Raw genomic sequence first — 43,871 nt, 5'->3', positions numbered from 1 at the left:
GGGTCGGGGCCCGGCAGTGGGCGATGCGGAGGTGTGTGCGACCACCTCGTGGCGTGCGCCGGACCGGTTTCGGGTCTGTGAAGGGTCCCTTCACAGCCTCAGAGTCCGTGAAGGGTCCCTTCACGGACCTCTACACCGACTTTGCCGGGGCCCTGGCCTGGGAGTCCGTGAAGGGACCCTTCACAGCCTTGCCCCCGGCGGAGCGTCGACGGGTCGTGCACGGTGGTGCTCGGCTTCGCGATGACCGGGCCGATCGGCCTGGTGCTCGGCGTGCTCGGGGCGGGCAAGATCCGCGCCATGGTGAATGCGGAGGCCGCGGCTTTGCGTGCGGCGCTTTCGCGGCCTGGCAGGAGATGCGCCAGCTCGACCCGAGCGGCGCCGGCCTCTTCGCGGACGGCACCACGGCCGAGGCGGATCTGGTGATCGGCGCCGACGGTGCCTTCTCCCGGGTGCGCCGGGCGGTGTCCCCGGCGGTTCCGGAGTACACCGGGGTGAGCTTCGTGGAGGCGTGGTCCTCCGGCGTGACCGGTCGGCATCCGGAGATCGCCGAGCTGGTCGGCCAGGGCAGTGCCGCCGCGGCCGACTGCGAACGCGGGATGTTCGCCCAGCGCAACAGTGGCGACCACATCCGCGTCTACCTCATCCGGCGGACACCGGCGGACTGGATGTCCAGCACCGGATTGCCCGCCGAAGGCATCCGGGCGCTGCTGCTGGAAGAGTACGCGCACTGGTCGCCCCGGCTGCTGCGGTTGATCACCGACAATGACGGCCCCTACGTCGATCGCCCGATCTTCGCCCTCCCGGTGCCGCACACCTGGGACCATCACCGGTCGGTGACCCTCCTGGGCGATGCGGCGCATCTGATGCCGCCACTCGGCGTAGGTGTCAACCTCGCCATGCTCGACGCCAGTGAACTCGCGCTCGCCCTGGCGAACGCCGCCACGGTCGAGGATGCGATCCGCGTCTACGAAAAAACGATGCTGCCACGCTCGATCGAAACTGCGGCCGCGCTCGACGGCGCCGCCGCGGATCTGCTCGACGGCAGCGGGCACCCGGAGTCCTGAATCTCCCGCGTATTCCCCGGTACCGCGGCCGGGTGAGGTGGTCTCAAGTGGACGGTCGGGGCCGCGATCCCGCCGCCCGTCATGGAGCGGACGGGTGATCTGGGGGACAGGAAGAGTGGCCACGGCGCGGTTTGGCTCTAATGTGGTACCTATGGACTTCGAGTTGACCTCGTCGACCGTCAGCGAGGACATCGCGCGGCGGGTGCGCACGCTGATCCACTCCGGGGAGCTGGGGCCGGGGGACCGGCTGCCGCCGGAGCGCGAGCTGTCGGAGCGGATGGGCGTCGGACGGGTCAGCCTGCGCGAGGCGATCCGCCTGCTGCAGGCGGGTGGTTACGTCGAGGTCCGGCGCGGCGCGACCGGCGGCACCTTCGTCACCGAGCTGAACCGGCCCTACGACGACTGGGTCCGCCAGATGCGCAGCCGCGTGGACGAGCTGGGCGACATCCTCGATCTGCGGATCGGCCTGGAGGCTCGGGCGGCCGCGCTGGCCGCCGGGCGCCGGACGGAGGCACACCTGGCCGCCCTCGCCACCAGCATCGCCCAGCTGGCCGACGCGGACAGCCGCACGTCGTTCCGGGCCGCCGACGCCGCGTTCCACAGCACCCTGGCCCGCGCCGCGCGCAACAAGCGCCTGGAAACCGCGATCGGCCAGGCCCGCGGCGAGATGTTCGTCCCGGTCGACCGGCTCGTCTACACCGAGCTGGTGGAGACGAGCCGGGCCGGGCACACCGCGGTGTACGAGGCGGTCCGCGACCGCAACGCGGGGCTGGCCGCGAGCGCGATGGAGGCACACCTGGAGCAGACCCGCCTCGAACTGCACGAAGTGGTGTTCGGCAGCGGCGTGCGCACCTGACGCGCAGTTCCCCGCCGCGCAGGTCCGTCCCGCTCGTGAGGTGGGTTGGCTGTGAAGGGACCCTTCACAGCCTCAGCGTCCGTGAAGGGTCCCTTCACAGCCCTGCCAGCGGAACGAGGGGTCAGATCGGGAAGGCCGGATTGTCCACGCCGACGATCCGCGCGCCCCGGAAGAACCGCAGCAGCTCGGCGTCGCCGTGCGCGCCGGTGCCGCTACCGCCCCAGAACCCCTGCGTCGACTCGGGGTGCAGGTCCAGCACGCTGGTGCCGTTGATCTTGACTTCCCCGCAGTCCAGCTCAGCGCCCAGAACGAAGGCGGCGTCCAGATCGGTACCGAACACATACCCGGCCAGCCCGGTGTGGCAGCGGTTGGCCAGTTCGACCGCTTCGCGGTCACTGTGCGTGCGGTGCAGGGTCAGGACCGGGCCGAAGATCTCGTCCAGCGTGTCTCCGGGGTCCGCGTCGTGCACGACCGCCGGGGCGTGGAACCAGCCCGGCAGATCGGGCAGCTCGGTGGTGCTGGTCGCGGTCGCGCCGTCCTGCGTCAGCCTTTTCACCGCGTCGGCGACCCGGTCGAACTGCGGGCGGTTGGCCTGCGGTCCCATCGTCGACGTCGGGTCGAGGCAACTGCCGAGCCGGATCGTCCGCAGCTGGTCGAGGATCGCGTCCCGCAACGCGTCGTGCAGCTCCGCCGGGACGAACACGCTGCCGGGGCTTTCGCACCATTGCCCGTTGAGCTTGGTGAAGCCGCGCACGAGCGCGTCCGCGGTGGCGGCCACGTCGGCGTCGGCCCGCACCACGACCGGGTTGTTGCTGCCGAGTTCCAGCTGCAGCGCGGTGCTGTGCCCGGCGGCGGCGCGGGCGATCTCGGCCCCCGCCACCCGGCCCCCGGTGAACGCGAGCGCGCGGATCCGCGAGTCCTGGGCGAGCAGCTGCCCGGTTTCGGAGTCGCCGTGTACGAGCTGGAACAACGCCGGGGGCGCCTCGGCGTCCGCGATGGCCCCGGCCAGTACCTCGGCGAACAGCACCGGTCCGGACGGTGCCCAGCCGGACGGTTTGGCGATCACCGGTGCCCCGGCAGCGAGCGCGAAGGCGGTCTTCTTCGCGACGGTGAACGTCGGCGCGTTCCACGGGGCGATCACCGCCGTCGGCCCCCACGGAAGGTGCAGCAGCCGCACCGGTCCGCTCGAACCGGAGAGGCTCTGCTCGCCCTGCTCGGCGGCCAGGCGGGTCGCCGCCGCGCGGAACACGTCCGGCAGTCCGTCGGCGAACATCCCGGTGACCGTGCGGACGACCCCGCTGGTGAGCGAATCGGCCGCGGCGATCTCGTCGAGCCGTGCTTCGAGTGCCGCGGCGACCCGCCGCAGGAAGGCGATCCGGTCGGTGATCGGGCTGGTGCGCCAGGAACCCTTGCGGTGCAAGGATTCCGCTGCGGCGATCGCCCGGTGCACCGCGTCCGGCGCGGTCTGCGTCCGAGCCTGCAGCAGCTCCCCGGTGTCCGGGTGGCACAGGGGCGCCTCCGGCAGCTCCGCGGGGACGGACCACTGCCCGTCGATGAGGTCGCGCTGAGCGGGCAGGGTGACGGTGGTGGTCACGGAGTCGGGTCCTTCGCGGTCGACGGGACGGGGGATTCGGTTTCGCCGGTGGTGTCGGTGAGCAGTTGCGCGGCCGCGATGAGGCCCTCACGGCGGGTCCGCCACAGCACGAGCGAGAGCACCAGGCCGAGCACGAGCCAGCCGGCCACGATCGCGGCGGCGAGGTTCAGCGGCCAGACCGGGAACGGCCAGACCGTGTAGTACAGGCCGACCAGCAGGATCGCGCTCGCCAGCACCGGCAGGAGCACGTGCTTGACCGGATGCCATTCGGCGCGGAACCGGGTGCGGAACAACCGGATCACCGAGAGGTTCCCCAGCACGTACACCACGATCACGCCGAGCGTGACGAACAGCCCGACGAAGCTGAACGCGCCGGTCGGCGTGAGCCAGAACCCGACGCCGAGGCAGACCGCGACGTTGAGCAGTGTGGTAGCGGTGAGCGCGGCGACCGGGGTCCGGTGCTTCGGGTGCACCGCGGCCAGCCGCCGGGGCAGGATTCCGCTGCGCCCCAGCGTGTACAGCACCCGCGCGCCGGCATTCTGCCCAGCCAGCGCGGAGGCCAGCGACGAGTTCAGCAGGGCCAGGGCGAGCAGCAGCCACGCCCAGCCGGAGAACCGGTCGGCGAGGGCGAAGAACGCGTTCTCCCCGGCACCGATGTCCGCGAGCGAACCGGTGCCCCAGCCGACCACCATCGCGTAGCCGGCCAGCACCCACACCGAGCCGACCGCGATGATCGAGATCACCACGGTGCGGGGGATGGCCCGCCGCGGGTTCGCGGTCTCCTCGGCCAGCGGCGCCGCCGATTCGAAACCGGTGAACAACAGGACGCCGAAGGCGAAGGCGAGGAACACCGTGTTCGTGCTCGATCCGGTGCCCGAGAGCCGGAACGGATCGAAGGTGAACGCCGCGGATCCCGTGCGCACCAGCAGGAACACCGCGAACGCCACGATGATCAGGCTTTCCGCGATCCCGACCGCGACGGTCAGCCGGGCCGAGGGCTGGATCCCGCGCACCGTGGCGAAGTGCACGATCGCGAGCAGCACCAGCACGATCACCCACCACGGCAGGTGGAAGCCCAGGTTCTGCTCGATGACCGGTTCGAGAATGCCCGCGGTGAACAGCGTGGCGATGGTCGGGATCAGCGGGTCGTAGAGGAAATACGCCCACGCGGTCACGAACCCGGCCCGTTCGCCGAGGCCGTGACTGACGTAGCTGTAGTACCCGCCCGACGACGGGAGCTTGCGGGCGAGCATCGAGACACAGAGCCCGGTGAGCAGAATGGCGACCAGCGCCATCAGCAGGATCAACGGGACCGCGGCACCGACCAGCCCGGCCAGCTGCGGGCCGATGACGATGATCCCCAGCGCGGGGCCGAGATGGCTGACCGCCTGGAAGATCACCTCACCCTGGCCGAGAACTCCCTTGTGCAGACCGGAAACGTCGTTGTTCGCCATGACTGACCACCTGGGGGGTGTGGGGACTAAATGCTTTCGAAATACCGTTCCCGGTCCCAATCGCCGACCGAGCGGAGGAAGACCCGCCATTCGTTGCGGGCGACGTCGGCGTAGTGCTTGGCGACGTCCTTGCCGAAGGCCGCGGCGGTGAAGGCGCTGCGGTCGAATCGCTCTGCCGCCTCCGCCAGCGTCTCCGGCAGGCCGGTGTCCTGCCCGGCGTAGGCGTCTCCGAGGCTGGGCTCGCCGGGCTCGGTGCCGTGGGACAGGCCGTCCCGCATGCTCGCCAGGACCGCGGCGGTGGCCAGGTACGGGTTGACGTCCGCGCCGGGCAGCCGCATCTCCAGCCGGTTGGCCTCCGGGGCGCCGGTGATCAGCCGGCAGGTGGTGGTGCGGTTGTCGAAGCCCCAGGTCAGCCCGTTTCCGGCGAAATCGGTGCTGAGCAGGCGGCGCATCGAATTGATCGTCGGTGCGTACCAGAGCATCAGGTCCGGGGTGTGCTGGAGCAGACCGCCTACGGCGTGCCGCAAGGCGGGCGCGACGGTGCGGGCCGCCGCCGCGTCGTAGAACGGGTGCCCGCCCTCGACGTCCTCGATCGACGCGTGCAGGTGGCAGGACGAGCCCATCCCGTCGGTGAGCGGCCGGGCCATGAAGGTGGCCGTCATCCCGTGGGCGCGGGCGAGTTCCTGGATCGCGCTCTTGTACAGCACGTGCCGGTCCGCTGTCTCCAGCGCGTCGCCGTATTCGAGGTTGATCTCCCACTGGCCGAGGCCGTATTCGGCCTGTGCCACCTCGACCGGGATCCCGCTCGCCTCCAGTGCCCGGCGGACCGTGCGGAAGAACGGCTCCAGCGCGTTGCCCGGCGCGATCGCGTAGTCCGAGCGCGCGAGCGTGGTGGGGGAGAGGTCGTGGTACCCGGCGCGGCGGAGTTCGTCCGGGGTGCCGTGGTAGAGGTGGAATTCCAGCTCGGTGGCCGTGTGCGCGGTGAGCCCGTCGCCCCGCAGCCGCCGGATCTGTTCGCCCAGCACGCTTCGCGGGGCGATCGGCAGCGGCTCGCCGGTGTGCTCGTCGACCGAATCGGCGAGGCAGATCGCGGTGTCCTCCAGCCAGGCGGCCCGGCGCAACGTGCCGAGATCGGGCCGCAGCCGGAAGTCGTGCCAGCCGGTGTGCGCGCCGGCGAAGTCGACCTGCAGCTCGTCCAGATCCTGCGTGACGTCCCAGGCGTACACGCAGGTGCACACGTGCAGCCCGGCTTCGCCGATGCGGCGGAACGAACGCACCGGCATCCGCTTGCCGAACAGCTTGCCGTAGAGGTCGACGCCGGCGACCACGACCGTGTCGATGCCCAGAGCGTCCAGTTCGGACAGTTCGAGCGGGCCGGTCATCGGGCCAGCCACCCGCCGTCGACCGGCAGCTGCGCGCCGCTGATGTAGGAGGCGTCGTCGGAGAGCAGGAAGGAAACCGCGGCGGCGATGTCGTCGGGGGTGCCCAGCCGCTGCACCAGCAGCCGCGACTGCATGGCTTCCAGCACCTCCGGCGAGTTCAGGTCCAGGCCGGGCAGGAAGTTGGTGGGCACCGGGCCGGGCGCGACCGCGTTGACCCGGACCTGGTGGCGCGCCAGCTCCACGGCGAGGGCCTTGGTCAGCATCTTGACTCCGCCCTTGGACGCGTTGTAGTGCACCTGCGCGAAGCCCTGCGAGGAGACCACCACTTCGGCCTCCACAGTGGACAGATTGACCACCGCGCCGCGCTGGGCCTCGCGGAAGTACGGGATGGCCAGCTGGGTGACCACGTAGACGCCCTTGAGGTTGACGTCGAGGACCAGGTCCCATTCCTCGTCGGTCAGCTCCTCCAGCGAGGACATCGTGATCAGGCCCGCGTTGTTGACCAGGTAGTCGAACCGGTCCCAGGCCGTGGCGGTGGCCTCGAACGCGGCCTTCACCGTGGCGCGGTCGCGCACGTCCGCGGCCAGCCCGAGCGCGGTGCCCCCGGCGTCCTCGATCGCCTTGGCGGTCTCCACCGCCCGCGCGTGGTCGAGGTCCACACAGGCGACCCGCGCGCCCTCGGCACCGAGCCGACGGGCGATCCCGCGGCCGATCCCGGACCCGGCACCGGTCACGAACGCGACCCGGCCTGTGTGGCGTTGCTCAAGCGATGGCGACATAATCCCTCTCCCTGGAGTGCGGTTCGCGGCGGTCCCGCCGTGCCCGGTCGACGAGCCAGAAGAACAGTGGATCCGGCTCGTCGAACATCTCCGGATGCCACTGGACACCGAGCACCGGCGCGTGCTCGGCTTCGATCGCCTCGATCACGCCGTCCGGTGCCCGGCCGATCGCGCGGAGGCCTTCGCCGACTTCCTCGACCGCCTGGTGGTGCAGGCTGTTGACGGAGATTCCCGCGCCGAACAGCGAGTGCGGCACCGACCCGGCGGTGAACGCCACCGGATGCGCCCGGTGGTTGCGCGGATAGCCGAGGAAACTGTGCCCTTCCCCGGCATCCGGCGGCAGGTGCGGCACGAGCGTGCCACCGCGGGCGACGTTGATCAGCTGCGCGCCCCGGCAGATGCCGAGAATCGGGAGCCCGCTCGCCCACGCCGCGTCGAGCAGCGCGAACTCGAACTCGTCCCGGCGCGGCTCGGCCGGACCGGCCTGCGGCCCCGGCGTGCGCCCGTAACCGCGGGGGTCGAGATCGGCTCCCCCGGACAGCACCAGCCCGTCGAGCCACCCGGCCACCCCGGCCGGTTCGCTCTCGGCGCTGAGCAGCACCGGGACGCCACCGGCGGCGGCCACCGAACGCGCGTAGTCGGCGAAGAACACCTCCACGGACGCGTCTTCGACCACCGGCGGGAACCCGGGCCCGGCGAGCTGCCGGCGCCCGCTGATCCCGATCAGAGGCTTATGGAACATAGGAATGAGATTAGAACCTTTAACCCCTCGGGTCAAACCCCCTTCCCGCGGGTTCGGGCGCTCTGCCGTAAGCCGTGAAGGGACCCTTCACAGCCTCAGCGTCCGTGAAGGGACCCTTCACGGCCTCCTTCCGGGCCCCGGGATCACCGGGCGACGGTGGTGGCGACGAGGTCTCGGCCCAGCTCCGGGTGCACAGCGCCGGAGCTGGGCAGCACGGCTTCGCTGAACCAGGTCTCGTCGGCCTCCGGATGCGGTCCGACGACGCCGACCTTGCCCTTGCCGCACGGCGCGACGACGGCCGCGACGGCGCCGCTCGGATAAGTCGCGAGCACGGTCGCCGGGGCGCCGTTGTCGAGCGTGAACAACGGTCCGTCCTGGAAGAACAGCGGCCGCTGTGCGCCTCGCCAGGTCACGGTGAGCACGGTGTCGGCCGTCGAATCCAGGTCTGAGCCTGAGGAACCGACGTATTCGTTGGCGTCGCCCGGGAGCAGGGTGAAGCCCGGCGACGCCCCGGCGAGGTAACCACCAAGGCAGAAACCGACGTAGTTTCCGCCACCCTGGACGTACGCGCGGATGTCGTCGGCGTAGTCGCGCATCGACCGCCAGGCCGGGGCGAGGCTGCCGCCGCCCGGCTGCGCGTAGAGCGCCGCTTTCGCCAGCGAATACGCGGTGAGCGGGTATTCCTCGTCCGGACCGATGTACGCGACGCGGTACTGGCCGTCCAGCAGCGCGGCGACCGCTTCGGGACAGTCGTCGGTCGATGCGGGGCCGCGATAGACGAGGGCGAGCGGCTGGGATTCCGTATCGGCTACTGCGATCCCGGGCACGGTGCTGGGGGAGACCCGGGCGCCGGGCAGGAATCGCCGCTGCTCCATCGGGACCCTCCCTTACCGTGGCGGGTTACGCACCGTGCTCACGATGATACCGCGTGGCACGGCGCGTGGTCGCTCGAACTGCTGTGACACCACGTTTGAGGGGCGAGTCGATCTATGCTGGGTGTCGTCGGTCCGCAGGCCTGCGAACCAGCAATCCTCCATCCGGATTCGTTGAGCATCCTCTTCGCTCAGCTCCGAGTTCAGGAGATCATCCAACTCTGAGAGGAGTTCCTCCGGTCGCCGCGCCCGCTGAGTCTGGTCTCATCCGGCATGCCCGTCCGTTGACCGCTCCACAGCCGGAACGTAGTCTCGATCGACGGAAGAAAGCCTCCGCGATTCGAACCAGGGGAGCCGAGCTGCGTTACACCGCGAACCTGTCGATGCTGTTCACCGAACTTCCCCTGCTTGAGCGCGCGTCGGCGGCGCGGGAGGCGGGGTTCGCGGCGGTCGAGTTCTGGTGGCCGTTCGACAGTGCCGACCCGGGGCCTGCCGAGGTGGCCGGGTTCGTGCGGTCCATCGAGCGGGCCGGGGTGCAGCTGACTGGGCTCAACTTCTACGCGGGCGACCTGGCGGCGGGGGAGCGCGGGCTGGTTTCCTGGGTCGGCCGGGAGGCGGAGTTCCGGGCCGCGCTGACGATCGCGGTCGGGATTGCCGAGCGTCTTGGATGTCGAAGCTTCAATGCTTTGTATGGCAACCGGATTCCGGGCGTTCGACCGTCCGAACAGGACGATGTGGCGCTGGTTCAGTTGCGTGCGGCGGCGGAGGCGGCGGACGGGATCGGTGCGCAACTTGTGATCGAGCCGCTGTCCGGGGTGTCGGACTATCCACTTCGGACGGCTGCTGATGTGCTGGCCGTGCTTGACCGGATCGGGCTGGACAACGTGCGGTTGCTGGCCGATCTGTACCACCTGGCGGTCAACGGCGACGACCTCGGATCGGTGATCGCTGCGCACACGCCGCGGATCGGGCACGTGCAGATCGCCGACGCCCCGGGGCGGCACCAGCCGGGTACCGGGCAGCTGGATCTGGCCGGATGCCTGGAGAAACTGCAGGCGGCGGGTTACCGCGGCCACGTCGGGGTGGAGTACGAACCGGACGGATCCACAGTGGACTCGCTGGAGTGGCTGCCGCGGGAACGGCGGGGCTGCTGAAGAGCTGTACCGGTCGCGGGGTGGTGGGGCATCAAGCCCCGGCACATCCGACGATGCCCCGTCGACCGTCCCGAACACCAGACCCGCACTCCCGACGCTCACCCAACCCCACGCCGACGCAGCTGCCTCCGCACAAGCGGCCAGAACGCAGCGATCACCGCGAGAGACACGATGCTCGTCCACACCTGGGTGCGAGCGTCGTCATCGGTCAGGAGCATGACTGCGACGATCGCGACGACGCCGGCCACGGTCAGGATGCCCAGCCACGGGTGCAGCCACATCCGCGGTTTCAGTCCGGCGCGCTGCTCGGGCGTCATCTTGTGCCGCATCCGCATCTGGGTGCACGCGATGAAGGTGTAGACGAACAACGCGACCAGGCCCGCGGAGTTCATGATGAAATCGAAGATGCCGGAACCCGGCGCGACGAAGTTGACGACGACCGCGACGTAGCCGCCGATGGTGGACGCCAGCACGGCCACGGCCGGTACGCCCGCTTTGCTCTCGCGCGCCACGAAACGCGGTGCGAGCCCCTGTTCGGCGAGTGCGGAGAACATCCGGCTCGCCGAATACAACCCTGAATTGAGTACAGAACACGCGGCGGTGAGGACCACCGCGTTCATCACCAGTCCGGCGCCGGGCAGCCCGAACAGCGCGAAGGCGTGCGCGAACGGCCCTTCCCGCTTGGGATCCGGCAGCTCGTTCCACGGCACGATGGTGACGATCAGCAGCACCCCTCCGACGAAGAAGAGCAGGATCCGCCAGATCACCGTGCTCACTGCCTGCCGCACGCCCCTGGCCGGGTCTTCCGATTCGGCCGCGGCCATCACCGCGATCTCGGTGCCGAAGTAGGAGAAGATCACGATCGCCACCCCGCTGAGCACGGGCCACCAGCCGTTCGGCGCGAATCCGCCGTGCGTCCAGAGGTTCGGGAGCGCGAAGTGCGCCTTCGGCCAGAGCCCGAACGCGAACAGCGCGCCCACGCTGAGGAATACCACGATCGCGGCGACCTTGATGCCGGCCAGCCAGTACTCGACCTCGCCGAAGGAACGGGCGGAGACGAGGTTCGTGGTGGTGAAAACCAGCAGTAGCACCACGGAGAACACCCACTGCGGCACGGCCGGGAACCAGCTGTCGAGCACCGAGCCGCCGACCACCGATTCGAACGCGATGACGCCGATCCAGTAGTACCAGTACAGCCAGCCGACGAGATAGCCCGCCCAGTCGCCGAGCCCGGCCCTGGCGTACTCCATGAACGACCCGATTGCCGGGCGCGCCGCGGCCATCTCGCCGAGCATTCGCATGGCGAGGAACACGAGCAGCCCGCCGAGCAGGTACGACACGACTGCCGCGGGGCCAACCGACCGCACTACGTTGCCCGAACCGACGAACAGGCTCGCCCCGATGATCCCGCCGAGCGCGATCATCGTGATGTGCCGGGACCGGAGCTTCTTGCCGCCGCCCGCGGGAGAATCGCTGCCGGTGTCCGGATTCCCCGTGCTCTGCGCCGTACCGCGATCGGCCATCGATCGTCTTCTTTCTCGTGCCGCGGACCTGCTGCCGAATTCGCCGAGGGTAGGCCGTTACGCGCGGGCCGGCGGTGGCGCGCGACGGTGATCATCCGAATGGATCAGCGGGCCGCCCTGCCTGACGTCGGTCGGACGCGCGGACCGTTCTCGACCGTACGAGACGGCCGTTGCCGCGTTCGAGCCGGAATTCGGTGCCGATGTTGCGGCGGGCGCTGATCCGGATGGAACGCAGCTGCGCGTTGCGGGCCAGCCGGAGAACAAGCCGGCACATCAGCCCGGCGAGGACTACTTCGCAGAGTGCGATCGCGATCAAGGAAGCGACCTCTTTCATGATGGAGTGGCGTGTGGGTTCGGCCGTCGCCCACGACAGAGGACCTTGTCCGACGACCGCAGTCGGGAGGGGCGCACAACGCAGATCGGCGACGGCGCCGACGACGGCGCCGAAGGAGACGCCGCGTTGTTCGAGCAACTGCGTGTGGCGGGGTTCTCCGGGCCGAGCCGGCGGCTGGTGACGAGGGAAATCGCCGCGTACTGCCAGACCGTGGTCGGAGCCTGGGTGGAGACCCGGGAGATCTTCCGGCGCCGCGGCTATGTGCTGCGGCAGCAGTCCTGGCCGGCTGGGTGACCGACGATTGTGTCGAGGTGTTCCCGAACGTCTGGCGCCGCTTCCTGACCGCGACGGAGACTGGAAGCGCAGGCGCTGCTGGCCGAACTCGAAGTCCTGCGTCCGATGGCCGAACGGTCGTCGGCTGTGCGCTGACACCGCGTGCCCTGGAGGGACAATCGCGCCGGCTGCGGCTGCGCTTGCGTACGGCAGAGGAGGCATGAACGTGGACGCGAGTTTTCAGCGTGCGGCTTTGCGAGTCGTTCCCCGCCACGACGGCGAAGCGATCCGCCAGGTCTCGGGGCTCAGACCGGGCTGGTCGTGCCGAGCGGCGGCACCCGGACGGGCCGTTCGTACACGGTGCACGATCTGCTCTTGCTGAAGGTGGTCGTGCGGCTGCTCAACACCGGTGTGCCGGCCCGGAACATCCGGGTCGCGAGTGCACCTCACCCGAGGGGAGGAGCTGCTTGCGGTGATGAAGGACGAGGTCCCGGATTTCACCGGCTCGGAGTGACCGCGACGGCCGGGCGTGACCTGATCGGCGTGAACGCGCCGATCAGGTCACGAAGACTCTCACCCGAGACCTTCCCGCTCCGCCGCGTCCCATCCGCCCAATACGTGCAGATCCGGCAGATCCGCCAGCCCCGCCCGGAAGTCGGGGGAGGGCACCTCGCCGCTGGTCTGCACGTCGATCAGGGCCGGCGCGTTCGCCAGCGCGAGGCGGATGGCCGGGGCCAGGTCCTCGATCCGGGTGACGTGCTGGGCGTGCAGCCCGAGCGCGTCGGCGAGGCGGTCGTAGCGGCAGCCCGGCAATTCGGTGTTGAAGTGCGGGTTCGAGGCGTAGTTCTCCACGTGGTCCAGGCGTTCGATGTTCCACGCCTGGTTGTTGGCGATGATGAACACCGGCTGCGCACCCGACCGCCGGGCGGTGTCGAGTTCGAGTGCGTTGAAGCCGAACGCGCCGTCCCCGATCACGGCGACGACGCGGCGGCCGGGGTGGATCAGGGAAGCGGCCACGGCGAAGGGCACGCCGACGCCGAGCGAGCCGAACGTGCCGGTGTCCAGCCGGGCGGGCGGGCGCAGGCCCACCCGCGCGAACGACAGGATGTCGCCGCCATCGGCGATGAGCAGGGCCGACGGGTCGTCGAGGGTGCGGTTGAGGACTTCGAGCATCGCGTTCGGGTGGATGCGGCCGTCCGGGCCGTACGGGGTGGCGCGGGCCTTGCCGGCCCAGTCGTCCCGCCGCCGGTGGTCGTCCGCGCGCAGTTGCGAGTGCCACTCGGTGTCGGGATCGTGCGGCGTGAGGTCCAGGCCGTTCAGCGCGGGAAGAACCCGGCCGGGATCGCCCTTCACCTCGACGTCGGGTGCCCGGTTTTCCGTCAGCTCCTCGAAGGTACGGCCGATGCGGACGAACGTGCGCGCGGACCGGAAGACCGCGGGGGAGCCGTAACCGAGCGAGAAGTCCAGCCGCCTGCCGATCGTGATCACCGTGTCGGCCTGGGCCATCGCGGCGGAACGGACGGCCGGGACATAACCGGCGTGCGTGGGAGGCACCAGGCCGCGGCTTTCCGGGGTGTCGAGGTAGAGGGCCCCGGTCGCGTCCAGGAAGTCCACGAGCGCGGGCGGGTGCTCCGCGGCGCCGCGACCGCTGATCACGATGGGGCGGCGGCTTTCCCGGATGGCCGCGGCGGCGGCGTGGAGTGCTCCGTGGTCGGGATTCACCGGGCCGGCGGCGTTACGGGCCCTGGTCGGCTCGTCCGGGCGGTACCACCGTGCGGCGCCGCGCAGGACGTCCACGGGAAAGTCCAGATAGGACGGACCGGCGGGGCCGTCCTCCCCGAGCGCGGCGGCGACGGCGGCGTGCAGGAACGGCAGCACCTGCCGGTCGTGCCGGACGGTCCGGGCGAAGCGGGTGAGGGGAGCGACCAGCTCGGCTTGATCGAGTTCTTCGAGCGCGCCGAGGCCGAGCTGATCGCTCGGCGGAACCGCGGACAGCACCAGGATCGGCGAACGGGCGTAGCCGGCGGCGGCGATGCCGGTGACGGCGTTCGTCAGGCCGGGCCCGGTGGTGACCGTGGCGACCGCGAGCCGTCCGGTGAGGTCGGCTTCGGCCTGTGCCATGTGGACGGCGGCGGCCTCGTGCCGGACGTCGACCACCTGCAGGCCGGCGTGGGTGACCGCTTCCCAGATCGGCTTGATGTGGCTGCCGGTGAGTCCGTAGACCCGCCGGACCCCGGCTTGCGCCAGGAATGCCGCGACCGCTTGGGCGACGGTGGATGGCTTGGGCACGGTGAATTCTCCTCGGGGAAGTGGGCGGTCAGCTGTGCGTGCCGACGTATCGGTCGGCTTCGGCGTCCCAGGTCCCGGCGGTCAGCCCACGGCGCCGGAGCTCGGTCTTGGCGATCTTCTCCGTCGGCGTCCGCGGCAGGGTGCCGGTGCGCACCTCGACGTAGCGCGGCACCATGAACTTCGGCAGCTGGTCGACGCAGTGCGCGAGCACGTCGCCGGGCGTCAGCGCGGACCCCTCGGCGGCGACGACGATCAGCAGCACGTCCTCTTCGCTCAGTTCGGACGCGACCGCGACCGCCGCGCTTTCCACGACGAGCGGGTGCTCGCCGACGACCGATTCGAGTTCGAACGCCGAGATGTTCTGGCCGCGGCGCCGGATGACGTCCTTGATCCGGTCGGCGAAGTACAACCAGCCGTCCGCGTCCAGGTGCCCGGCGTCGCCGGAGTGGAACCACAGATTCCGCCAGGCACTCTGGGTTTCGGTGGGCATCGCGTGGTAGCCGCGGGAGATCGTCCACGCATTCCGCGGCCGCACCACGATCTCGCCGACCTGCCCCGGCGGGCACGGCTCGTCGAACTCGTCGACCACCCGCACGTCGAAGTGGTCGGTGGCGACCTTGCCGCACGAGCCGGGCCGCGACTGTCCGGCCGTGTCGTAGGCGACCCAGTTGGTCTCGGTCTGCCCGTAGGCGGTGACCAGCTGCAGCCCGAAACGCTCCTCGAAACCGGACTTCATCGAGATCATCGGGAGCGCCTGCGCGATCCGTAGCGAATGCTGACGGTCGGCCGCGCCGGGTGGCTGCTTCCACAGCATGTGCGCCATGGCGCCGAGCATGTTCGTCGCGGTCGCATCGCTGTCACGGGCCTGCTGCCAGTACCGGCTGACGCTGAAACGTTCGGCGAACGTGCCTTTCGTGCCGTACACCAAGGGAAAGTAGGCGCCCCAGAGCTGCCCGTCGGCGTGGAACAGCGGCAACGGCGTGAAATACGAGTCCTCCCGGGTGAGCCCCAGGCTCGCCGCGTACAGCTCGACCCACAGGTAGTACTGGTGGTGCGGCATGACCACGCCCTTGGCCGGACCGGTGGTGCCCGAGGTGTACAGAATCGCCAGTGGATCCGAGTAGTGCGGGCGATGGTCGAGCGCGGCGGCGCTGCCCTCGGTCAGCTCCCGGAATTCGAGGACGCGATCGGTGGTGATGCCGCTTTCGGTGGCGTCGGCGCGCGAGCCGCCGACGACGATGACGGTCGTGATGCCGGGCTGTGCCGCGACGGTTTCCGCGATGTCGGCGAGAAAGTCTCGGTGGCACAGGAGAACGCTCGCCCCGGAGTTGCCGAGGACGTGGGCGAGCAGCCGGCCGCGCAGCTGAATGTTGACCGGCACCTCCACCGCGCCGAGCTTCGCGGCCGCGAACCAGGTCAGCACCAGTTCGAGGCAGTTCGGCACCAGCATCGCGATCCGGTCGCCCGCGCCGAGGCCCAGCCTCTTGAGCGTGTGCGCGATCCGGTTCGTCGAGAGCTGCACGTCGTGGAAGGTCACCGCGGCGTCCGCGCCGAATTGGAGGAACTCGCGGTCTCCGTCGGTCTCGGCCCACCGGGTGAGCAGTGCGGGCAGGACCCGATCGGCATGATCGGGAACCTGGAAACCCGCCGGATCCGCATTGCCGGGGGTTCTCAGGGACCGGAAGTCGTTCATTGCAGCGCCACTTCCTTCGAGGTTCGAAGCCGGGCGGCTCAGTCGATCGAGCGAACTGGCCTAGAACAGTAGGCCATATCGAGCGAATATGGGCAACCACCGCCAGGTTTGGCCCTATACTTTGGGTTGTTCTCATCCACGGACCGGCAGGCCATGCCGGTCCGCACGGGGGCGGGGAGGTCCCAATGACAGTCCGGAAACAGGGAACAGGGGTGGGCCGATGGCCAGCGTGAGGCTCAGCAGCAGCTCCGCGACCCCGGTGTACCAGCAGATCGTCGAGCAGATCCGGTACCTGATCGAGGCCGGGCAGCTGGAGACCGGCGAGCGCCTGCCCTCGGCGCGGCTGCTCGCGGAGAATCTGCGGGTGAACCGGAACACCGTCGCGAAGGCCTACTCGCGGCTACGGGACATGCAGCTCATCGCCAGCAACGGCGCGGCGGGCACGGTGGTCAAGGCCAAGGCGGCGCCGGATCTGAACGCCGCCCAGCGCGACCAGGTGCGCGAGCTGCTCGCGGAACCGGTGCGCGCGGCGGTCGAGCTGGGCCTGGCCCCCGACGAGATCGGCCACATCGCGGTCAACCTCGCACTGCAGGCCGGCAGTGACCAGCTGCACCCGGTTTTCGTGGAGTGCAACGAAGAACGCGCCACCGCCTTCGCCGAGGAGCTCACCGCGCGGCTGGGCGTCACCGTGCGGCCGAGCCTGATCGCCGAGCTGGACGAACAGGCCGCCGACTGCGACGTGCTGGTCACGACGTTCTTCCACCTCGCCGAGGTGCGCCGCTGGGTGCGCGGGTCGGGCCGGCACATCGAGACCGTCGCGGTGGTGGTGTCGCCGCACATCCAGACCCTGATGCGGATCGCGACGCTGCCGCGCGCGGCCCGGGTCGGCGTGCACTACTCGACCGAGCACCAGGCCGAGCAGGTCCGCGACTGGCTGGTCGACGCCGGCTCGAAACATGTCTCGGTGATCCCGTTCCAGGAGGCGGAGATCCCGGCCGGGCTGGACGTGCTGGTGGTCCCGGCCGAGCACCCCGAGCTGGGCGACGGGGCGGCCGAGGGCACCCAGGTGATCGAGTTCGGCGGCGTATTGGACGAGGGGTCGGTGCGGATGCTCGGGGAGGTGCTCGGCGAGCTGCGGCAGCGGTCGCTCGCGCCGGGGCCGTCCGGACGGGGCCGAAGCGCGCCGGAGTCCCTGGTCCGGGGGAGTTGACTCCTGCTAACGTGCCCTAGGAAGCTAGGACAACAAACGGTCTGTGCAGGTCGGCCAGTCTGCGCCGGGCCTGTTCCGCCGGAAGTCCGGGCCACGCCCTCGCCGCCGGGGGCCCTCGAATGACGCACTCGGGACGCCTCGCCGTTCCGCCGGTGCCTGCTGAAGGGAGCACGACGTGACCGCAACCCAGAGGTGCCGCGATCTCGGGATCACCCTGGGGATCTTCCCGCCGGGGCGGCACAACGCGATCACCGATGTGCCAGGCGTGCGTGTCGGGCACTGCACGATCTCCGAGGGCGAGGGACCGCTGGTCACCGGGAAGGGGCCGATCCGCACCGGTGTGACCATTGTGGAGCCGCGGCCGTCGGTGTGGCGGTCCCCGGTCTTCGCGGGTGCGCACCGGCTCAACGGCAACGGCGAGATGACCGGGCTGTCCTGGATCCGCGAGAACGGGCAGCTGACCACCCCGATCGGGCTGACCAACACGCACTCCGTCGGCGCGGTGCGCGACGCGATCATCGCCGAGATCCACCGTGACCGCGGTGACGACGAGTCCTACTTCTGCCTGCCGGTGGTCGCCGAGACCTACGACGGAATCCTCAGCGACATCAACGGTCAGCACATCCGCGCGGAGCACGTCGAAGCCGCGTTCCGCGCCCTGTCGGACGGTCCGGTCCCCGAGGGCAGCGTGGGCAGCGGCACCGGGATGATCTGCCACGAGTTCAATGGCGGTATCGGGACTGCCTCGCGGTTGGTGCCCAACGCGCATTCCGGCGCCTACACCCTCGGCGTGCTCGTCCAGGCCAACCACGGGCAGCGGCGCCGGCTGCGCGTCGACGGCGTCCCGATCGGCGAGCGGATCCCCACCGAGATCGTGTCCTCGCCCTACGAGGATCTGCGCAAGGAGATGGCGGGCAGCGGCTCGATCATCGTCCTGATCGCCACCGACGCCCCGCTGCTGCCGCACCAGTGCGAGCGGCTGGCGCAGCGCGGCGCGCTCGCGATCGGCCGGACCGGCGGGATTGGCGAGCACAACAGTGGTGACCTGCTGCTGGCCTTCTCCACCGGCAACGACACGCTTCCCGGCGTCGGGCTCGGCGAGCTCGACTTCGAAGACATCCCGGTGCGCATGGCCAGCGACACGGTGGTCGAGCTGCTCTTCGAAGCGGTCATCGACGCGACCGAGGAAGCGATCGTCAACTCGATGCTGGCCGCGGCCACGACGGTTGGCCGCGACGGCATCACCGCGCACCCGCTGCCCGCCGAGCAGCTGCGTGCCGCGGTCGTCGGTGCCCGCGAGAACGCGGAGGGCGCCGCGAGCTGAGCCTCGCGGCGGGCGGACCGGGTGGCGTACCCGGTCCGCCCGCCGTCGGTAGTCCCCACCCCCGAACCGGAGGAGAAGCACTGTGGGCACGTCCAGGATCGACGAAGTTCTGGCCGAGATCGAAGAAGAAGCCACGCAGTACCTTGCCGAACGGGCCGAGGGGACACTCGTCCTCGGAGCCTCGGTTCGGGGCGAGCGCCACGTCCGCTGCCTGCGTTCGCCCGGCGCGGAGCTTGCGCCGCTTCCCGACGCCGACTCGGTGTACGAGATCGGCTCGGTCTCGAAGGTCTTCACCACGACGCTGCTGGCCGTCCTGGAGGGACGGGGGCTGCTCGGCCTGGAGGACCCGATCCGCAAGTACCTGCCGAAACACCTGCGGCTGCCCGAGGAGATCGGGTCGCTGACGCTGCGGCAGCTGGCCACGCACAGCGCCGGGTTCGGCTCGGTCGGCAAGCAGCATCAGCGGTTCATCGACGAGGAGACGCGCGGCACCGAACCGCCCTTCGGCGTCTACACGCACTATCTGCGCTACCGCAAGGAACATCTGTACGCCGACCTCGAAACCGCGGAGCTGGAATACCCGACCGGGAAGGGCTGGCTGTACTCGGTCCTCGGCATGGGCACCCTCGGGCACATCGTGGAACTGGTGGCTGGGCGACCGTACGAGGAACTGCTCAAGGAGACGATCTGCGAGCCGCTGGGCCTGGCCGACACCGGCTACACCCTGTCCACGGCACAGCAGGCGCGGATGGTGACCGCCTTCGACCGGCTCGGGCAACCGTGCCCGAACTGGTACCACGACGTGATGCTGCCCCAGGGCGGGCTGCGCTCGACGATGAACGACCTGCTCACGTTCACCGAAGCGAACCTCAAGGCGAGCGCGGACGGCGACGATTCCGAGCTGTCCAGAGCGATGCGCCTTACTCGGGTGGAGTACTTCGACGGGCCTGCGGCCTACCAGGGCCAGGACGACGAGGACGGGAATGACTTCGTGCAGGGCCTCGCCTGGCGCGGCCTGCCCCGGCCGACCGGCCGAGCCTGGTGGCATCCCGGCACCACGCTGTTCTACCTCGCCGGTGCCGGGGTGGACGAGCACGCGCAGGTCGGCTTCGCGATCATCTCCTCGCACCGGCTGAGCCTCATCGACCGGCAGGTGCTGCACCCGCTTCAACAGGACTGGTTCCGCCGCCTCTGCTGACGGGGCCCACCATCGCTCCCCCCGCGCCAAGGCTGTGAAGGGACCCTTCACGGACTCTGCGGCCGTGAAGGGTCCCTTCACAGCCCTGCCGGGTCGGTGCGGGTCACCGGAAATGCGACGAACCGCTCCTCCGGAAGCCCGGGGGAGCGGTTCGCCGTAGTCTCAGCCGCCCGCCGTGCGGACGGCTACCACCCGGCCTTTCGGATGAGGTCGCCGAGCAGTTCGGGCAGCAGTGCCCGCATGAGGCTCAGATGCCCGTGCTCGGCCAGCAGATGCAGGTCCGAGCCCGGGATCTGCAGCGCCATCCAGGCGGTGTGCCGGCAGGAGATGAACTTGTCCTGCCGCCCGGCCCAGAACGCCACCGGGGTGGTCACCGAGGGGAGGTCGAATCCCCACGGCGTGGTGAGCGCGATGTCGTCTTCGAACCAGCCTTCGATGCCGTTCTCCAGCGCCTTGGCCAATCCCGCGCCGACGCGCCCGGCGTCGCCGGCGATCACCGCGCGGTCCACCTCGGGCAGCGCGTCGCCGGTCAGCTCCACGAAGTTGCCGACCGGATTCTCGCGGATCTCGGCGCCGTGGCGCTCCAGCCACGGCCGGACGGCGTCGGGACCCTGGTCGGCGAGTGCCCACTCCTCGTGGTTCGACGGGGCCATGCCGTCGTAGTAGTCGAGACCTTCCGCGTCCCGCGGTGCCGGGCTGACGACGACCGCGGCCGCCTTGCAGGACGGGGCGAGCGCCGCCGTGGCCAGGGAGTGCGGTCCGCCGCCGGAATAGCCCGCGCTGATGAACTCGCGGACGCCGAGTTTCGCGACCACCGCCTCGATATCGCCCGGCACGTCGGCCATCCGCCGTCCGGGGTTCGGGGTGCTGCGGCCGTAGCCCGGCCGTAGCGGGACGACCACCCGCAGCCCGAGCGCGTCGCACACCTCCGCGAGCAGGGGATCCGGCGCGGCGCCGCTGGGCGTGCCGGGCTGGTGGACCAGCGCCCGCTCCTGATCGCCGTGGACGAGCACTTCGCAGGTGCGTCCGTCGGGCAGCGGAACGAGTTCGTAGGACCAGCCGGGGGCGAGTTCGGCAGACATGGGTGATCCTTCATGTGTCGATGACGGGCGGTACCCGCTCGGTGTCTGGTGGCGATCCGGCAGGGTACCCGTGGCGAGGGCGGGACCGGGCGATCTGCCTCCCTGGCTGGAGGGGCCCGCACCGCCAATGATTGTCATAGCTCGGTAGGTGACAACGATAGTGACCAGGTCGCGAAAGTCGCAAGACATGCGTCCGGATCGGCGCCAGTCCGGGAATGCTCCGGGCTGGCTAGGCCATTCCATGCTGATCTTGGGGCATATAACGGGGAAAATGACCTAGGAATGTAGGCCTTGACAGTCATGGGGGTGTGCGACAAACTACATCACCACGTTGAGCCTAGCCGATACACCACTCATGGTCAGGTATCCAGCACACGTGACCGGTTCCACGCCGGCCCCGATACATCGGAGGTTGGTCCCGATGGTTGCCGTGCACACCCGCTGTGCCGAGGCGAGTCCGGGACGAGTCCCTTCCTTCGGCGGCCCCGTGCGGACGGGGCCGGACAAGAGCACCCGCGAGAGACCTCCCGCGGGCATCGCAGGAGATGGTCAGTCGAACCGGAGGAACTGATGTCCAGGATTCCAGACCTGCGGGCGCGTTCGCCCCGTGCGCGGAGGACGCGGGTGATCGCGGCGGGAGCGGCCGCCGTGTGCCTGGTGGTGGCCGGGTGCGCGAACAACCAGCCGCCAGGCGCCGACCGGAAGACCACCGACGGTGGGTCGGTCGTCTCGGTCGAGCCCGGAAAGAGCGTCGCGACGTCCCCGATCCCCAAACTCACGGTCGGCTTCTCGCCGGCCTACACCTCACTCGACCCGACCGCGGGCAAGGCCGGATCCGGCTATTACTACATGGGCCAGCTCAGCCTGGAGACGCTGCTGCAGCTCACTCCGGACGGGAAACTGCAGCCGGGACTGGCGACCTCGTGGAAGCAGAACAGCCCCACCGAGTACGTCTACAACCTCCGCCAGGGCGTGAAGTTCTGGGACGGCAAGGACTTCACCGCCGACGACGTGGTCTTCTCGCTGACCCGCGACGGCGGGGAGTCGTTCGGGAAGAGCGGGTTCTATGGCAGCGTGGACAAGATCGAGGCGCGTGATCCGCACACCGTCGTGGTCACGCTGAAAAAGCCGGACACCTCCTGGAAGTACACGCCGGCCCTGCCGTACGCGCAGATCTATCAAAAGGCCTTCACCGAGGCGCACAAGGACTCCTTCGGCACGCCCGGCACCCTGGTGATGGGCACCGGCCCGTGGAAGGTGACCAGCTTCGACCCGAACAAGGGCGCCGAGTACACGGCGAACCCGACTTACTGGGGCGGTGAGCCGCCGATCAAGCAGCTCAATGTCAACTTCTACCAGACCGAGACCAGCCTGGCGCTGGCGATGCGGGCCGGCCAGGTCGATGTCGCGCCGGCGGTGTCCGCGCCGGATTCGTTCGCTTCGTCCTCGGGGGTCCAGGTGACGACCCGGTCGACCTGCGGTACCTCGTTGTTCAGCATGCCGACGCAGACCGCGCCGTGGAACGACATCCACGTCCGGCTCGCCGTCGCCGCCGCACTGGACAAGAAGGAGCTGCTCAAGGCGACCGCGGGGGCCGACGTCGACACCCTCGACACGCTGATCGCGCCGTCGCTGCTGCACAACATCGGTGACCCCGCGGCTGCGGACGCGGCGCTGGCGAAGATCGAGAAACACCCCTACGATCTGGCCAAGGCCAAGGAGGAACTGGCGAAGTCGAGCAAGCCGACCGGCTTCTCCGGCACCCTCACCTCCACCAACGACCAGGGCTCGCTGCGGATCAGCCAGGCGATCGCCGCGCAGCTGAAGAAGATCGGCATCAACCTGGAAATCGTGCCACTGTCCACCACGGCGTACTACGAGGTGCTGCTCGGGCCGGCCGACAAACGTCCCCCGACGTACATCACCACAGGTGGCTGCTCCCCGGATGCGTCCTGGGACAACTTCTTCCTCGGTGACGGTGGGCTCAACGTGGCGAACTACCACCCGGCCGAGATGGACCAGCTCCTCGTGGACGGCAAGGCCGCGACGGATCCGGTCAAGCAGTTGCAGGCCTACACCCGGATCCTGGAGATGGTCGCGACCGACGTGCCGTACGTGCCGCTCTTCCACGAAGGCGCCACTTACGCCTCGAAGAATTACGAGTGGGTGAACTTCGGGGACTACTGGACCTCCACGTCCTGGCCGATGAACTTCAAACCACGGTGATCATTGGCCGCACCCAGCACAGCTAATGGCGCACGGCCCGGTTCCCGCCGGGCCGTGCGCCCCATTCCCCAGGAGGACGTGATGACGCGACCGGTGGTCCGCCGATGAGCAAATCGGGCTTCGTGTGGTACCTCGTGCGACGGCTGGCCACGATGGCCCTGCTGCTCGTCGTGGTCTCTTTCCTGATCTTCTCATTGACCTACCTGAGCCCGGGCAGCCCGGTGGACGTGCTGCTCGGGCCGAACACCCGCACCAGCGAGGCGGTCGCCGCGCTCAACGCGAAGTACCACCTGCAAGATCCGTTCTTCGCCCAGTACTGGTACTGGCTCACCAATGCACTGCACCTGGACTTCGGCACCTCGATTCTGTCGTCGCTGCCGGTCGGCGATCAGATCGGCGACCGGTTGCCGGTCTCGCTGTTCCTCGGCGGATATGCCTACGTGCTGACCATGGTGTTCGGGATCATCCCGGGCATCGTCGCCGCGGTGAAGCGGGGCACCGCGTTCGACCGGAGCACGGTGGCTGCCTCGATCGTGGCGCTGAGCGCGCCGGCGTTCGTCACCGGCGTCTTCGCCCTCTACCTGTTCGCGGTGGTGCTGCCGGTGTTCCCGGTGGCCGGCATGGGCACCGGGTTCGTCGACGGGCTCTGGCATCTGACCCTGCCGGCGATCGCGCTCGCGCTGTCGGTGATGGCCTTGATGGTGCGGCACACCCGCGCCGCGATGATCGGGGTGCTGGACCAGGACTACGTGACGTTCGCGCGGGCGCGCGGGCTGTCCTCCCGCCGCGTGCTGGTCACCTACGCACTGCGGAACGCGCTGATCCCGGTCGTCACGATCAGCGGCGCGCTGCTCGCCGCGGTGATCATCGGCGGGGTGATCGTCGAGCAGACGTTCTCGCTCAACGGCGTCGGATCGCTGCTGATCCAGTCGGTCGAGACGAAGGACGTACCCACGATCCAGGGCGTCGCGCTGGTGGTGGCCGCGATCATCGTCGTGGCCAACCTGCTGGCCGATCTCACGTACCTGGTCGTCGACCCACGGATCCGGCTCGGGAGGCACGCGCAATGACGGTAGCCGAGTACGACCTCGGGAAGGCCCGGGACAAACCCCGCCTGATCCGGCGGCTGCGCCGGGTGCGCGGGGCGGTGGTGGTGTCCTTCGCGATCATGGGGCTCGCCCTGGTGATGGCGTTGTTCGGCCAGTGGCTCGTGCCGCAGGACCCGGCCGCGCAGGACCTGACCGCCGCGCTGGCGCCTCCCAGCGGCGCGCACTGGCTCGGTACCGACGAGCTCGGCCGCGACGTGTTCTCGCGGCTGATCGCCGGCAGCCGGACCGCGTTCTTCGCGCCGCTGGTGGTGGCAGGCGGCGCGATGCTGTTCGGCAACGTCCTCGGGCTGCTGGCCGGGTATCGCGGCGGGATCATCGACGCGTTCATCATGCGGCTGGCTGACCTCCTGATGGCCGTGCCCGGCCTGCTGATCATCATCGTGGTGGCCGGCACGATCGGCGGCGGCTTCTGGACCGCGGTCATCCTGCTGATGGCGCTGATGGTGCCCTTCGACGCGCGCGTCGTGCGCGGTGCGACGCTCGAACAGGTGCCGCGGCCCTATGTCGAGGCTGCCCGCACCCTCGGCGTGCCGAATCGCCGGATCATGTTCCTGCACATCTGGCCGAACATCTCGGCGGTGGTCGTGGCCAACACGTGTATCGGCTACGCCGGCGCGCTGGTCGGCCTGTCCGGGCTGTCGTTCCTCGGCATCGGCGTGACGCCGGGATCCCCGGACTGGGGCCAGATGCTGTCGGACGGGCAGGCGTCCTTGTTCGAAAATCCGATCGCGACACTGGCGCCGGGCGCCGCGGTCGTGCTGATCGGGGTCGCGATGAACATCATCGGCGACTGGGGATATGACCGGATCTCGGGACGCGGAGGGGAACGATGACGACCGTGACGCGGAGCCGGGACGAAGTGGACTCGGCCCTGTTCGATCTGCAGGACGTGCGCATCGTGGCGAAAAAGGCGCACGGCGGGGAGAGCACGATCGTCTCCTCGGCGGCGCTTTCGGTGCGCCGCGGGGAATCGATCGGGATCGTCGGCGAATCGGGCAGCGGCAAGTCGATGACCGCGAAGGCGCTGATCGGGCTGCTGCCACCCGGCGTGCACGCCTCGGGACAGCTGCTCTACCGCGGCGAGAATCTGCTGGACGCCGACGAGCGCCGATGGCAGGCCATCCGTGGCCGCGAGGTCGGCCTGATCCTGCAGGACCCGTTCACGATGCTGAACCCGGTCATGCGATGCGGGCGCATCCTTGAGGAATCGCTGCTGCCCGAGAGCATCCGGGACGGCCGGACGCCCCGTGAGGAGGCGCTGCGCCGGCTGGCGGAGGTGGGCATCACCGACGAGTCGGTGATCGACCGCTATCCCTTCCAGCTCTCCGGCGGGATGCGCCAGCGCGTCGGCATCGCCGCGGCGCTGTGCCGCGACCCGCGGGTGCTGATCGCCGACGAGCCCTCGACCGCGCTGGACGCCGCGACCCAGCGTGAGGTGCTCGACCTGATCAAGCGGATCCAGCAGGCCCGCGGCATGGGCCTGATCCTGATCACGCACGATCTGCGGGTCGCCTTCGACACCTGCAACCGGCTCTACGTGCTCTATGCCGGTTCCCTGGTGGAGGTGGGCGATGCACAGCAGCTGCAGGCCGAGCCGCTGCACCCCTACACCCAGGGCCTGCTGCTGTCCGAGCCGCCGGTCGGGCGGCGGGTGGAGAAGCTGGTCGCGATGCCCGGATCGGTGCCGATCGCGGACGAGGTGCAGGGCAAGTGCACCTTCGAGCCGCGGTGCCGATGGGCCGGTCCGGAGTGCCGGGACGGTGCGCCGGCGCTGGCCGAGGTGGCCCCGGACCGGTTGTCCGCCTGCGTCAAGCTGCCCGAGATCCGCCAGGAGATGAACAGTCTCCGCACGTTCGCCGAGCAGGTCGCGGAGGTGACCGCCGCCGACCGGCCCGAGCCGATCCTGCAGGTGCGCGAGGTCGGCAAGACCTTCGGTGCCGGGACCCACGGGGTCCGCGCGCTCGACGAGGTGTCGATTCAGGTGGGGCGGAACGAAAGCGTCGGCATCGTCGGGGAGTCCGGTTCGGGCAAGACCACCCTGGCCCGGGTGCTGGTCGGGCTGGAGACGCCGACCGAAGGCGAGATCGTGATCGACGGGACCACGTTCGGCGAGTGGGCGAAGGTCCGCCCGGAACAGCGCCGCACCATGCGCTCGAACGTGCAGACGGTATTCCAGGATCCCTATTCGAGCCTGAACCCGATGCGCACTGTGGGCTGGACCCTGCGCGAAGCGGTCGTCACGCATGACCACGAGGCGGCGAACCCGAAGCAGCGGGTGGGCGAGCTGCTGGAGATGGTCGGCCTGCCGGCCGGTTACGCGCGGCGGCTGCCGAGGGCTCTGTCGGGCGGGGAACGCCAGCGTGTCGCGATCGCGCGCGCTCTCGCGGTCCGCCCGAAGGTGCTGATCTGCGACGAGCCGACGTCCGCGCTGGACATGTCGGTGCAGGCGCAGATCCTCAACGTGCTCACCACTCTGCGTGCCGAGCAGGACATCAGTTACCTGTTCATCTCGCACGATCTGGCGATCGTGCGGCACGTGTCGGAGTTCGTCTACGTGATGTACCGCGGCCGGGTGGTCGAATCCGGGCCGACCGACGTGGTGCTGGACGACCCGAAGCACGAGTACACCCGCAAGCTGCTCGAATCCATCCCCGGAGAGCCGGGGTGATCATGGCGAGGAGGCCTGGATGATCAACGGTTATGTCGGCGGTGTCATCTATGACGTGATGGCACAGCACGGAGTCCTGGGAAACCGGGCGAACGTCCTGCGCGAGGTCTACGTGCCGAGGTGGAAGGCGGGCGGCCTGACCGCGGCGGTGGTGCAGGTGTCCGACTGGTCGAGCATCAACGCCTATTTCGCCGAATTCTCGCGTGCGGAGGGGGAGATCACCTACTGCACCACGCGGGCCGATTACGACAACCGCCCCGAGGGCTCGTTCGGGATCTTCTTCTCGCTGGAGGGCCACGGCCCGTTCGCGGGTGATCTGGAAGCCCTGTACACGCTTTCGGAACTGGGCGTCGGCACGTTCACCTTCTCGCACAACCGGCAGAACCTGTTGTGTACCGGCAGCAACGAGCCGATGGAGGGCGGATTCAGCTACCTGGGCAAGGAAATGCTGCGGGAGCTGGAGAACGTGCCGATGATGATCGATCTCGTGCACATGTCGCGGGCGTCGTTCTGGGACGCGCTGCGGTACTACGACGGCGATCTGTTCGTGTCGCACTCCAACGCCGACGCGCTGTGCCCGCACCCGCGCAACCTCACCGACGACCAGATCAGGGCGGTGGCCGAGCGGAACGGGGTGATCGGGCTCAACACCTTCCGTGGTTACGTGTCCAAGGATCCGCTGCGCTCGACCCTGTCGGATCTGCTCGACCATGCCATGTACATGTGCGACCTGGTCGGGCCGGAGCATCTGAGCATCGGGGCGGACTACTGCGAGTCGCCGGTGGACATGCTGATCCCGATTCTGGACTGGGTCGATCCCGAAGGGGCGCACGGCATCAAGGGAAGGGCCCGGGAGCTCTACACCCACGGCCCGGACGGGATCGAGGACGCGAGCAGCCTCCACCGGCTGGCCGCCGGGCTGGCCGAGCGCGGGCTGAGCCAAGCCGAGGTCGACCTGATCTGCGGCGAGTCCTATCTGCGAATGCTGGAGCGTGCCCGGCCGTCCACCAGTTAAGCCCATGTTGCTAGGCCAAAAATGAGCCCAAACTATTGACCATAGTTTGGCCGCTTGGCTAATCTTCGGCCAAGCGGAAAAACCGTCCGGTGACGGCGGAGGTGGATGTCTGATCATGATCAACAACTATGTCGGTCCGGCGGTGGGCAATGTCCTCGCCCTGCACGCGGCCCAGGGCCACGGGGCGAACGTCCTGCGCACGCATCATCTGCCGCGCTGGCGGGCAGGCGGGCTGACCGGCGCGGTGATGCAGGTGAGCGACTGGGCCACGCTGGGCATGCTGCTCTCGGAAGTCACCCAGTCCGAGGGCGAGCTGACCTTCGTGCGCAACCGGGCCGAGTTCGAGAACCGGCCGGCCGGTTCGTTCGGATTGTTCATCTCGGTCGAGGGCTATCAGTCCTTCGCCGGCGATTTCGACGCGCTCTACGCCTTGTCGGAACTCGGCATCACCGCGTTCACGTTCTCGCACAACGTCCAGAACGTGCTCTGTACCGGTGCGAACGAGCGCTTCGGCGAGGGCGGCCTGACCCACCTGGGCAAAGCCACGTTGGAGGAACTGGAAAAGCTGCCGGTGCTGGTCGATCTGGTGCACATGTCGAGGGCGTCCTTCTGGGACGCCCTCGATCTGTACTCCGGGGACCTGTTCGTGTCGCATTCGAACGCCGACGCGGTCAACCCGCATCCGCGCAACCTCACCGACGACCAGATCAAGGCGGTGGCCGAACGCGGCGGGGTGGTCGGCCTCAACAGCTACCGCGGTTACGTGCACCGCGTCCCGGCCGAGGCCACCCTGGAGCACCTGCTCGACCACGCGATGCACACCTACGACCTGGTCGGGCCGGAACATCTGTCGCTGGGACTGGATTTCTGGGAAGGCCCCATGGAGATGCTCGCGGGCGTGATGGACTCCGTCGACCCGGACGGCTCGCACGGGCTGCACGGCACCGGCACCTCGATCTACTCCCAGGGCCCGGTCGGCCTGGAGCACATCGGCCACCTGGGCAACTTCGTCGAAGGCCTGGCCGGGCGCGGGCTCACCCCGGCCGAGATCGACCTCGTCACCGGCGGGAGCTATCTGCGCCTGCTCGACCGCGCCCGCCCCGCCACCGTCCCCGCCACCCACTAGGAGAGGTTCCCGATGTCGGACACCGCGACCACCGAGAAACCGGCCGAGAAGGACGCGAAACCGTTGGAGGACCAGCAGTTCGTCACGCGGCACAGCGTGACGATCAACGGTGAGCGGATCGGCTACACGGCCAAGACCGGCCGGCTGGTGCTGCACGACGGCGAGGAGCAGCCGACGCCGAAGGTGGCCATCTTCTACGCCGCCTACTTCCGCGACGGGGTGGAGTCGCCGCGCGACCGGCCGCTGATCTTCATCTGGAACGGCGGGCCGGGCTCCTCGACGATCTGGCTGCACATGTACGGCTTCGGCCCGCGCCGGATCGCGTTCGAGGGCGACCCGCTGTTCGACACCTCGCGCTGGCAGCTGCGGGAGAACGAGTATTCGCTGCTGGACGTCGCGGACCTGGTGTTCCTCGACGCGCCGAGCACCGGGTTCAGCCGGGTGGCGCCGGGCGAGGAGCTCGACCTGTTCCACGGGGTCGACGAGGACGCCGCGGCCGTGGGCGATTTCGTGGTGGAGTTCGTCGACCGCGAGCGCCGGGGCGAGAGCCCGATCGTGCTGATGGGCGAGAGCTACGGGACGCTGCGCGCCCCGGCGGTCGCCGATTACCTGCAGGGCTTCCCGATGCTCTACGTCGACGGGGTCGTGCTGATCTCCTCGATCATGGACGTCGCCGGCGCGTCGTTCGGCATCGGCTCGGTATTCGGCCCGGCCGGCATGCTGCCCAGCTACGCGGCCACCGCGCTCTACCACGGCGTGGTGTCCGGCGATCTGCCCACCCTCGCCGCCGAGGCCGAGGACTTCGCGCTCAACGAATACCCCCTGGCCCTGCTGAAGGGCTCGCGGCTCACCGAAGGGGAGCAGGACCGGATCGCCAAGCGCGTGGCCGAGCTGACCGGGCTCTCGGCCGAGCTGATCCGTGGCTCGAACCTGCGGGTCGACATCTGGCGTTTCATGAAGGCGCTGCTGCGCGACCGGCGGCGCACCGTCGGCAGGCTCGACACCCGCTGGACGGGCATCGACTCCGACGTTGTCGGCGAGAAGTTCGAGAACGACCCCAGTATGACGATGGTCTGGAGTCCGGCCGCGCGGGCGCTCAACCGCCACCTGCGCGAGGACCTCGGCTGGGAAGGGGACCTGGGGCTGTCGTACCGCCCGCAGACCTACTTCCCGAAATGGAAGGGCCGCGCGACCGAGCAGAACGGGATCTGGACCCCGCAGCTGGAGACCGCGACGCAGCTGCGCGCGTCGCTGAACCGGGCGCCGCACCTGAAGGTGCTGCTGCAGAGCGGGTACTACGACCTGGGCACCCCGTACTTCTCCGCGGAGCTGACCTTCGACCACCTGCACCTGCAACCCGAGCAGGCGCGCAATGTCACCATGAAGCGTTACGAGTCCGGCCACATGATCTATCTGCACGAGCCGTCGCTCGCCGGGATGAAGACCGATCTGACCCAGTTCCTGGCCACTCTCCGGACGCCGAATGCCTGACCTCCCCGATTCCGCCGACGCCCGAAGGAGCCAGTCCGTGCCCGATCTCGCCGCCCGCTATGCCCAAGCGGAACAAATGCTGCCGCACAAGATGAGGGAGCTGATCAGCTCCGCCGGGCTGGTTCCCACCTGGGTGGGGGGGACCGAGACGCTCTGGTACCTCAACCGGGTCGGCAAAGGTCACGAGTTCGTCCTGGTGGACGCCGAAGCCGGCACCAGGCGGCCGGCGTTCGACCACACCCGGATGGCCGAGGCGCTGGCCAAGGCGCTGGAGACCGAGTTCGAGCCGGACAAGCTGCCGGTGATCGACATCGAGCCGCGCGACGGCGCGGTGCGGCTGATTGTGAACGGCGTGCGGGTGGACGTCGACCTCGGCAGCTACACCGTGACCGTCCTCGGCGAGTTCCGGACGGACGAGGAGCCGTCGCCGGACGGGCGCTGGGCCGTGGTGTGCCGTGAGCACAACCTCTTCGTGCGGGACACCGAGACTGGCGAGGAGCGGCAGCTGACCACCGACGGGGAGGACGGGTACGCCTATGCCGGGATGACCGATCAGGTCGCCGCGCTGGTGATGCAGGAGAACATCGGCCTGAAGATGCCGCCGATGGTGGTCTGGTCGCCCGACTCGACCCGCTTCGTGACCCACCGCCTGGACCAGCGCGGCGTCGAGCTGATGCACCTGGTCCGCGCCTCGCCGTTCGACGGGGGACGGCCGCGGGTGTTGTCCTACCGCTACGCGCTGCCGGGGGAGGAGAAGGTCGCGAGCGCGGAGTTCTTCGCCTTCGAAGCGGCCACCGGCAAGCAGGTCAAGGCCGACTACGGGCCGGTCACCATGCCGTTCGTGCCCGCGACCGCCTACAGTTGGGTGTGGTGGAGCAAGGACCAGACCAAGGCCTACTGGCTGTCCAACGACCGCGGGGACCACAACGTCGCGCTGCACGAGTTCGATGTGGCGACCGGCGCGGTCGAGGTGCTGGTGACCGAGAGCAGCACGTCGCACATTCTCTACGGCCCGCAGCAGCAGGACCGCAACATCCGGACGCTCTCCACCGGTGAGGTGCTGTGGTGGTCCCAGCGCACCGGCTGGGGTCATCTGTACCGCTACGACAGGGACGGCACGGTCACCACGCTGACTTCCGGCGACTGGATGGTCCGGCACGTCGTCACGATCGACGAGGACGCCCGCCGGGTGGTGTTCACCGCGGGCGGCCAGGACCCGGAGGCCGATCCGTACCTGCAGCAGCTGTGTTCGGTGTCGCTGGACGGCGGCCCGGTCGAGGCCATCACCTCCGATGGTCTGGACCATTCGGTGACCCCGTCCCAGTCCGGCCGGTACTTCGTGGACCTCACCTCCCGCTGGGACGTGCCGGCGGTCGTCGTGCTCCGCGATCGGGCCGGCGCGGTGGTCACCGAGCTGGAGCGGTCCGACGCCACGGCGCTGTACGAGGCGGGCTGGACCGCGCCGGAGCGGGCCGTGGTGAAGGCCGCCGACGGCGAGACGGACGTCTACTGCGCGGTCTACCGGCCGCTGGACTTCGATCCGGGCAAGACCTACCCGGTGCTCGACTGTGTTTACCCGGGACCGCAGATCTCCTGCGCTCCCATGCGGTTCCCGACGACGCAGGGCCCGTTCACCGGTTCGGTGGCGGGGTTCAACCATCCCGAATGTTTCGCGGCGCTCGGCTTCGTGGTGACCGTGGTCGATGCGCGGGGTAGCGCGCTGCGGTCCCAGCCCTTCCAGGACTTCTCGCGGGTCTCCGGAAACGCGGTGTTCGTGGACGACCACGTGTCGGCGATCAAGCAGCTCGCCGAGAGCCGCCCGTGGATGGACCTCGACCGGGTGGGGGTCTACGGGTACTCGGCCGGCGGCTACGCTTCGGCCCGCGCCATCCTGCAGGCGCCGGAGTTCTACAAGGTCGCCGTGTCCTCCGCGGGCAACCACGACAACCGGCTCAACCACTCGTGGTGGGGGGAGAAGTTCTTCGGCCTGCCGGAGGACTTCGACTTCGCGCGGCAGGCCAACGTCTCGCTGGCCGACCAGCTGCAGGGCAAGCTCCTGCTGATCCACGGCGAGATGGACGACAACGCGACCCCCCACGGCACGATGCGGCTGGTGGACGCGTTGATGAAGGCCGACAAGAACTTCGACATGCTGATCGTGCCGAACGCCGATCACCACATGATGGTGCACCGGACGTACTTCATCCGGCGGCGGTGGGACTACTTCGTTCAGCACCTGATGGGCGAGACCCCGCCCGTCTACCAGCTCGAAGAGGTCCCGGTCAGCTGAGTCTCCGGCCGGGTGGGGCGGGGCCGGTGCGCGACCGCCTGTCCCGCCCGGCCGGACCCCCTCGTGACAGGCCCCCTCGTGAAGAGGTGAAGCCCGCCATGACCATCGACACGCTGGTGGCCGACATCCAGCGGCAGATCGGCGAATACCTGACGGACTGCCCCGCGGCCACCTTCAGCCTGGGGCTGACCGTGCGGGGGCAGCGTGTCCTGCGTGGTTTCCGCACGCCGGGCGCGGAACTCGCGCCTGTCCCGGAGCCGGACTCGATACCTACACGCATTACCTGCGGCACCGGAAGGAAGACCTCTACGCCGCTCTGGAGACCGCGAAGTTCGCGCATCCGACCGGCACCGGGTTCCTGTACTCGGTGCCGGGCACGCTCGGGCACATCTGCGATTACGAGCAGCTGCTGCGGGAGCTGGTCCTCGAACCGCTTGGCCTCACGGACACCTTCTACACGATCACGCTCGACCAGTTAGCGCATGCAGGTCGCCTTTTGACGCCGAAGGCCAGCCCCTGCCGAACTGGTACCACGACGTCATGATGAGCCAGGGCGGACTGCGCTCGACGGCGCACGACCTGCTCGGCTTCGCCGAGGCGCAGATCCGGGCCACGACCGAGAACGAGGACACGGTGCTGGCCCGCGCGATGCGCCGGACCCGGCAGCCGTACTTTTCCGTGCCCTACCAGGACGATCCGGACTCCCCGATCAGGTCGACCTGGAACGGCCAGGTCGTGCAGGGACTGGCCTGGCGCGCCCGGCCTCCTGGTGGCACAGCGGGACGACGCTGTTCTACCACTCCGGGCTCGCCCTCGACACCGAGACGCGCACCGGGCTGGTGATGCTCACGACCAACCGGCGGACCCTGAACGTGATCAACCAGCTGAACGAGCTGTTCCTCACCTGGTTCGAACGCGCCCGCCGGCTGCCGGAGAGCTGAAATCGCGCCGGATTCGCGACGTGCGCCCGGCGTCAACCGTGGGCTGCGTCGATCGCGGATTGCAGCGATTCGGCGTAGCCCTCCGAGGTGTAGGTGGCGCCGCTGACGGTGTCGATGTGCGCGCTCTGGGCTTGCAGCGTCTCCTGGATGAGAGTGGGCACGGCGGCATTGTTGATCTCGATGTCCCGGCCGCTTTCGCTGGGCGTCCGCAGGGTGCGGGCGGCGGTGATGCGACCGGCTGTGTAGGTGATCTCGACCTGCACCGGGCCGTAGCGGGTGTCGGCGGCGCCGCCGTCGTAGGTGCCGGTGGGCGTGCCGGAAGTGCCCGTCGGAGTGCTGGACGTGCCGCTGGGCGGGTTGGTGCCCGACGGCGCGGACGGCACGGAGGACCCGGCCGGCGCGCGGTTCTGCGGCGCGGTGGCGAGCGCGCCGGAGTGTGTGCTGGTGCGGTAGCTGAACAGCAGGACCAGCACCGAGACGGTGGCGGCGAAAACCAGGGCGATCTTGCGCATCGGGCGGTGCCTTCCTTACCAGGCGAAGGTTTCGGTGTGGATGTGCGTGGCGGGAACCCCGGCGGAGGTGGCCGACGCGACGACGGTGCCGGTCCAGCTCGCGGGGCCGCATACGAACACGTCGTGTTCGGCGATATCGGGTATCCAGTGCCGTAGGAGGTGCGCGTCGGACGTCCCGCGGTATTGGTCCGGGAGCCAGGAGCGGGGCGCGCGAGGACCGATCAGGTAGTGGACGCGGATGCCCCGGTGGGTCGCGAGATGTTCGAGTTCGTGCCGGAACAGCAGGTCGGCGGGAGTGCTGGCCCGGTAGAGGAGGACCGCCTCACCGGGGTGGTAAGGCAATGCTTCGGCGAGGGCGCGCAGCGGGGTGATGCCGACGCTGGCCGCTATCAGGGTCATTTTCCGGCTGCTGCGCACCGATCCCAGACGGCCGTAGGGGCCTTCGAACAGGACGCGGGTGCCGGGCTTGAGCCGGGCCAGCCGGGCGCTCCCGTCGCCGAGATCTTTGGCCGTGATCCGCAGCCGGGTGCCGTCGGGCGCGGCGGACAGCGAGAACGGATGCCCCCGCGTGCACCCGGGAACGGTGAGGAAACGCCACACGAAGAACTGACCGGGCGCCACCGGAAGCCGGTCGAGCGCGTGTCCACGCAGGTACACAGACACGACTCCCGGCGCCTCGCGGGCGACGTGCTCGACGACGAGACGGTGCCGCAGCGTGCGCACGAGCGGTAACGCGACCCGCCACACCAGCACAGAACCGGCCGCCAGGGCGTACGCGGTCCACCAGAACACGGTGGCGACCGGAGACGCGGTGAAGTCCGCGCCGGTCCACAACTGGTGGGGCAGGGCCAGCCCGGCCCCGACGTAGGCATAGAGGTGCAGCAGGTGCCACGACTCGTACCGGAGCTTCCGGCGTGCAGCGCGGACCGAGGTGACGGCGACGAGCAGCAACGCCAGAGTGCCCGCAGTCGCGAGGAGCATGCCCGGGTAGGTCGTGACGAGGTCCCAGACCTCGGCCAGGAGTCCACTGTGGTCAGTGACCGCGTAGCCAAGGCTGATCAGCCCGATGTGCGCGAGCATCAGTGTCATCGAGCCGAAGCCGATCAGCCGGTGCCGCCGGGCCAGTTCGTCCTGGCCGTAACTGCGTTCGGCGAGGGGGATCCGGGCCATCAGCAGCACCTGCAGCAGGAGCAGGTCCGCCGAGACCAGCCCGGTCACGCGGCCCAGCGAGGTCAGCGGGTCGGTGGCAAGCGTGCGCACCCCGCCGCCGGAGACCCACAGCGCCACCACGAACAGCAGGCTGAACCAGGTGACCAGACCGCAGGCGTCACGCCACCACGGGCGGGCCGCCCGGGGCCGGCGGAGGACGGGGGAGCGGAGGGTGGCGGTCAAGTCGGGGCTCCTGGGATCGGCTGTCCCCGCCACAGTCCGCCCATCGGGTGAACAACCGGCTGGGCCCGGTTAAGAGTCCGGTGAGAGTCGGCCGTCCGGGCCGTCCGCGGACCCGTCCGGTGCGGGCCGATCGGGCAAGATGGCCGGTATGGCCCATCACGTGCTGCTCGCCGATGACGACCGGGCGATCCGGGAGTCTCTGGTGCGTGCGCTGGAGCTGGAGGGGTACCGGGTCACCGAGGCCGAGGACGGCGTCCAGGCACTGGCGCTGGCCCGGCGTGGCGGGTTCGACGTGCTGATCGTGGACGTGATGATGCCCGGGGTGGACGGCCTCGGCGTGTGCCGGGTGCTGCGGGCCGACGGCGATCGCACCCCGGTGCTGATGCTCACCGCACGGATCGAGACCGCGGATCGCGTGGCGGGTCTCGACGCCGGCGCGGACGACTACCTGCCCAAACCGTTCGAGCTGGACGAGCTGCTGGCGCGGTTGCGCGCGCTGCTGCGGCGCAGCGCGGTGCCCCAGGACCCGGACCAGCGCACGGTGCGCCTGGAGTCGCTGTCGGTGGACAGCGCGGCGCGCCGGGCGTGGTGGCGCGACACCGAGCTGGAACTGTCCAAAACGGAATTCGATCTGCTGGAACTGCTGGTGCGCAACGCCGGCATAGTGCTCGACCGGGCCACCATCCATCAGCGCATCTGGGGTTACGAGTTCGGGCCGGAGTCGAAGAACCTGGCCGTCTACATCGGATACCTGCGGCGCAAACTGGAGCACGCCGGGGCCGGCGAGCTGATCCACACGGTGCGCGGGGTCGGCTACACCGCGAGGGCCCGGTGAATCTGCGCAGCCAGCTGGTGGCCGGGTTCGCGGTGGTCGGCGGCGGGGCGGCGATCCTGGTCGGGGTGCTGAGTTTCCAGACCGCCGCGCAGCGGATCGGCGCCGAGCTGGACCGATCGCTGAGCGCGTCGGCGGCCGAGGTCGCCGCCGGTGCCACCCAGGTACTGGCGCCCCGCGCCCTGCCCCGGGCCCTGCCCCGCGCCCCGCACGACAACGACCACGACGAGGCCCAGCCGATGGCCGCGCAGGTCCTCGCGCCGGACGGGACGGTGCAGCACCTCGGCGGACGCCCCGTCGGATTTCCGGTGCGGCCCGCCGACCGAGCCCTCGCCACGGCGGCGACCGGCCAGTCGTTCGCCGATGTCACGGTCGGCCCGGACGACTATCGCGTGCTCACCGTCGCGCTCGGCCCCGGCCGCGGGGCGTTGCAGCTCGGCATCGACGTGGACGAGACCCGGCACGTGCTCGAAGACCTCGAAACGCGCACCACCGTGGTGAGCGCCGCCGTGCTTGCCGGGGCCGCACTGGCCGGCTGGCTGCTGGCCCGGCGGATCACCCGGCGGCTGGAACGGCTGACCCGGGTGACCGAGCAGGTCAGCGCGGGCGGCCGGCTCGACATCACCGTCCCGACCGGCGGCCGGGACGAGGTCGGCCGCCTCGCGACGTCGTTCGACGCGATGCTCAGCCACCTCGCCGACTCCCGCGCCGACCAGGAACGGCTCGTGCAGGACGCCGCACATGAGCTGCGGACGCCGCTGACCAGCCTGCGCACCAACGCGAGCGTGCTGAAACGATTCGAGGAGCTGTCCCCCGGCGCACGACGGCGGCTTTTGTCCGATGTGGACGGTGAGACCCGCGAGCTGACCCACCTGGTCACCGAACTGGTCGAGCTGGCGACCCACCGATACGACGGCGAGGCCGCCGAACCCGTCCGCCTGGGCGAGATCGCCGAACGCGCCGCCGCCCGCACCCGCCGCCGCACCGGCCGCCCGGTGCTCGTGGACGCCGACGCCGCCGTCGTGTCCGGCCGCCCGAAAGGCCTGGAACGAGCAGTGTCGAACCTCCTGGAGAACGCCGTGAAGTTCGACGCCGGCGACGGTCCGGTCGAGATCCGGGTACGGGCCGGCCGCGTCGAGGTGCTCGACCGCGGCCCCGGCATCCCGGACGAGGAGCTGGCCCGGGTGTTCGACCGGTTCCACCGCGCCGCCGCCGCCCGCGCCCTGCCCGGCTCCGGCCTGGGGCTGGCGATCGTCCGCGAGATCGCGCTGACCCACGGGGGAGCGGTGTTCGCCGGACCCCGCGAGGGCGGCGGGGCCACGGTCGGGTTCACCGTCGGGACGGTCTTGGCGGATTCCGACGTTGATCGAGGCGGGGATTGAGGTGCGGATCGAATCCGGGTTTGAGCCCGGGGGTGAGGCTGGGGATCGAGCCCGGGATTCGAACCGGGGCGATCGAGCCCAGGGGGAGGGGCCGGGGAGTGGACGGGACCGGCGATGTGTGCCAGACGACCGGTCCGGCTCACTCCCGCGCGCGGGGGACCTGCCGGCCGCGCCGGGCCCTTCGGTTGCGCCGGACCACCGGGATCGCCCGGAGCGCAGCGCCTGAAGCATGCGGTGCCGGGAGCCCGGTGGCGGGACGTGCCTGCCCCGCCACCGTCCCGGGCAGGACCTCCCCGGCCAAGAGCGGGAGGCCCGGAGCACCGCAGGCCAAGGAATACCGCATCGCGCGGGACTCGCGCACCGATGACCAGGATGTGGTCGCCGGGCGGCACTTGTTCGTCCTCTCTTGTCCGCAAAGGGCTCCCGCGAGCCGGACGGCGCTGTCGCCACTTGGTTGCCTCCACCGGAAACAGGGTTCCCGACCGAGAGCACCTCTTCACGATCGTCTCGTCGAACCAGGGCATCGCCTTCCGGGACGACTGCGACATCACCGCCATCCTGGATGGTTATGGCGGCCCGCACTCGAAGCTGTGGGCGGCGGAAGCGTTGCCTCGATGGCGTCCCAGAGGCCGCGGCGGTGGACGTTGTGCGCACCGAAGCCCGGCGTCATCCGGTAGCTGCGCGGGATCAACGCGAGCGGTGTTCCGGCTGCCGCCCGAGAAGTACCACGGTGTGTCATGTGCGGACCGGGCCTCCGGGATCTTGTGGTGTGGCTCGTCCATCGGGCGTAAGACTGGCGAAACCACGGACGTCGCGCACGGTGGCGGCTGGGCCACGGGAACCGGCGACGGTGGAGAATCGCACGAATACCGGGATGCGTTCACGGCTCGTCTGGAATTGCGCCGTGGCGCCGAGGCAAGCGAATCGTCGTAGGCCTCGAAATGGCCGTATGCGCTTGCGCCGCGGGTGTGAACCACCCATTCAGGTATACGTTTGTGGTCGAAATGGGTGAGATTCGCCCGCGCATAGAAGTCTTCGGGTGCGGTTGGCCCGCGCCCGCCGGGTGGTGAGAGAGCCGTCGGTCGTGGACGAGGCGCACGCACTGCTGCGTGGTCCGCTGGCCCGGACCGGACCTCGTCGAGCGGTGGTGCTTGGCTTTGTCCTGCGGATCTGTCACGGCGATGGTGCATTCTGTTCGGGAATGCGCGTGGCTGAATGGTGGCTCCGGTCGAGGACCGTTCCTGCGTCGCTCGCCGGAAAAACCGGCACTACGGACGTTTCGATTCTCGATGGCGCACGCGCTCGCCGTGCCCGATGATTACGTGCACCGCCGCCCGTTTCCCGCGAGACGGCGGGCAACTATTCCGGGAAGGGGACCGCGGTGATGTGCCGATTTCCGGCGGCGAGGTGTGGCGCCGGCCCGGCCGGGGTATCCGCTGTTCGGGGGTCCGGCCCGGCCGGGCTCCCGCGGGTGTGGGAGGACGAGCGATGACCGAGCTGAAACCCCGGCCTGCCCCCGTGCCGGTGCCCGCGCCTCAGGCGCGCGGGAAGAAGGGATCGGTGCTGCTCGCGCTCGTCCGGACCACTGATCCGAAGAAGATCGGGCTGCTCTACCTGAGCACCTCGATGGCGTTCTTCCTCGCCGGCGGGGCGATGGCGCTGCTGATGCGGAGCGAGCTGGCCCAGCCGGGGCTGCAATTCCTCTCCCCGGAGCAGTACAACCAGCTGTTCACCATGCACGGCACGATCATGCTGCTGCTGTATGCCACGCCGAACCTGTTCGGGTTCGCGAACTACATCCTGCCGCTGCAGATCGGCTCGCCCGACGTCGCGTTCCCGCGGCTGAACGCGTTCTCCTACTGGTTGTACCTGTTCGGCGGGCTGATCGTGCTGTCGGCCTTCCTCACCCCGGGAGGGGCGCCGGACTTCGGCTGGACCGCCTATTCCCCGCTGTCGGAGGCGATGCACTCGCCGGGGGTCGGCGAGGATCTGTGGATCACCGGGCTGATCGTGTCCGGGCTGGGCACCATCCTGGGCGCGGTCAACATGATCACCACGATCCTCTGCCTGCGCGCCCCCGGCATGACCCTGTTCCGGATGCCGCTGTTCACCTGGAACATCCTGTTCACCGCGATCCTGGTCCTGCTCGCCTTCCCGATCCTCACCGCGGCCCTGTTCGCCCTGCTGGCCGACCGGCAGATCGGCGCGCACGTGTTCGACCCGGCCAACGGCGGGGCGATCCTGTGGCAGCACCTGTTCTGGTTCTTCGGCCATCCGGAGGTCTACATCGTGGCGCTGCCCTATTTCGGCATCGTCACCGAGATCGTCCCGGTGTTCAGCCGCAAACCGCTCTACGGCTACCGGTTGATGGTGCTGGCGACGCTCAGCATCACCGCGCTGTCCGCGACGGTGTGGGCGCACCACATGTTCGCCACCGGCTCGGTGCTGCTGCCGTTCTTCTCGATCCTGACCTTCCTGATCGCGGTGCCGACCGGGATCAAGTTCTTCAACTGGATCGGCACCATGTGGCGGGGCACACTGAGCTTCGAAACGCCGATGCTGTGGTCGGTGGGGTTTATGGTGACGTTCCTGCTCGGCGGGCTGACCGGGGTGCTGCTGGCCGCGCCCGCGTTGGATTTCCACGTGCACGACAGCTACTTCGTGGTGGCGCACTTCCACTACGTGCTGTTCGGCACGATCGTGTTCGCGACCTTCGCCGGGATCTACTTCTGGTTCCCCAAGATGACCGGCCGGATGCTGCACGAGGGGCTGGGTCGATGGCACTTCTGGACCACGTTCCTCGGCTTCCACGCGACTTTCCTGGTGCAGCACTGGCTCGGCGCGGAGGGGATGCCCCGCCGCTATGCCGATTACCTGTCGACGGACGGCTTCACCCTGCTGAACACGATCTCCACGATCGGGTCCTTCATCCTGGGTGCGTCCATGGTGGTGTTCCTGTGGAACGTGGTCCGCAGTTACCGCTATGGGGAGAAGGTCGAGGTGGACGATCCGTGGGGGTTCGGGAATTCGCTGGAGTGGGCGACGAGCTGCCCGCCGCCGCGGCACAATTTCCTCGATCTGCCGCGGATCCGCTCCGAGCGGCCGGCGTTCGAGCTGCACTATCCGCAGATGCGAGAGCGGTTGTCCGCGGAACGGCATGTGCGGATGGGCCGCGACCGGTGAGGGCGCAGCGGTCGACGACCACGGTGCGTGGCGCCCGGGGCAGACCGGGCGGGTAGCCGGGCACTTCCCTGGCGACCACGGGGCGCCTGAGGTCTGAGCGTCGGCCGGCAGCCGGGCTTTGGTTTCGTGGACCCGGCGGAGGTTGATGTGCGGGTGTGCCCCGCCGCAGGTTGCGGTCCCGCCGCTGAAGTAGCTGGCGGCCAGGTGCCCGAAAGGCTTGTACGGCCGGGATTCCGCTGCGCCGGCCGGGCGATGTACCAGCAGTTTTCGAGTTCGCGAAGGCTGACGTCCTGGTCGTCGAAACGATCGGTCCGGGTACGTGCCGGCCGCTGGAGTACTAAGGCCCGATCACAATGGTTCATTGACTGCTGTACTATTCGAGTCATGGTGACCTGTGAGACGCGGGAGTCCGCGCTGGCCCGGCTCGGGCGGGCGTTGGCGGATCCCACCCGGTGCCGGATTCTCGTGGCCCTGCTCGACGGGGTGGTGTATCCGGCCCGGCTGGCCGAGCATCTCGGGCTGAGCCGGTCGAACGTCTCGAATCACCTCGCCTGCCTGCGCGGCTGTGGGCTCGTCGTGGCCGCGTACGAAGGGCGTCAGGTGCGTTATGCGCTGGCGGATCCGCATCTCGCCCGCGCGCTGGGGGAGCTGACGCAGGTGGTGCTCGCGGTGGCGCCGACGGACGCCTGCGCGGACGAAGACCGTGTGGTCACGCGATGACGGCGGGCGAAGCCGACTGCCGTGCTCCGGGAGCCGTGCCGGACGAGGGGCGGAAAGCGTTGCTGCGCCGACGGATTCGGTGGTTGGTGGCGGGGACGATCACCTACAACGTCATCGAGGCGCTCGTCGCGATCGCTGCCGGGGCGGTGGCTTCGTCGGCGGCACTGGTCGCGTTCGGGCTGGACTCGGTGGCGGAAGTGCTTTCCGCGGTGGCGGTCGCGTGGCAGTTCGCCGGGGCCGATCCGGAGCGGCGGGAACGTGCGGCGCTGCGGATGATCGCGGTGTCGTTCTTCCTGCTGGCGGCGTACGTCGCGGGTGACTCGGTGTGGTCGTTGGTGCGGAGTGAGGCGCCGGAGCACTCGACGGCGGGGATCGTGCTCGCGGCAGTCTCACTGGTGATCATGCCCGTGCTGTCCGGGGCGCAACGTCGTGCGGGGCGGGAACTCGGTTCGGCCAGTGCGGTCGCCGATTCGAAGCAGACGTTGTTGTGCACTTACCTTTCTGCCGTACTGCTGGGGGGATTGCTGCTGAACACGGTGTTCGGCTGGTCCTGGGCGGATCCGGTGGCGGCCCTCGTGATCGCGGTCGTCGTGGTCCGCGAAGGCCGGGAAGCCTGGCGGGGCGATCACTGCTGTTGATCGGGACCGGGCTCACGGCAAGCGTTGTGCCCGCAGGACGGTGTCGTGGGTGTGGTGCGTGCCGGCGGGGGCTGGAGTGGTGCGCGGGCGGGTCTCGTTGACCAGCACGTTCCAGGCCTGGCCAAGGAGCCGGGCGATCTCCTCGGGTTGGTAGTAGTCGTCGGGATCGAAGTCTCCGTTCGGGGCGAGATCGGTGTGGGCGTGGCTGGTGAACAACAGCGTGCCGCCCGGGGCGACGGCATCCAGAAGGCAGTGCAACGCCGCGTGCCCCGGCTGGCGCTTGAGCGGGAAGTAGTGCAGGGACACCAGGTCGAAAGAGCCCGCCGGCGGCGGCGTGGTGGTGAGGTCGGCCCGTGCCCACGACACGCGGGACTCGACGTCGGCGGTGGCCGCGGCGGCACGGTTCAACGCGACCTCGGAAATGTCGACCGCGGTGACGTGCCAGCCCCGCCGTGCCAGCCACTGCGCGTCGGCCCCTTCGCCGCATCCGACGTCGAGCGCCTGTCCCGGCGGCAGGTCGGAGATTTCGGTGACGAGGACGGGGTTCGGGTTGCCGCTGAACAGCTGTTCGCGGCTGCGATACAGCTCGTCCCAGCGCTGGCTTTCGGCTTGGGGAATTCGGGTCATGGGGACCACCTCCGGCCGCCACTATGCGGGCGGTGTTGGTGATCTGGCCAATGGCTTTGCGGAAAGTGCAAAATCCAAGCCTCAGCGGCACGGAGGCCGGTAGGCGTCGATGCGCAGGCCCCGGAAGTCGAGACTGTTCGGCGTCTTGCCCACGAAGACGAGCCCGCGCGCCTCGCGCAGCGCGGACGCGAAGGAGTACGGCGGGGTGCCGAGTTCCGGCAGCGTCGTCCAGGCCTGCGGGGCGAACGGGACGAACTTCCGGACGAGTTTCCCGCCCGTCGCCGCGATCGGGGTCAGCCACTTGTCGCCGCCGCTCCAGTGGGAGGCGGGCCGCAGCTGCACGTAGAAGTCGTCGTCCGCGCGGTAGGTCAGCCAGAACCCGGCCGAACCGGTGAGGTCGACCTGGGTGTCGAACAGATTGCCGAGCCACACCACGACGACGTGCCACTCGTTCTTCTGGAAGACCACCTTCGCCGCGTAACCGCCGCGTTCCGGGACGAGGAGGCTCCCGGTGGCCGGGACGGTGGTGCCCTCGCCGCTTGCCAGCCACTGCTGGAGCCGATCGATGGATGGGCTCGTGCATTCGCCGCCCGGGGTGGCAGGAGCCGCTTGCGCGCCCGAGGCGGAGAGGCTGGCCAGCAGGATTGCGGAGGATGCAGCGAAAACCTTGACTCCGGCCGCTGCCCATCGTGGTAAGCGCATTCCGCGGAAGTTACCAGGGTGGTGAACGGGTGGTCAGGGCCTTGAGGTGGGTTTCCGGGCAGGGTGTCGGCAAAGTTGGTCGGGGACCCGGCAGTGGGCGATGCGGAGGTGTGTGCGACCACCTCGTGGCGTGCGCCGGACCGGTTTCGGGTCTGTGAAGGGACCCTTCACAGACTCAGAGTCCGTGAAGGGTC

At 69.5% G+C, this 43,871-nt stretch carries 37 protein-coding genes and 1 pseudogene; 21 read left to right on the top strand and 17 right to left on the bottom strand.

What is annotated here, in order from left to right:
• The first annotated feature begins 353 nt into the window (after nt 1-353).
• A complete protein-coding gene (locus D5S19_RS32540; protein ID WP_233574086.1) occupies nt 354-1,064 on the top strand; it encodes an FAD-dependent oxidoreductase in 711 nt (236 codons plus the stop codon).
• 151 nt (nt 1,065-1,215) lie between these two features.
• Nucleotides 1,216-1,920, top strand: a complete 705-nt coding sequence (locus tag D5S19_RS22530; RefSeq protein WP_158605608.1) for a FadR/GntR family transcriptional regulator — start codon at nt 1,216-1,218, stop codon at nt 1,918-1,920.
• 121 nt (nt 1,921-2,041) lie between these two features.
• Here the strand turns inward: D5S19_RS22530 and D5S19_RS22525 are convergent, their stop codons facing one another.
• The 6 genes from D5S19_RS22525 to D5S19_RS22500 form a co-directional block, all read right to left on the bottom strand.
• Nucleotides 2,042-3,514, bottom strand: coding sequence for an aldehyde dehydrogenase family protein (locus tag D5S19_RS22525; protein ID WP_158605607.1), 1,473 nt, complete (start codon nt 3,512-3,514; stop codon nt 2,042-2,044).
• Nucleotides 3,511-4,968 (bottom strand): APC family permease, encoded by a 1,458-nt coding sequence (locus tag D5S19_RS22520; RefSeq protein WP_158605606.1) that lies wholly within the window; start codon nt 4,966-4,968, stop codon nt 3,511-3,513. The genes D5S19_RS22525 and D5S19_RS22520 overlap by 4 nt, the downstream gene beginning before the upstream one ends.
• A gap of 26 nt (nt 4,969-4,994) precedes the next feature.
• A complete protein-coding gene (locus D5S19_RS22515) occupies nt 4,995-6,350 on the bottom strand; it encodes a glutamine synthetase family protein (protein ID WP_120025399.1) in 1,356 nt (451 codons plus the stop codon).
• The gene (locus tag D5S19_RS22510; RefSeq protein WP_120025398.1) at nt 6,347-7,129 is read right to left on the bottom strand and encodes an SDR family NAD(P)-dependent oxidoreductase; all 783 of its coding nucleotides are present in this window, start codon (nt 7,127-7,129) and stop codon (nt 6,347-6,349) included. Before D5S19_RS22510 ends, D5S19_RS22515 begins: the two co-directional genes overlap by 4 nt.
• A complete protein-coding gene (locus tag D5S19_RS22505; RefSeq protein WP_120025397.1) occupies nt 7,113-7,871 on the bottom strand; it encodes a gamma-glutamyl-gamma-aminobutyrate hydrolase family protein in 759 nt (252 codons plus the stop codon). Before D5S19_RS22505 ends, D5S19_RS22510 begins: the two co-directional genes overlap by 17 nt.
• Nucleotides 7,872-8,014: 143 nt before the next feature.
• The gene (locus D5S19_RS22500; RefSeq protein WP_120025396.1) at nt 8,015-8,746 is read right to left on the bottom strand and encodes a BPL-N domain-containing protein; all 732 of its coding nucleotides are present in this window, start codon (nt 8,744-8,746) and stop codon (nt 8,015-8,017) included.
• Nucleotides 8,747-9,126: 380 nt separating this feature from the next.
• Here D5S19_RS22500 and D5S19_RS22495 point away from each other — a divergent pair, with 380 nt between their 5' ends.
• Nucleotides 9,127-9,897, top strand: a complete 771-nt coding sequence (locus D5S19_RS22495) for a hydroxypyruvate isomerase family protein (protein ID WP_120025395.1) — start codon at nt 9,127-9,129, stop codon at nt 9,895-9,897.
• Between the two features lie 98 nt (nt 9,898-9,995).
• Here the strand turns inward: D5S19_RS22495 and D5S19_RS22490 are convergent, their stop codons facing one another.
• Together D5S19_RS22490 and D5S19_RS22485 are read right to left on the bottom strand one after the other, a co-directional pair.
• Complete coding sequence (locus tag D5S19_RS22490) at nt 9,996-11,420, bottom strand: amino acid permease (protein ID WP_120025394.1); 1,425 nt, start codon at nt 11,418-11,420, stop codon at nt 9,996-9,998.
• A 91-nt stretch (nt 11,421-11,511) separates the two neighbouring features.
• On the bottom strand, nt 11,512-11,754 hold the full coding sequence (locus D5S19_RS22485) for a hypothetical protein (protein WP_120025393.1): 243 nt from the start codon (nt 11,752-11,754) through the stop codon (nt 11,512-11,514).
• A 45-nt stretch (nt 11,755-11,799) separates the two neighbouring features.
• Here D5S19_RS22485 and D5S19_RS22480 point away from each other — a divergent pair, with 45 nt between their 5' ends.
• Entirely contained in the window at nt 11,800-12,048 is a 249-nt protein-coding gene (locus D5S19_RS22480) for a hypothetical protein (protein ID WP_120025392.1), read from the top strand.
• Nucleotides 12,049-12,600: 552 nt separating this feature from the next.
• Here the strand turns inward: D5S19_RS22480 and D5S19_RS22475 are convergent.
• Nucleotides 12,601-14,316 (bottom strand): thiamine pyrophosphate-binding protein, encoded by a 1,716-nt coding sequence (locus D5S19_RS22475; RefSeq protein WP_120025391.1) that lies wholly within the window; start codon nt 14,314-14,316, stop codon nt 12,601-12,603.
• A gap of 28 nt (nt 14,317-14,344) precedes the next feature.
• On the bottom strand, nt 14,345-16,009 hold the full coding sequence (locus tag D5S19_RS22470) for an AMP-binding protein (protein WP_120025390.1): 1,665 nt from the start codon (nt 16,007-16,009) through the stop codon (nt 14,345-14,347).
• 220 nt (nt 16,010-16,229) lie between these two features.
• Here D5S19_RS22470 and D5S19_RS22465 point away from each other — a divergent pair, with 220 nt between their 5' ends.
• The 3 genes from D5S19_RS22465 (at nt 16,230) to D5S19_RS22455 (ending at nt 19,741) form a co-directional block, all read left to right on the top strand.
• Nucleotides 16,230-17,219: a GntR family transcriptional regulator gene (locus D5S19_RS22465; protein WP_158605605.1), complete on the top strand. Its 990-nt coding sequence runs from the start codon at nt 16,230-16,232 to the stop codon at nt 17,217-17,219.
• 175 nt (nt 17,220-17,394) lie between these two features.
• Nucleotides 17,395-18,543: a DmpA family aminopeptidase gene (locus D5S19_RS22460; RefSeq protein WP_199730632.1), complete on the top strand. Its 1,149-nt coding sequence runs from the start codon at nt 17,395-17,397 to the stop codon at nt 18,541-18,543.
• Between the two features lie 82 nt (nt 18,544-18,625).
• Nucleotides 18,626-19,741: a serine hydrolase domain-containing protein gene (locus D5S19_RS22455; protein ID WP_120025388.1), complete on the top strand. Its 1,116-nt coding sequence runs from the start codon at nt 18,626-18,628 to the stop codon at nt 19,739-19,741.
• A 185-nt stretch (nt 19,742-19,926) separates the two neighbouring features.
• On the opposite strand, the gene D5S19_RS22450 is transcribed toward D5S19_RS22455, so the two are convergent.
• Entirely contained in the window at nt 19,927-20,823 is an 897-nt protein-coding gene (locus D5S19_RS22450; RefSeq protein WP_158605604.1) for an alpha/beta fold hydrolase, read from the bottom strand.
• 570 nt (nt 20,824-21,393) lie between these two features.
• Between D5S19_RS22450 and D5S19_RS22445 the strand changes: the two genes are divergently transcribed.
• The 9 genes from D5S19_RS22445 to D5S19_RS22400 all read left to right on the top strand — a co-directional run bounded on the left by D5S19_RS22445 (nt 21,394) and on the right by D5S19_RS22400 (nt 33,591).
• On the top strand, nt 21,394-23,049 hold the full coding sequence (locus tag D5S19_RS22445) for an ABC transporter substrate-binding protein (protein WP_158605603.1): 1,656 nt from the start codon (nt 21,394-21,396) through the stop codon (nt 23,047-23,049).
• Between the two features lie 104 nt (nt 23,050-23,153).
• Nucleotides 23,154-24,119: an ABC transporter permease gene (locus D5S19_RS22440; protein WP_120025385.1), complete on the top strand. Its 966-nt coding sequence runs from the start codon at nt 23,154-23,156 to the stop codon at nt 24,117-24,119.
• Nucleotides 24,116-24,991 carry an ABC transporter permease gene (locus D5S19_RS22435; RefSeq protein WP_120025384.1) on the top strand — a complete coding sequence of 292 codons (876 nt, stop codon included), beginning with the start codon at nt 24,116-24,118 and terminating at the stop codon, nt 24,989-24,991. The genes D5S19_RS22440 and D5S19_RS22435 overlap by 4 nt, the downstream gene beginning before the upstream one ends.
• Nucleotides 24,988-26,826, top strand: a complete 1,839-nt coding sequence (locus tag D5S19_RS22430) for a dipeptide ABC transporter ATP-binding protein (RefSeq protein ID WP_120025383.1) — start codon at nt 24,988-24,990, stop codon at nt 26,824-26,826. Before D5S19_RS22435 ends, D5S19_RS22430 begins: the two co-directional genes overlap by 4 nt.
• Nucleotides 26,827-26,845: 19 nt before the next feature.
• Complete coding sequence (locus D5S19_RS22425) at nt 26,846-27,841, top strand: dipeptidase (protein WP_120025382.1); 996 nt, start codon at nt 26,846-26,848, stop codon at nt 27,839-27,841.
• Between the two features lie 115 nt (nt 27,842-27,956).
• Nucleotides 27,957-28,967 (top strand): dipeptidase, encoded by a 1,011-nt coding sequence (locus tag D5S19_RS22420; protein ID WP_120025381.1) that lies wholly within the window; start codon nt 27,957-27,959, stop codon nt 28,965-28,967.
• Nucleotides 28,968-28,979: 12 nt separating this feature from the next.
• On the top strand, nt 28,980-30,458 hold the full coding sequence (locus D5S19_RS22415) for a S10 family peptidase (RefSeq protein WP_120025380.1): 1,479 nt from the start codon (nt 28,980-28,982) through the stop codon (nt 30,456-30,458).
• A 37-nt stretch (nt 30,459-30,495) separates the two neighbouring features.
• Nucleotides 30,496-32,748 (top strand): S9 family peptidase, encoded by a 2,253-nt coding sequence (locus D5S19_RS22410; protein WP_158605602.1) that lies wholly within the window; start codon nt 30,496-30,498, stop codon nt 32,746-32,748.
• A 540-nt stretch (nt 32,749-33,288) separates the two neighbouring features.
• A complete protein-coding gene (locus D5S19_RS22400) occupies nt 33,289-33,591 on the top strand; it encodes a hypothetical protein (RefSeq protein ID WP_147397488.1) in 303 nt (100 codons plus the stop codon).
• Between the two features lie 130 nt (nt 33,592-33,721).
• On the opposite strand, the gene D5S19_RS22395 is transcribed toward D5S19_RS22400, so the two are convergent.
• Together D5S19_RS22395 and D5S19_RS22390 are read right to left on the bottom strand one after the other, a co-directional pair.
• Nucleotides 33,722-34,201: an FMN-binding protein gene (locus D5S19_RS22395; protein WP_120025376.1), complete on the bottom strand. Its 480-nt coding sequence runs from the start codon at nt 34,199-34,201 to the stop codon at nt 33,722-33,724.
• 15 nt (nt 34,202-34,216) lie between these two features.
• Entirely contained in the window at nt 34,217-35,593 is a 1,377-nt protein-coding gene (locus D5S19_RS22390; RefSeq protein ID WP_120025375.1) for a ferredoxin reductase family protein, read from the bottom strand.
• Nucleotides 35,594-35,732: 139 nt separating this feature from the next.
• Between D5S19_RS22390 and D5S19_RS22385 the strand changes: the two genes are divergently transcribed.
• Together D5S19_RS22385 and D5S19_RS22380 are read left to right on the top strand one after the other, a co-directional pair.
• A complete protein-coding gene (locus D5S19_RS22385) occupies nt 35,733-36,428 on the top strand; it encodes a response regulator transcription factor (RefSeq protein ID WP_120025374.1) in 696 nt (231 codons plus the stop codon).
• Nucleotides 36,425-37,807 carry a sensor histidine kinase gene (locus tag D5S19_RS22380; RefSeq protein WP_120025373.1) on the top strand — a complete coding sequence of 461 codons (1,383 nt, stop codon included), beginning with the start codon at nt 36,425-36,427 and terminating at the stop codon, nt 37,805-37,807. The genes D5S19_RS22385 and D5S19_RS22380 overlap by 4 nt, the downstream gene beginning before the upstream one ends.
• 735 nt (nt 37,808-38,542) lie before the next feature.
• Here the strand turns inward: D5S19_RS22380 and D5S19_RS33860 are convergent.
• Nucleotides 38,543-38,788: a catalase gene (locus D5S19_RS33860; RefSeq protein WP_325050302.1), complete on the bottom strand. Its 246-nt coding sequence runs from the start codon at nt 38,786-38,788 to the stop codon at nt 38,543-38,545.
• 2 nt (nt 38,789-38,790) lie between these two features.
• A pseudogene (locus D5S19_RS33855) lies at nt 38,791-38,997 on the bottom strand (hypothetical protein); the annotation flags it as partial.
• A 298-nt stretch (nt 38,998-39,295) separates the two neighbouring features.
• On the opposite strand from D5S19_RS33855, the gene ctaD reads away from it, so the two are divergent.
• The 3 genes from ctaD to D5S19_RS22360 all read left to right on the top strand — a co-directional run bounded on the left by ctaD (nt 39,296) and on the right by D5S19_RS22360 (nt 42,348).
• Complete coding sequence (gene ctaD / locus D5S19_RS22370; RefSeq protein WP_120025372.1) at nt 39,296-40,990, top strand: aa3-type cytochrome oxidase subunit I; 1,695 nt, start codon at nt 39,296-39,298, stop codon at nt 40,988-40,990.
• Nucleotides 40,991-41,374: 384 nt separating this feature from the next.
• Nucleotides 41,375-41,710 carry a Cd(II)/Pb(II)-sensing metalloregulatory transcriptional regulator CmtR gene (cmtR, locus tag D5S19_RS22365; RefSeq protein WP_120025371.1) on the top strand — a complete coding sequence of 112 codons (336 nt, stop codon included), beginning with the start codon at nt 41,375-41,377 and terminating at the stop codon, nt 41,708-41,710.
• Nucleotides 41,707-42,348 (top strand): cation transporter, encoded by a 642-nt coding sequence (locus D5S19_RS22360; protein ID WP_120025370.1) that lies wholly within the window; start codon nt 41,707-41,709, stop codon nt 42,346-42,348. Before cmtR ends, D5S19_RS22360 begins: the two co-directional genes overlap by 4 nt.
• A gap of 12 nt (nt 42,349-42,360) precedes the next feature.
• On the opposite strand, the gene D5S19_RS22355 is transcribed toward D5S19_RS22360, so the two are convergent.
• Together D5S19_RS22355 and D5S19_RS22350 are read right to left on the bottom strand one after the other, a co-directional pair.
• The gene (locus tag D5S19_RS22355; protein ID WP_120025369.1) at nt 42,361-42,975 is read right to left on the bottom strand and encodes a class I SAM-dependent methyltransferase; all 615 of its coding nucleotides are present in this window, start codon (nt 42,973-42,975) and stop codon (nt 42,361-42,363) included.
• Nucleotides 42,976-43,056: 81 nt separating this feature from the next.
• Nucleotides 43,057-43,677: a hypothetical protein gene (locus tag D5S19_RS22350; protein ID WP_120025368.1), complete on the bottom strand. Its 621-nt coding sequence runs from the start codon at nt 43,675-43,677 to the stop codon at nt 43,057-43,059.
• Nucleotides 43,678-43,871 lie beyond the last annotated feature (194 nt).

The sequence above is a fragment of the Amycolatopsis panacis genome (genome assembly GCF_003600245.1).
GTDB lineage: Bacteria > Actinomycetota > Actinomycetes > Mycobacteriales > Pseudonocardiaceae > Amycolatopsis > Amycolatopsis sulphurea.
This window is presented reverse-complemented; position numbering and strand designations above follow the sequence as displayed.

Coding starts and splice junctions, on each gene's coding strand:
- D5S19_RS22420 (WP_120025381.1), top strand. CDS start 27,957: ATGATCAACAACTATGTCGGTCCGGCGGTGGGCAATGTCCTCGCCCTG.
- D5S19_RS22350 (WP_120025368.1), bottom strand. CDS start 43,677: ATGCGCTTACCACGATGGGCAGCGGCCGGAGTCAAGGTTTTCGCTGCA.
- D5S19_RS22450 (WP_158605604.1), bottom strand. CDS start 20,823: ATGTCTGCCGAACTCGCCCCCGGCTGGTCCTACGAACTCGTTCCGCTG.
- D5S19_RS33860 (WP_325050302.1), bottom strand. CDS start 38,788: ATGGGTGGTTCACACCCGCGGCGCAAGCGCATACGGCCATTTCGAGGC.
- cmtR (WP_120025371.1), top strand. CDS start 41,375: ATGGTGACCTGTGAGACGCGGGAGTCCGCGCTGGCCCGGCTCGGGCGG.
- D5S19_RS22510 (WP_120025398.1), bottom strand. CDS start 7,129: ATGTCGCCATCGCTTGAGCAACGCCACACAGGCCGGGTCGCGTTCGTG.
- D5S19_RS22395 (WP_120025376.1), bottom strand. CDS start 34,201: ATGCGCAAGATCGCCCTGGTTTTCGCCGCCACCGTCTCGGTGCTGGTC.
- D5S19_RS22470 (WP_120025390.1), bottom strand. CDS start 16,009: ATGAACGACTTCCGGTCCCTGAGAACCCCCGGCAATGCGGATCCGGCG.
- D5S19_RS22360 (WP_120025370.1), top strand. CDS start 41,707: ATGACGGCGGGCGAAGCCGACTGCCGTGCTCCGGGAGCCGTGCCGGAC.
- D5S19_RS22440 (WP_120025385.1), top strand. CDS start 23,154: ATGAGCAAATCGGGCTTCGTGTGGTACCTCGTGCGACGGCTGGCCACG.
- D5S19_RS22500 (WP_120025396.1), bottom strand. CDS start 8,746: ATGGAGCAGCGGCGATTCCTGCCCGGCGCCCGGGTCTCCCCCAGCACC.
- ctaD (WP_120025372.1), top strand. CDS start 39,296: ATGACCGAGCTGAAACCCCGGCCTGCCCCCGTGCCGGTGCCCGCGCCT.
- D5S19_RS22495 (WP_120025395.1), top strand. CDS start 9,127: ATGCTGTTCACCGAACTTCCCCTGCTTGAGCGCGCGTCGGCGGCGCGG.
- D5S19_RS22430 (WP_120025383.1), top strand. CDS start 24,988: ATGACGACCGTGACGCGGAGCCGGGACGAAGTGGACTCGGCCCTGTTC.
- D5S19_RS22435 (WP_120025384.1), top strand. CDS start 24,116: ATGACGGTAGCCGAGTACGACCTCGGGAAGGCCCGGGACAAACCCCGC.
- D5S19_RS22415 (WP_120025380.1), top strand. CDS start 28,980: ATGTCGGACACCGCGACCACCGAGAAACCGGCCGAGAAGGACGCGAAA.
- D5S19_RS22485 (WP_120025393.1), bottom strand. CDS start 11,754: ATGAAAGAGGTCGCTTCCTTGATCGCGATCGCACTCTGCGAAGTAGTC.
- D5S19_RS22505 (WP_120025397.1), bottom strand. CDS start 7,871: ATGTTCCATAAGCCTCTGATCGGGATCAGCGGGCGCCGGCAGCTCGCC.
- D5S19_RS22355 (WP_120025369.1), bottom strand. CDS start 42,975: ATGACCCGAATTCCCCAAGCCGAAAGCCAGCGCTGGGACGAGCTGTAT.
- D5S19_RS22400 (WP_147397488.1), top strand. CDS start 33,289: ATGATGAGCCAGGGCGGACTGCGCTCGACGGCGCACGACCTGCTCGGC.
- D5S19_RS22490 (WP_120025394.1), bottom strand. CDS start 11,420: ATGGCCGATCGCGGTACGGCGCAGAGCACGGGGAATCCGGACACCGGC.
- D5S19_RS22425 (WP_120025382.1), top strand. CDS start 26,846: ATGATCAACGGTTATGTCGGCGGTGTCATCTATGACGTGATGGCACAG.
- D5S19_RS22385 (WP_120025374.1), top strand. CDS start 35,733: ATGGCCGGTATGGCCCATCACGTGCTGCTCGCCGATGACGACCGGGCG.
- D5S19_RS22520 (WP_158605606.1), bottom strand. CDS start 4,968: ATGGCGAACAACGACGTTTCCGGTCTGCACAAGGGAGTTCTCGGCCAG.
- D5S19_RS22515 (WP_120025399.1), bottom strand. CDS start 6,350: ATGACCGGCCCGCTCGAACTGTCCGAACTGGACGCTCTGGGCATCGAC.
- D5S19_RS32540 (WP_233574086.1), top strand. CDS start 354: ATGCGCCAGCTCGACCCGAGCGGCGCCGGCCTCTTCGCGGACGGCACC.
- D5S19_RS22445 (WP_158605603.1), top strand. CDS start 21,394: ATGTCCAGGATTCCAGACCTGCGGGCGCGTTCGCCCCGTGCGCGGAGG.
- D5S19_RS22465 (WP_158605605.1), top strand. CDS start 16,230: ATGGCCAGCGTGAGGCTCAGCAGCAGCTCCGCGACCCCGGTGTACCAG.
- D5S19_RS22530 (WP_158605608.1), top strand. CDS start 1,216: ATGGACTTCGAGTTGACCTCGTCGACCGTCAGCGAGGACATCGCGCGG.